General features: G+C 46.9%; 44 protein-coding genes and 1 rRNA gene (1 of these 45 running past the window's edge). 15 read left to right on the forward strand and 30 right to left on the reverse strand.

What is annotated here, in order from left to right; all coding sequences use genetic code 11:
* The 9 genes from H9625_RS01935 to H9625_RS01975 form a co-directional block, all read right to left on the reverse strand.
* Positions 1 to 67 (reverse strand): 16S ribosomal RNA (locus tag H9625_RS01935); the annotation flags it as partial.
* 663 nt (positions 68 to 730) lie between these two features.
* On the reverse strand, positions 731 to 1354 hold the full coding sequence (locus H9625_RS01940; RefSeq protein ID WP_022038608.1) for a lysine exporter LysO family protein: 624 nt from the start codon (positions 1352 to 1354) through the stop codon (positions 731 to 733).
* Positions 1344 to 1631, reverse strand: a complete 288-nt coding sequence (locus tag H9625_RS01945; protein ID WP_022038609.1) for a LysO family transporter — start codon at positions 1629 to 1631, stop codon at positions 1344 to 1346. Before H9625_RS01945 ends, H9625_RS01940 begins: the two co-directional genes overlap by 11 nt.
* A gap of 392 nt (positions 1632 to 2023) precedes the next feature.
* Complete coding sequence (locus H9625_RS01950) at positions 2024 to 2929, reverse strand: AraC family transcriptional regulator (RefSeq protein WP_022038610.1); 906 nt, start codon at positions 2927 to 2929, stop codon at positions 2024 to 2026.
* 94 nt (positions 2930 to 3023) lie between these two features.
* Complete coding sequence (gene fucO / locus H9625_RS01955; RefSeq protein WP_013618545.1) at positions 3024 to 4178, reverse strand: lactaldehyde reductase; 1155 nt, start codon at positions 4176 to 4178, stop codon at positions 3024 to 3026.
* A 133-nt stretch (positions 4179 to 4311) separates the two neighbouring features.
* A complete protein-coding gene (rhaD, locus tag H9625_RS01960; protein WP_013618544.1) occupies positions 4312 to 5121 on the reverse strand; it encodes a rhamnulose-1-phosphate aldolase in 810 nt (269 codons plus the stop codon).
* Positions 5122 to 5254: 133 nt separating this feature from the next.
* Positions 5255 to 6289 (reverse strand): L-rhamnose/proton symporter RhaT, encoded by a 1035-nt coding sequence (gene rhaT, locus H9625_RS01965; RefSeq protein ID WP_013618543.1) that lies wholly within the window; start codon positions 6287 to 6289, stop codon positions 5255 to 5257.
* A gap of 38 nt (positions 6290 to 6327) precedes the next feature.
* Positions 6328 to 7587 (reverse strand): L-rhamnose isomerase, encoded by a 1260-nt coding sequence (locus H9625_RS01970; protein ID WP_191762892.1) that lies wholly within the window; start codon positions 7585 to 7587, stop codon positions 6328 to 6330.
* 198 nt (positions 7588 to 7785) lie between these two features.
* Entirely contained in the window at positions 7786 to 9246 is a 1461-nt protein-coding gene (locus H9625_RS01975) for a rhamnulokinase (RefSeq protein WP_087395821.1), read from the reverse strand.
* 118 nt (positions 9247 to 9364) lie between these two features.
* Between H9625_RS01975 and H9625_RS01980 the strand changes: the two genes are divergently transcribed.
* Positions 9365 to 10054, forward strand: coding sequence for a hypothetical protein (locus tag H9625_RS01980; RefSeq protein ID WP_225226198.1), 690 nt, complete (start codon positions 9365 to 9367; stop codon positions 10052 to 10054).
* A gap of 209 nt (positions 10055 to 10263) precedes the next feature.
* Here the strand turns inward: H9625_RS01980 and H9625_RS01985 are convergent, their stop codons facing one another.
* Both H9625_RS01985 and H9625_RS01990 read right to left on the reverse strand, forming a co-directional pair.
* Positions 10264 to 10632, reverse strand: a complete 369-nt coding sequence (locus H9625_RS01985) for a thioesterase family protein (protein WP_013618513.1) — start codon at positions 10630 to 10632, stop codon at positions 10264 to 10266.
* A gap of 252 nt (positions 10633 to 10884) precedes the next feature.
* Positions 10885 to 12087 carry a mechanosensitive ion channel family protein gene (locus H9625_RS01990; RefSeq protein ID WP_022040097.1) on the reverse strand — a complete coding sequence of 401 codons (1203 nt, stop codon included), beginning with the start codon at positions 12085 to 12087 and terminating at the stop codon, positions 10885 to 10887.
* Between the two features lie 234 nt (positions 12088 to 12321).
* On the opposite strand from H9625_RS01990, the gene H9625_RS01995 reads away from it, so the two are divergent.
* From H9625_RS01995 to H9625_RS02015, 5 genes are all read left to right on the forward strand, one after another.
* Complete coding sequence (locus H9625_RS01995) at positions 12322 to 12852, forward strand: TlpA family protein disulfide reductase (protein ID WP_087210280.1); 531 nt, start codon at positions 12322 to 12324, stop codon at positions 12850 to 12852.
* 151 nt (positions 12853 to 13003) lie between these two features.
* On the forward strand, positions 13004 to 13891 hold the full coding sequence (locus tag H9625_RS02000; RefSeq protein WP_191762845.1) for an electron transfer flavoprotein subunit beta/FixA family protein: 888 nt from the start codon (positions 13004 to 13006) through the stop codon (positions 13889 to 13891).
* Positions 13892 to 14080: 189 nt separating this feature from the next.
* Positions 14081 to 15100 carry an electron transfer flavoprotein subunit alpha/FixB family protein gene (locus H9625_RS02005; protein ID WP_191762846.1) on the forward strand — a complete coding sequence of 340 codons (1020 nt, stop codon included), beginning with the start codon at positions 14081 to 14083 and terminating at the stop codon, positions 15098 to 15100.
* A gap of 62 nt (positions 15101 to 15162) precedes the next feature.
* Positions 15163 to 15534 carry a four helix bundle protein gene (locus H9625_RS02010; RefSeq protein WP_022040101.1) on the forward strand — a complete coding sequence of 124 codons (372 nt, stop codon included), beginning with the start codon at positions 15163 to 15165 and terminating at the stop codon, positions 15532 to 15534.
* Between the two features lie 88 nt (positions 15535 to 15622).
* On the forward strand, positions 15623 to 17332 hold the full coding sequence (locus tag H9625_RS02015) for an acyl-CoA dehydrogenase family protein (RefSeq protein ID WP_191762847.1): 1710 nt from the start codon (positions 15623 to 15625) through the stop codon (positions 17330 to 17332).
* 139 nt (positions 17333 to 17471) lie between these two features.
* On the opposite strand, the gene H9625_RS02020 is transcribed toward H9625_RS02015, so the two are convergent.
* The 8 genes from H9625_RS02020 to H9625_RS02055 form a co-directional block, all read right to left on the reverse strand.
* On the reverse strand, positions 17472 to 20039 hold the full coding sequence (locus H9625_RS02020) for a glycosyl hydrolase 115 family protein (protein ID WP_191762848.1): 2568 nt from the start codon (positions 20037 to 20039) through the stop codon (positions 17472 to 17474).
* Positions 20040 to 20285: 246 nt separating this feature from the next.
* A complete protein-coding gene (locus H9625_RS02025; RefSeq protein ID WP_087210294.1) occupies positions 20286 to 21614 on the reverse strand; it encodes an ATP-binding protein in 1329 nt (442 codons plus the stop codon).
* A gap of 622 nt (positions 21615 to 22236) precedes the next feature.
* Complete coding sequence (locus H9625_RS02030; protein WP_191762849.1) at positions 22237 to 24510, reverse strand: endo-1,4-beta-xylanase; 2274 nt, start codon at positions 24508 to 24510, stop codon at positions 22237 to 22239.
* Between the two features lie 64 nt (positions 24511 to 24574).
* Complete coding sequence (locus H9625_RS02035; protein WP_191762850.1) at positions 24575 to 25609, reverse strand: DUF5627 domain-containing protein; 1035 nt, start codon at positions 25607 to 25609, stop codon at positions 24575 to 24577.
* A 169-nt stretch (positions 25610 to 25778) separates the two neighbouring features.
* On the reverse strand, positions 25779 to 27551 hold the full coding sequence (locus H9625_RS02040) for a RagB/SusD family nutrient uptake outer membrane protein (protein ID WP_191762851.1): 1773 nt from the start codon (positions 27549 to 27551) through the stop codon (positions 25779 to 25781).
* A 21-nt stretch (positions 27552 to 27572) separates the two neighbouring features.
* Entirely contained in the window at positions 27573 to 30452 is a 2880-nt protein-coding gene (locus tag H9625_RS02045; protein ID WP_191762852.1) for a SusC/RagA family TonB-linked outer membrane protein, read from the reverse strand.
* A 44-nt stretch (positions 30453 to 30496) separates the two neighbouring features.
* Complete coding sequence (locus H9625_RS02050) at positions 30497 to 32440, reverse strand: RagB/SusD family nutrient uptake outer membrane protein (protein ID WP_022038701.1); 1944 nt, start codon at positions 32438 to 32440, stop codon at positions 30497 to 30499.
* A gap of 12 nt (positions 32441 to 32452) precedes the next feature.
* Positions 32453 to 35611 carry a SusC/RagA family TonB-linked outer membrane protein gene (locus H9625_RS02055; protein ID WP_225226201.1) on the reverse strand — a complete coding sequence of 1053 codons (3159 nt, stop codon included), beginning with the start codon at positions 35609 to 35611 and terminating at the stop codon, positions 32453 to 32455.
* A gap of 399 nt (positions 35612 to 36010) precedes the next feature.
* On the opposite strand from H9625_RS02055, the gene H9625_RS02060 reads away from it, so the two are divergent.
* Entirely contained in the window at positions 36011 to 36211 is a 201-nt protein-coding gene (locus tag H9625_RS02060; RefSeq protein ID WP_191762853.1) for a hypothetical protein, read from the forward strand.
* 145 nt (positions 36212 to 36356) lie between these two features.
* Positions 36357 to 36578: a hypothetical protein gene (locus tag H9625_RS02065; protein ID WP_162608599.1), complete on the forward strand. Its 222-nt coding sequence runs from the start codon at positions 36357 to 36359 to the stop codon at positions 36576 to 36578.
* A 374-nt stretch (positions 36579 to 36952) separates the two neighbouring features.
* Here H9625_RS02065 and H9625_RS02070 read toward each other — a convergent pair whose 3' ends face one another.
* The 3 genes from H9625_RS02070 to H9625_RS17565 are packed head-to-tail and all read right to left on the reverse strand — an operon-like array spanning position 36953 to position 40242.
* On the reverse strand, positions 36953 to 38062 hold the full coding sequence (locus H9625_RS02070) for an alpha/beta hydrolase-fold protein (RefSeq protein WP_087395575.1): 1110 nt from the start codon (positions 38060 to 38062) through the stop codon (positions 36953 to 36955).
* A complete protein-coding gene (locus tag H9625_RS17560) occupies positions 38059 to 39216 on the reverse strand; it encodes an alpha/beta hydrolase-fold protein (RefSeq protein WP_225226203.1) in 1158 nt (385 codons plus the stop codon). The genes H9625_RS02070 and H9625_RS17560 overlap by 4 nt, the downstream gene beginning before the upstream one ends.
* Positions 39217 to 39225: 9 nt before the next feature.
* Positions 39226 to 40242: a glycoside hydrolase family 43 protein gene (locus H9625_RS17565; RefSeq protein ID WP_087407168.1), complete on the reverse strand. Its 1017-nt coding sequence runs from the start codon at positions 40240 to 40242 to the stop codon at positions 39226 to 39228.
* Positions 40243 to 40603: 361 nt separating this feature from the next.
* On the opposite strand from H9625_RS17565, the gene H9625_RS02080 reads away from it, so the two are divergent.
* The 7 genes from H9625_RS02080 (at position 40604) to H9625_RS02110 (ending at position 46738) form a co-directional block, all read left to right on the forward strand.
* The gene (locus H9625_RS02080; protein ID WP_087213215.1) at positions 40604 to 41827 is read left to right on the forward strand and encodes an S-adenosylmethionine:tRNA ribosyltransferase-isomerase; all 1224 of its coding nucleotides are present in this window, start codon (positions 40604 to 40606) and stop codon (positions 41825 to 41827) included.
* 590 nt (positions 41828 to 42417) lie between these two features.
* Entirely contained in the window at positions 42418 to 42708 is a 291-nt protein-coding gene (locus H9625_RS02085) for a hypothetical protein (protein WP_022038618.1), read from the forward strand.
* 12 nt (positions 42709 to 42720) lie between these two features.
* The gene (locus tag H9625_RS02090) at positions 42721 to 42906 is read left to right on the forward strand and encodes a hypothetical protein (RefSeq protein WP_191762854.1); all 186 of its coding nucleotides are present in this window, start codon (positions 42721 to 42723) and stop codon (positions 42904 to 42906) included.
* A 22-nt stretch (positions 42907 to 42928) separates the two neighbouring features.
* Positions 42929 to 43834, forward strand: coding sequence for a glucose-1-phosphate thymidylyltransferase RfbA (gene rfbA / locus H9625_RS02095; protein WP_191762855.1), 906 nt, complete (start codon positions 42929 to 42931; stop codon positions 43832 to 43834).
* Between the two features lie 106 nt (positions 43835 to 43940).
* On the forward strand, positions 43941 to 44495 hold the full coding sequence (gene rfbC, locus H9625_RS02100) for a dTDP-4-dehydrorhamnose 3,5-epimerase (protein ID WP_022038894.1): 555 nt from the start codon (positions 43941 to 43943) through the stop codon (positions 44493 to 44495).
* A 167-nt stretch (positions 44496 to 44662) separates the two neighbouring features.
* Positions 44663 to 45577, forward strand: a complete 915-nt coding sequence (rfbD, locus tag H9625_RS02105; protein WP_087212020.1) for a dTDP-4-dehydrorhamnose reductase — start codon at positions 44663 to 44665, stop codon at positions 45575 to 45577.
* Positions 45578 to 45598: 21 nt separating this feature from the next.
* On the forward strand, positions 45599 to 46738 hold the full coding sequence (locus H9625_RS02110) for a dTDP-glucose 4,6-dehydratase (RefSeq protein ID WP_087212023.1): 1140 nt from the start codon (positions 45599 to 45601) through the stop codon (positions 46736 to 46738).
* 194 nt (positions 46739 to 46932) lie between these two features.
* Here H9625_RS02110 and H9625_RS02115 read toward each other — a convergent pair whose 3' ends face one another.
* From H9625_RS02115 to H9625_RS02150, 8 genes are all read right to left on the reverse strand, one after another.
* Positions 46933 to 47397 carry a hypothetical protein gene (locus H9625_RS02115; protein WP_191762856.1) on the reverse strand — a complete coding sequence of 155 codons (465 nt, stop codon included), beginning with the start codon at positions 47395 to 47397 and terminating at the stop codon, positions 46933 to 46935.
* Positions 47387 to 47896, reverse strand: coding sequence for an RNA polymerase sigma factor (locus H9625_RS02120; RefSeq protein ID WP_087212026.1), 510 nt, complete (start codon positions 47894 to 47896; stop codon positions 47387 to 47389). Before H9625_RS02120 ends, H9625_RS02115 begins: the two co-directional genes overlap by 11 nt.
* A 65-nt stretch (positions 47897 to 47961) precedes the next feature.
* Positions 47962 to 48735, reverse strand: coding sequence for an acetylglutamate kinase (argB, locus tag H9625_RS02125; protein WP_022038899.1), 774 nt, complete (start codon positions 48733 to 48735; stop codon positions 47962 to 47964).
* 91 nt (positions 48736 to 48826) lie between these two features.
* Positions 48827 to 50719, reverse strand: a complete 1893-nt coding sequence (gene speA, locus H9625_RS02130) for a biosynthetic arginine decarboxylase (RefSeq protein ID WP_087212031.1) — start codon at positions 50717 to 50719, stop codon at positions 48827 to 48829.
* Positions 50720 to 50810: 91 nt separating this feature from the next.
* Positions 50811 to 51344 (reverse strand): shikimate kinase, encoded by a 534-nt coding sequence (locus H9625_RS02135; protein ID WP_087212034.1) that lies wholly within the window; start codon positions 51342 to 51344, stop codon positions 50811 to 50813.
* Positions 51341 to 53674, reverse strand: coding sequence for a type I DNA topoisomerase (topA, locus tag H9625_RS02140; RefSeq protein ID WP_191762895.1), 2334 nt, complete (start codon positions 53672 to 53674; stop codon positions 51341 to 51343). The genes H9625_RS02135 and topA overlap by 4 nt, the downstream gene beginning before the upstream one ends.
* Before the next feature lie 576 nt (positions 53675 to 54250).
* Positions 54251 to 55915, reverse strand: coding sequence for a TonB-dependent receptor (locus H9625_RS02145; protein ID WP_191762857.1), 1665 nt, complete (start codon positions 55913 to 55915; stop codon positions 54251 to 54253).
* Positions 55916 to 55927: 12 nt separating this feature from the next.
* Positions 55928 to 57671: the 3' portion of a tetratricopeptide repeat protein gene (locus H9625_RS02150; RefSeq protein ID WP_191762858.1), read on the reverse strand. The gene runs 1271 nt beyond the window's last position; the window shows 1744 of its 3015 coding nt (coding positions 1272–3015); its start codon lies beyond the right edge, outside the window; it ends in the stop codon at positions 55928 to 55930.

A 57671-nucleotide genomic window follows, 5' to 3' on the forward strand; every position in this document is an offset into this window, starting at 1 on the left:
CCTCGACTTGCATGTGTTAGGCCTGTAGCTAGCGTTCATCCTGAGCCAGGATCAAACTCTTCATTGTAAAATATCTTTTCATCGCCTGCCCCCCAAAAAAAAGAAAGGCAAGGCGCATTTTTTTCCTGTCCAGGTCCGGTTACATCTTTCTAACCTTCACGTCATTCACTTTTCGTACTGCGTTTCCTGTATCCAAATCATATCAAAGATCTTGCTCACCAGGGACTTACACAACCTTTTCAGGTGGCGTCCCTTTCGGAAAGCGAGTGCAAAGGTACGCCTTTTTACCGAAACTGCAAGTAACTGGAGAACTTTTTTTGAAACTTTTTTCATGTGAAATATGCAAAATGCTGATATTCACAGATATACAGGAAAATATTTACACCTGGAAAAAACTTAGTAAGAATAACAATACTCCTTATTATATATATGACAACAGAAAACCGAAGGCAAGGATACAAAAAAGCACCTATATGAACGGGGGCATGGAAGATATATCCGTTGACCCGTACATATAAGTGCGTATAAAAAGAGAACGATACTTCTCGCAGTATTTATTTGCACATTTCGCATATGTCACCGTATATAAAGACAATGTGCACATCATCTTTTTTACGAAAATGACGCATAAATTCCAGGAACAAAAAACAAGAGCTATGTCTGTCTATGCCTATCTATGCCCCATAAAGATGCACAAATCCATACCGTGCCTGGTATAAAATCCTTTACTTTATCGACAAAAGAAAGATATGAGTAAAGGAACACTCATTTCCAGAATTATTCCATGCAAAATAGCTAATGGCACTAAATTTTTCCCCGAGTACCGATACACCAACGGCAACATTACATCCATTGAATTGATGCCTGCAGCCGAAATAGGTGCCAACCTACCAAAAACCCGTGTAAAGAAGGGGGCTCCCAACAACGAAATCATTTCCCGAATGATATTTGCCAATAGAGCCAATGTACCTAATTCCGCTGCAACCTGCACTCCCACCGATGCACTCTTAATTTCGGTTATCAGTACCGATGAGAGAGAATAATAGGCAAAGCCGCTTCCCACCGCCATGCAATCGGCAGTACCCCAATGCGTCAGAAAAAAACTGGCAAAAAAAGAAAAAAGCAAAGTCCCTGCAATAGTAGACAAAGGGACAAGCAACATCTTGAAATTCAATGCATGAAGCATCTCTTTCAAATTCTTATTAGAACCAATACCAATGCCAACTTGAAGAATCAGGGCATAAAGAATCAACATCGTGGTATTCCCTTTCACCCATTCTGAAGGAACCCAATGATGAGCCCCTAACATACCACCCAGCGTAAAGACACAAATAATAAGCAAACTATTCTTCATCGTTCCTCCTTTCTTTCTTAAATAGAAAACGGTATGCGAAATACCCTCCTACCAGACTACCCATCGTTCCCAATACAGCGAGAAAAGCCGCCTGATAACCAAACTTATCCAAATTTGAAACCAACTCATCGTTCGACCCGATGGAGATGCCGAATACAAATAACATCAATAACACGGTATAGGAAACGGTCTTCTCTACTTGATGCAAAAAAGTCACCCGACGAAACACATAACCGATTCCTATCCCTATAAACAACAGGAACAAAACCGTAAACATAACTAACACATTAAGCTTTAGAAATAAAACAGAGCAATACATTCCCTTATATCACCCCAAGAGCCTGTTTAGAAACGTTTTTGAATCTCTACAAAAAGTATTCTTGACTTGATGTATGAAGGATGTATTGGCTGAAAAAAGGATATTCATTGTTATAAAAACAACCGGAATGGAAAGTACAGAACGTACCTTCCCTACTTGTCGACCATTTAGATAAAGCCCGTAAACCAATGCACAACAAACCTCCTGTGCGTCTTCTCTTGCCGACACGCACACATACATGGAGTAATATGTTGTAATAAAACCTTCATAGCCTTTCTATCATTTAACGGGCTGCAAAGATAAGCATTTTTACCGAAATACAGAATATATATACAGGAAATATTCCGATATTATTTTAAATCCCTACCGAATGCCCTGTATTTCAATGGTGTAATCCCTGCATGTTTCTTAAACAAATTCGAAAAATGCTCGGTAGATGTATATCCCAACATAAAGCAGATTTCCTTCACCGAATGCGTACTTCCGACCAACAATTGCTTGGCTTTCCGCATTTTCAGTTCCTGAAAATATTTTGCCGGAGCATATCCCGTATAATCTTTAAACGCCTTGCGAAACCACGAATAGCTGAGATTCAACCGTGCCGCCAACTGTTCCGGATCTATCTCCCGACAAAGATTTTCGTTCATGATAATTTTGGCCTGTTCCATCTTCTCGGACACATTATCTTTTTCAAACACATTATTCCGGGATACGGAAAGCACCAACCCAATCATATGCAATACAATCCCTGCCAAATATTGTTGTGACGCCGTCTTATCCTCCTCAGCTACCTCCAATGCACGCGAAAACAACATGGCCAGCTCCTCATTCAGTCCGATGTCGAGCACCTGGTTATCTTTTGTCAAAAAAGAATTCCTGACAAGCTGGTCGGCCATTGTCCCTTCAAATCCAATGTAATATTCATTCCATCCCGTTGCCGTATCCGGCTTGTATGTATGCCATTGTCCGGGAAAAAGAACAATCAGATGCCCTTTTCCCACCTGCCGGTCAGGAGTATCATCGGATGCAAAAGAACCTTGCCCTTTCGTAATGTAAAGCAACTGATACTCACGCAGGACACGTCCTTTTTGGGCATTAAAAAAATATCCTGTAGGATGATTCCGCACCGGATAAGGAGAATTAGGACGAATCGATTGATAACCTACCGTATTGATTGAAAGCCCGAAGCTCCGGTCTTTATCATTTACGATAAGATATTTCAGTTCCATGCCTGTATCATTGTATAATTTTGCCATACGTGTGGATTTTACGGATTATGGCAAATATACAAATTAAAAAGGAGACCACAACGGGCCTCCTCCATTTTATACAAATTATACAAAAAAGACATCAATATGCCTTGCGATACAGGGCTTCGATGTCTTCTATCGAAGTGGGACGCGGATTGCCTCCGGTGCAGACATCGTTGAAGGCATCGATTGCCAACTGGTGCAGGTCTTCCTCGCGCACACCGATTTCGTGCAGCTTCTGCGGGATGTTGATGCTGAGCGAGAGGGCACGCACCGCCTCGATGGCTGCTTTCACCCCTTCTGCCTCGGTCATGCCTTCCGTATCCACTCCCATTGCCTTGGCGATATGGATATACTTGGGAGCCGCCGGCGATTCGGCATTATACTCCATCACATAAGGCAAGAGCAATGCGTTTGCCACGCCGTGAGGTGTGTCATAATGCGCACCCAGCGGATGAGCCATCGAGTGTACGATGCCCAGCCCTACGTTGCTGAACCCCATACCGGCGATATATTGTGCCTGCGACATTGCTTCACGCGCCACCGGGTCGTTGCCATTATCTACCGCAGCCTTCAGGTTCCCGGCAATCATTTCGATAGCCTTCAGTTCGAACATATCCGACATCAGCCACGCACCCGGCGTAATGTAGCTTTCGATGGCGTGGGTCAGGGCATCCATACCCGTAGCGGCGGTCAAGCCTTTGGGCATGGAATACATCAATTCGGGGTCGACAATCGCTACACACGGGATGTCATTCGGGTCGACACATACCATTTTCTTTTGAGCCTGCTCGTCGATGATGACATAGTTGATGGTCACTTCGGCTCCCGTACCTGCCGTAGTAGGCAATGCAAAAGTCGGAACCGCTTTATGGCGGGTATCGGCAACCCCTTCCAACGAACGCACATCGGCAAATTCGGGATTATTCACCACGATACCGATGCCTTTGGCGGTATCAATCGCCGAGCCTCCGCCCAATGCTACGATGAAATCGGCTCCCGAAGCTTTATAAGCCTCCACGCCGTGCTGCACGTTGGCGATGGTGGGATTTGCCTTCACGTCGCTATACACTTCGTAAGGGATGTTGTTCTTGTCGAACACTTCAATCACTTTATCTGCCACGTGAAAACGAATCAAATCGTTGTCGGTCACGAAAAACGCTTTCTTGAAACCTCTGCGCTGCGCTTCCGTGCCAATGCTTTCGCGGCATCCCGCACCGAAATACGAGGTTTCGTTCAAAATCATTCTGTACATAGTTCTGTTTTGTTTAAAGGTTAAATGATAAAGCCTATTTTAAACGCGGATTAACGCAGATTTCCGCAGATTGAAAATTTTCAATTAAATAATATCTGCGTTAATCTGCGAAAATCTGCGTTTCTATCGTCTTTCATTTCGGCAAATTGAAAGCCACTGACATTTCCTTCATCTGCTCCTGGCTCATGCCTTCGGGTTCGAAGCCCATGTTCTTCGCCGCGATGTAAATCAGTGCCGATTTGTTGAGCACATCCACCTGGTCGAATGCCGCCATGATGTCGGTATCTACGGCAAACACGCCGTGCTTTTCCCACATCACCACATCGTAGTCATCCAGTTCCTTGATGGTCGCCTCAGCCAGTTCTACCGAGCTGGGCAATTTGTAGGGAACCATTCCCAAGCCGCGCGGACAAAATGCCTTCGTCTCCGGGATCATGCTCCACAAGAGGTTGGAAGCGACATCCTTCTGCATAAACTTCTGGTTATGGGTCAACGCCACCAGTTCGATGGGGTGAGTGTGGAGCGATGCCTTGTAGTTCATACCCTTCGAAAGCAGGTAGTTGTGCACACTCAGGTGCGAAGGCAACTCAGAAGTAGGCATCACCGGCTGGTCGGCGATGATGACATAGCTGGCACAATCATCCAGAATGCGGATAACCGAGCCGTTTGCCATCGGGTCGCGTGCCAGGTCGCGCATCCGTTTCTGCGTGCCTTTGCAATAGAAATAACATCCCTTCAATTGGGGGAGTACCGCACCGATTTGTTTCACTTCGCTGATAGCGGGCATCGTGCGGATGGCATCGTCCACGTATTCGGTGATGTTGATGGTGATGTTTCCGCCGTTGCGTTCAGCCCAGCCTTTCTGCCACAGATAGCCTGCGACTTCTGCTACTTTACCAATCTCGGCAGCCAGTGCCGGACGGTTGTTCAATATTGATTCCATGACTTATGAATTTTAAGTTATTGTTTTATGTTTCTTGAAACGCGGATTAACACAGATTTCCGCGGATTAAAAATTAAATTATGAAACTATCTGCGTGAATCCGCGCTAATCTGCGTTTCCTATAATATAAAAATCACCCCAGCAACTGAGGCAGGAACGATGACACGATGAGCACCGCCAGACCGATGACCAATACCGTAATGGTCTTCGGCGAGCAACCTTTCCATTCCTTCAGGATGATGCCCCACACGTTCGAGAACACCACGTTGAGCGCCATCAGGATGCAGAAGGCGAAAGTCATCAGCACGGGCGACGAGGTGAGGAAGCCCTTGCCGAGTGCCAGCCCGAAGAACTGGCTATACCACAACACGCCAGCCAGGGCACAGAAGACGAGGTTATTCGTCCATACATTGCCTTTACGATAGTCTCCCCACGTGCGGTTCTTCCCGTTCTGGAAGAAACAATACACGGCATTCGTCACAAAACCGCCCAGCGTGACGAGGAACGTTGCCGGAAGCGTCTTGAACATATCCGCCGACTCCTCGAAGTGGATAGACGAGCCGAACTCCAGCCCCACATTGAAGCAACCGCTCATAAACCCTGCCAGCAGGGCGATGGCAATGCCTTTCGGGAAATTGAAGTCCTTCACCGCCGCCTTTTTCTCCTCTTCGCTCAGGCTCTGCGACTTCATGTTGCCCGCCACGCCGATGATGGCAATGCCCACAAGCGTCACCACTACACCGATGATGACCGAAGCCGTCAGCTTCTCCAGATGATGCGCCTCGGGATAGAAGACGTTCAGTATCACCGGAGCCAGAATGGTGCCCAGACCGGCACACGTGCCCAGCGAGATGCTTTGTCCCAGCGCCACGCCAAGGTAGCGCATCGAAAGCCCGAAAGTCAGTCCGCCCACGCCCCACAGCACACCGAAAAGGATGGTCATTGCCACATCCAGCCCGCTTGCACCGGCAAACAACTCAAAAAGGCTGTGTCCCGCAGGAACAGCCAGCAACGCACCCAGCAGCGGGAAAACCAGCCAGGCAAACACGCCCTGAACCAGCCAGTACGACTCCCAGCTCCAGTCTTTTATCCGATTAATCGGCACGTAACAGCTCGACTGGCAGAACGCACCGATAGCAATAATCAATAGTCCGATTACTATATCCATTATCTGAATCGTTTTTTAGAACTTCTCCCGGGCAAGGATTAACCGCGTTTCGATGTCACGTCTGCCTCGTATTTTTCTACCTCGGCAATGAATTCTTCGCCTACCGGCACGTTGTTCTTCAAGCAGAACATGTCCCATACGGCGTTCCAAGGCAACGCTTTGGCTTCTTCCAGCAGGGCGAGGCGTTCGAACAGCTGGCCGTTTGCTTCGTACTGGCGGAGCTGCGCAAGCGGTTCGAGAAGCGCGCGGAGCATGCATTTCTGTGCCGCACGGCTACCCACAACGTACGCGCCGATGCGGTTGATGCTGGCATCGAAGTAATCGAGGCCGTAGTGCACGCGGTCGAGCGCGCCGCAACGCACGATTTCCTGGAAGAGTTCCAGTGTCGGGTCGTCCATAATGGTCACGTGGTCCGAGTCCCAACGGATAGGACGGCTCACGTGCAACATCAGTTCGGGCACGTAGAGCAGGAGCGACGAAACCTTGTCGGCAACGCTCTCGGTCGGGTGGAAGTGACCGGTATCCAACGTAATCATCTTGTTGTGCGATACGCCATAGCCGATGTAGAAGTCGTTCGAGCCTACGGTATAGCTTTCCAGCCCGATACCGAACACTTTCGATTCGATGCAGTCTTTCATGTTCTTGTATTCGGTAGCGAAAATCTGGTCGAGCGAATCCTTCAGCAGTTCGCGGTATTTCATGCGGTTCACGGTGATGTCCTTGCTTCCGTCGTGCACCCATACGTTCATGATACAGGGGTCGCCCTGTGCCTCGCCCATGGCTTCCGCCACGGCACGGCAACGCTTGGTGTGCTCAATCCAGAACCGGCGGATGCTTTCGTCGGGATTAGCCAATGTCAGGCTTCCGCTTTTCGGGTGCGAGAAAGAAGTAGAGTTGAAGTCGAGCTTCATGTTGTGTTCTTTTCCCCAGTCCATCCAGCTTTGGAAATGACGTGGCTCTACCTGGTCGCGGTCTACGGGTTCACCCTGGAAGTCACCGTAGATTTCGTGCAGGTTCAAGCGGTGAGTACCGGGAATGTACGAAGCGGCTTTCAGGATATCCTGGCGCAGCTCATCGATGTTGCGTGCACGTCCGGGATAATTTCCGGTGGTCTGGATACCTCCGGTCAGCGAGCCTGCTCCGGTTTCGAATCCGATGACATCGTCTGCCTGCCAGCAGTGCAGCGACAGGTGGAAGTCCTGCATGGTTTCCATTACTTTTTCCACGTCTACGCCTACAGCCGCATAGCGTTCTTTCGCGATTTCATACGCTTTGTTTACGAGTTCTTCTTTCATAATAGTATTGTTTTTTATGTTAATGAATAAGTTTTATTGAATAGAAGGAATTATTTGGGGAAGTTAAAGGGAGTAAAAAGGAGTTATGCCTTCGGCAGGAGTTAAATGCCAATAGTTCTGCTATGGCTTCCATTAGTAAAAGTATTGGCTTCTAACTCCTTTTAACTCCCTGAAATAACTCCCCTTTAACTCCTATTTATATCATTGTGTCACCGTCTTAAACTGCAAATAAGCGGCGTCCCATACCTCTTTGTTCTGGGGCTGGAAGGTCTTGAGCGGAATCGCCTGGCTCACGAAGCGGCGCATCAGCTGGATGTCGGTAGCTTTTCCGGCAGCCAGCGCCTGAATCATGATATTGCCCACGGCAGTAGCTTCCGACGGGCCCGCAACCACGGGGATGCCGATGGCATTTGCCGTCCACTGGTTGAGCAGCTCGTTGCGGCTTCCTCCGCCGATGACGTGCAACACTTCTATCGGATTGGGCGAAAGTGTCTGAAGGTTTTCCAGCACCTGGCGGTAGCGCAGGGCAAGGCTCTCGAAGATGCAGCGCACGATTTGCCCGCGCGTCTCGATGGCAGGCTGCTTGTGTGCCGTGCAATACGCCTTGATGGCTTCTTCCATATCCGCAGGGTTGGCGAAGACAGGGTCATCGGGCGCAATCAGGTTGCGGAACGGTTCGCTGGCATTCGCCTCGGCTATCAGTTCGGGATAGGAAGTCTCGCCCCATCCGGCACGGCAACGCTCCAAGAGCCACATGCCGCAGATATTCTTCAGCAGACGGATGGTACCGTTCACTCCGCCTTCGTTCGTAAAGTTCAAAGCTTCGGTATCGGCGTTGATGACCGGCGCATCGGTCTCCACCCCCATCAGCGACCACGTGCCGCTGCTCAGGTAAGCGAAGTTCTTGTTTTGCGCAGGAACCGCAGCCACCGCCGATGCCGTATCGTGTCCGGCTACGGCAATCACGGGCACGGCTCCCAGCCCGGTGATGCGCTGCACCTCTTCGGTAAGCGTGCCCACGGTCTCGCCCGGATAGACAAAGCGGCCGAAGTTGTCTTCGTCCAGCATCAGGCTTTTCAGCAGCTCGGGCTCCAGGCGGCGCGTCTTCGCGTTCACCAGCTGGGCGGTAGAGGCAATGGTATATTCGCACACCATCTCGCCCGTAAGCATATAGCTCAGCGCGTCGGGGATAAAGAGGAGCTTGTCTGCCGCTTCCAGCGCACTGTCCTTGTGGCGGAGCATTGTGTCGAGCTGGAATATGGAATTGAAGTTCATCACCTGAATGCCGGTCAACTCATACACCCGGCTGCGCGGCACCCGTTCGAAATACTTCCCGGGAGCGCCCTCGGTATGCGGGTCGCGGTACGAATAAGGCTGGCGCAGCAGGCTTCCGTCCTTGCCCACGCACACGAAATCCACGCCCCACGTATCGATGCCGATCGAAGTGATTTCGATGTCCTCACGCGCCGCAGCCCGTTTCAGCCCCTCCAGAATGTTCCGGTAAAGTTCGTAGATATCCCAGTAGAAGTGTCCCCCCGTCTCGATGATATGATTGGGGAAACGGTTCATTTCTTCTGTTACCAGTCCTTCCTGAGTGAAAGAGCCTATTATCGTACGCCCGCTGGTAGCCCCGAGGTCGACGGCGAAAAAGCATTTTGTCATAGCCTGTTCCGAGTTTAATGTTACCAAATTTTCTTTTGCTGCAAAGATAAGCGAATCAATCATACGCTATCATGCGCATTTTGACCGAAAATATAAATGATTTGACATGCTTTTCAGCATGAAAACCAAGATGAAGGGAAGAGTTTTCTCCACATCCTACACACAAAATCCGGCAGGTTTTGGACAAGACGCCAATATTACCTATCTTTACCGCCACATTTATTTATTATCCTCTGATATGGAAAACGAACTGCAGAAAAAGACTTATGAACGGATAACGGGCGAACTATCCCGTTTCCTGCCACTGGGCTATCTTGCCATGGTCATCATCGGCATGATTTTCAACTATTTCAGATATGAAGCTTTCGGACTGAACATCTTCCAATACGCTTCGGTCTTCGATTTCTTAATTTCCCCATTCGAAGACATGCACATCCTGCTTTTCATCTTCGGCTCAATGCTGCTGGTTCTCTTTACCATGAAAATGGACAAGCTTTGGAAAAAACATTTTCCAAAGTCCTATAAGAAATGGAGTTTTAAATGGACCGAAAGAAGCTGGTATAAGCCCGCCAGCTATATCTTTGTCATTACCGCCTATATATTTTATGGAGCCTATTTTTATGGCGTATACACTTACAATGCCGTACCCCAGAAAAAAGACATTACCGTCCGGTATCAAAATAACGAGACATTAACCGGCAAACAAATAGGAAAAGTGGGCAACGCCCTGTTCCTTTTATGCGGAGAAAAAGTGAAAATCATCCCCGCCACCGCTTATAAAGAACTGAGCTACCCTTTGGGAAAGTAAAACGAACCAGTCAAAAAACCAATAATATAACTGCGCTCCGTGTACGATTACTAATCGTCACGCTACACGATTAGTAATTGTATTGCTGTACGATTTGTAATTGTACACAAAACGCAATTATACTTCTTTCCATTCATGAATAAGTCATGTGGATTATATAGCCTATTGCAACCAAATTTACAGGCTGCTTCGGGAACAGGAATAAACATTCAGAGTTTGCTCATAAACCGTTCACGGTCTACGATGTAGCGGATGTGGGTGGCTTCGCCTACCACGCCTTTCGTATCGGAAGCCGTCACCTTGAAAGCCAGTTTCCGTCCTTCCACATTCTCCAGTACCGCCGTGGCGGACACTTCCTCGCCCAGCGCCGAAGGTTTCACATGGGTGGTTTCGATAAAAGCGCCCACCGTAGTGCTGCCTTCGGGAAGCTCGGGCTGTACAGCCTTCATCGCCGCATTTTCCATCAATGCTACCAAGGCGGGCGTAGCAAACACTTCCATATCGCCCGAACCTAACGCCAGGGCGGTATTCGCCTGCGTCACTTTTACTTTACTTGTATAAGTCAATCCTTTTTCCATATTTGTTGTTTTTTTAGGAGTTAGAGGGAGTTAGAAGGAGTTATCATTTCGTTTAGGAGTTAAGGAGTTAAAAGGAGTTATCACTCCGCTTCGCTCCATTAGGAGTTAAAGCCAATAGTTTTGTTGGTGAAAGCATTAGTGAAAGTATTGGCTTGACTTCTTAACTCCTTGACTCCTTAACTTCTTAACTCCTTAACTCCTTGACTTCTTAACTCCTTAACTTCTTAACTCCCTATAACTCCCTATAACTCCTTAACTCCTTATAACCTCCATGAATCCCGCCAAATCGTTTCCCGACGGATGCTGGTACACACGTAAGCCAAACCGGGGCAGCACGGCAATGAAATGATTGAAGACCTCGTTCTGAATGCCTTCATAGGCAAGCCACTCCGTTGTCTGCGTGAAACAATAGAACTCCAGCGGAAGCCCCTCGGGAGTGGGCTGCATCTGACGCACCATAATCATCATATCCTGATGAATACGGGGATGCGCATGGAGGTATTCCAGCGCATATCTCCGGAACACTTCCAGGTTCACCACCGGTTCTGCCCCTTCTTCGGGCATGCCGATCCACCCTTTTTCTGCAAAAGCCTCCATTTCATCACCGGTGCAGAAGCGGATGGTGGTCATATCGATATTGAGCGAACGCTTGATGCGCCTTCCTCCCGTCTCCCACATCCCGCGCCAGTTCTGGAACGAATCGCTCACCAAGGCATACGGGGGAATGGTGGTGATGGTCTTGTCGAAGTTCTGCACCTTCACCGTGGTGAGCGACACTTCTTTCACAAACCCGTCGGCACCGTATTTCGCCATCGTGACCCAGTCGCCCGGACGCAGCATGTCGTTCGCCGAGAGCTGTACGCCAGCCACCAGCCCGAGGATGCTGTCTTTGAATATCAGCATCAGCACTGCCGCCGAAGCACCCAGTCCGGCAAGAATCGTAGCGGCATTCTGGTCGATGAGGATGCTGATTATCAGAATCAGGCCTACACAAAAAGCAAGAATGCTCACCATCTGGTAAATTCCTTTCAGCGGGCGGTAGCGCAAGGTCTCGTGCTCGTTCGAAATTTCATAAAGCGACTTCAAGAATGCGTTGACCAGCATCAGCGTTGTGACCACCAGGTAAATGAGGCATGCTTTCAACAGGATGGTAAGCACGTAGGGATAGCCATCGAAAGCGAAAGGCAGCAGCAGGTAAAAGATGATAGGCGGAATCATCCGGGAGAAACTGTGCAGCATGTCATCGTTGAACAGGTAATCGTCCCATTTCGCCTTCGTCTTTGCCGTCAGCTTGCGCACCGCCGGAATCAGCGCATGACGGAATAACTTCGTCACGATGTACGAAACCAGCAATATAGCCAATATCAATATCACACGTGTCGTCCAGTCCAGATTCGACTTGTCGATGCCCATTTCCATCAAGACACGGGCGATTTCTTCATCTATATGTTCCATATAAGTTTTTGAGTTTTTGAGTTTTTAAGTTTTTAAGTTTTTGAGTTTTTGAGTTTCTTCTTGTCACGCCGGATTACAAATCCAGCGTAACAAGCAAGAAGCTGGCGTATTCGGGCGTATGCGATACGCCCCTACATGGGCTTCTGTAAGTTTTTGCTTTTAACGAGGCAAATATACGAAGCTTTTTTCATATATTTATCCACGAAAAGACGTATAACCTGTTAAGATTCGCTTATGACACACATTTATTACTGCATTTTATGGGGAATCTGCCTCATCCTGGCCGGCTGTATCCGCGATGATGCGGCATACGGCGAGGCGGGCATTGTGGCGGGCGACACGCTGCCTGAATTTCAGGTAGAATTGGACAACGGCTCCATGCTTGCCACTTCCGACCTTCAAGGCAAGGTGTCGGTACTGGTATTCTTCCATACCGGATGCCCTGATTGCCAACAGGAGCTTCCGGTCATCCAGCAGCTGTACGACTTGTACCGGGCCAACGATTCAGTCGCCATCTATTGCATCAGCCGTGAAGAGGCGGCGGAGGAAATCGAAGCTTATTGGCAAGCCCATGGCCTGACCCTCCCCTATTCGGCGCAAGAAAGCCGGAGCGTGTACAACCTGTTTTCGGGGCAAGGCATCCCGCGGGTGTACGTATCCGACAAGAGCCTGCAAGTCTACAGCACGTATTCGGACGACCCGATAGCCGGACTGGATGAGCTTACGGAAGACGTGGAGGCATTAAGGATGAAAAACAAAGAATGAACATCCGCATTTTCCCCAAACCGGTAGGGGATAATTGGAATATTCTATTAAATTAATCGTTAATAGTGAACAGTTCATGGTGAAAAAACGAATGGTTTCATTAACTTTGCCGGCAACTAATTAAATTACTAATACCAAAATAAATAATCAAATGAGTTTGAAAATTGTAGTTTTGGCAAAACAAGTACCCGACACGCGTTGCGTAGGGAAAGATGCCATGAATGCCGACGGCACCATCAACCGTGCGGCGCTTCCGGCGATATTCAACCCGGAAGACCTGAATGCCCTTGAACAGGCACTCCGACTGAAAGACACGCATCCCGGTTCTACCGTCACCATCCTGACCATGGGCCCCGGACGTGCAGCCGAAATCATCCGTGAAGGTTTATACAGAGGAGCCGACAACGGATACTTATTGACCGACCGTGCTTTTGCCGGTGCCGACACGCTTGCCACTTCGTATGCCCTTGCCACTGCTATCCGCAAGATTGGCGAGTATGACCTTATCATCGGCGGACGCCAAGCCATCGACGGTGATACGGCACAGGTAGGTCCGCAAGTGGCAGAGAAGTTAGGATTGCCGCAGGTCACTTACGTAGAAGAAATCGAAGAGGTAAGCGGCAAGGCTATCCGTGTGAAACGCCACATCGACGGAGGCGTGGAAACCGTAGAAGGTCCGCTTCCTATCGTATTGACCGTAAACGGAAGCGCAGCACCCTGCCGCCCGCGTAACGCCAAACTGGTGATGAAATACAAACGTGCCTTAGGCGGACAGGAAAAAGCAGCCCTGACCAAAGATGGAGCTTCCCTGCCCTATGCAGACCAATACGAGAAACATCCTTACCTGAACATCACCGAATGGAGCGTGGCAGACGTGAACGGCGACACGAAACAATGCGGCCTGTCGGGGTCTCCCACGAAGGTAAAGAAAATTGAGAACATCATTTTCCAGGCAAAGGAAAGCAAGACCCTGACGGGAAGCGACGCGGATGTAGAAAACCTGATTGTTGAACTGTTGGCTAACCATACTATCGGATAAACCGCTTTGAGTTCTTGAGTTTTTAAGTTCTTGAGTTTTTTAAGTTCTTGAGTTTTTTAAGTTTTTGAGTTGAGATTTACAAACTCACAAACTTACAAACTTACAAACTTACAAACTTACAAACTTACAAACTTACAAACTTACAAACTTACAAACTCAAAAACTCAAAAACTTAAAAACTAAAATGCAATGAACAACGTATTTGTATATTGTGAGATGGACGGCACGCATGTTGCCGACGTCAGCCTCGAACTGTTAACGAAAGGCCGTAAACTGGCGAACGAATTAGGATGCCAACTGGAAGCCATCTGTGCGGGAAGCGGACTTGACGATGTAGAAAAACAAGTGCTCCCCTACGGCGCAGACCGTGTGCACGTATTCGATGCACCGGGATTGTACCCTTACACTTCCCTGCCCCATACCTCTATCTTGGTGAACCTTTTCAAAGAAGAAAAGCCTCAAATCTGCCTGATGGGCGCTACGGTCATCGGACGCGACTTGGGCCCGCGCGTATCTTCTGCCCTGACCAGCGGACTGACCGCCGACTGTACCCAGCTGGAGATAGGCGACCACGAAGACAAGAAGAATGGTGTCACCTATAAGAACCTGTTGTACCAAATCCGTCCGGCATTCGGAGGAAACATCGTTGCCACCATCGTCAACCCCGAACACCGTCCACAAATGGCTACGGTGCGTGAAGGTGTGATGAAGAAAGAAATCCTCGACGAGAACTATCAGGGTGAAGTCATCCGACACGATGTAGCGAAGTTCGTCCCCGAAACCGACTATGTGGTAAAGGTCATCGACCGCCACGTGGAAAAGGCGAAACACAACCTGAAAGGCTCGCCCATCGTCGTAGCCGGAGGTTACGGTATGGGAAGCAAGGAAGGCTTCGACATGCTCTTCGAACTGGCTAAAGAGCTTCACGCCGAAGTGGGTGCCAGCCGTGCCGCCGTAGACGCAGGCTTCTGCGACCACGACCGCCAGATAGGCCAGACCGGCGTAACGGTTCACCCGAAACTCTACATCGCCTGCGGCATCTCCGGACAAATCCAGCACATCGCCGGCATGCAGGACGCAGGCATCATCATCTCGGTGAACAGCGACCCGAACGCGCCGATCAACACAATTGCTGATTATGTGATTAACGGGACGGTGGAAGAGGTCATTCCGAAGATGATTAAGTATTATAAGAAAAATAGTAAATAATGGAAGGAGTTAAAAGGAGTTAGAGGGAGTTAGAAGGAGTTAGAAGCCAATAGTTTTTACTTATGACACAAAGTTTTACCGACATCTTAGCATGGCAGAAGGCGCACCGGTTCGTTCTGGATGTCTATCGGGCGACAAGCAAGTTTCCCGCTCACGAACAATTTGGGCTTAGCTCACAATTCCACCGTGCCGCCATGTCTATTCCTGCCAATATAGCAGAAGGTTACAAAAGATTAGGTAAGGCAGACAAACTCCGTTTCCTCAATATCGCACAAGGCAGCTTGGAAGAATGCCGATATTATATCCTTTTAGCTAAAGACCTCAATTATATTACTGAAAATACCTATTACGAATTAATACGGAGCATAGAAGAAACTAGTTTTTTGCTGAACGCCTACTGCAAAGGCATCCGCGACAAACAATGGGAGAGATAAGGCAAAGAAGAGGCAATCCAAACATTTGTCCTCTAACTCCTTCTAACTCCCTCTAACTCCTTCTAACTCCTAAAAACAAAGAAAAACTATGCCAAACTATTATACCGAACATCCGGAATTGCGCTTCCATCTCAACAACCCGATGATGGAGCGTATCTGTCAGTTGAAAGAACGCGATTATAGAGACAAAGACCAGTATGACTATGCGCCGCAAGACTATGCCGACGCGATGGACTCATACGACAAAGTGTTGGAAATCACCGGAGAAATCACCGGAGAAGTGATTGCAGCCAATGCCGAAGGCGTAGACCTGGAAGGTCCGCACCATGCAGGCGGACGGGTGGAATATGCCTCGGGCACGAAGCAGAACCTTGATGCCATGGTGAAAGCCGGGCTGAACGGCATGACCATGCCCCGCCGCTTCGGAGGACTGAACTTTCCGATTACCCCCTACACCATGTGCGCCGAAATCGTGGCACAAGCCGATGCGGGCTTCGGAAACATCTGGTCGTTGCAGGACTGTATCGAAACCCTCTACGAATTCGGAAACGAAGACCAGCACAGCCGTTTCATCCCACGCATCTGTGCCGGAGAAACCATGTCAATGGACCTGACCGAACCCGATGCCGGAAGCGACCTGCAGAGCGTCATGCTGAAAGCTACTTACGATGAAGCCAACCAATGCTGGCGCCTGAACGGTGTGAAGCGTTTCATCACCAACGGAGACGCCAACCTGCACTTGGTATTGGCACGCTCGGAAGAAGGCACGCACGACGGACGCGGGCTCTCGATGTTCATCTACGACAAGAACGACGGAGGCGTGGACGTGCGCCGCATCGAAAACAAGCTCGGCATCCACGGCTCGCCCACCTGCGAACTGGTGTACAAGAACGCGAAAGCCGAACTTTGCGGCGACCGCAAACTGGGACTTATCAAATACGTGATGGCACTGATGAACGGTGCACGTCTGGGTATCGCAGCCCAATCGGTCGGACTGAGCCAGGCTGCATACAACGAAGGGCTTGCCTACGCTAAAGACCGTAAGCAGTTCGGTAAGGCTATCATCGAATTCCCTGCCGTATACGATATGCTTGCCACGATGAAAGCGAAACTCGACGCAGGACGTGCCTTGCTTTACCAGACTTCACGCTATGTAGACATCTATAAGGCATTGGACGACATCGCCCGCGAGCGTAAGTTGACTCCCGAAGAACGCCAGGAGCAAAAACGTTACGCCAAACTGGCAGATAGCTTCACCCCGCTGGCAAAGGGTATGAACTCGGAATACGCCAACCAGAACGCTTACGACTGCATCCAGATACACGGAGGTTCGGGCTTTATGATGGAATATGCCTGCCAGCGCATCTACCGCGACGCACGTATCACCAGCATCTACGAAGGAACAACCCAGCTCCAGACCGTAGCCGCTATCCGTTACGTGACCAACGGTTCGTATGCCGCTACCTTGCACGAGTACGAAGCCATCCCTTGCGCACCCGAATACCAAGGCTATATGGACCGTCTGAAAGCAATGACCGGAAAATTGGAAGCTTGTACCGCCAAGATTAAGGAAGCACAGAATCAAGAACTGCTCGACTTTACCTCACGCCGCCTGTATGAAATGGCTGCGGTCTGCGTAATGAGCCACCTGCTCTTGCAAGACGCGAACAAGGCTCCCGAACTCTTCGCCCAGTCGCTCGACGTATATGTAAACTATGCCGAAGCCGAAGTGGAAAAGCACTATAGCTTTATCCAGCACTTCCAAGCAGAAGAATTGGAAAACTACCGGAAAGCCTAAAAGCAGATGTATAAAACCAAGAAACACAGATTTTCGCGGATGAACGTAGATTAAACAGATAAATTACTGATAATCTGCGGAAATCCGCGGAAATCTGTGTTTTCTTAAACCGGCAGACGCAAAAGCCTGCCGCTATCTATTACTTACGCCGGCAAGGCGATTCGTTACCGAAAAGATATGCGGGTTGATAACCTCCGTAATCTACTACGATTTTTTCAAGCACAATACCCGGGTCTAACGGACGGAAGTTCAGCGTATAAGTCCCGTCTGCCGATACAGGGAGTTTCAAGCGAACCTGTTTTTCTACTACACGGCGTGCAATGGTGGGATAATATACCGTATAAATATTTTCAGGATCTTCATTCAGGTCACGGTTGAAATTGACGGTTTCCTCTTGCCCGCCTTCAAAACCAATGCTATACTTATGTCCTTCCGGAGTGTGGAAAGCCAGGGTAGACTTCACAATGACATGTACTGTAACCGAATCTGCTTTTTCAGGTATATTCAGTTTGTAAGACAATGACGCGCCGTTTGCCGGAACGGTGTAAGGCATCAGCGACATGCCACTCAGTGTGCGTCCCATATAAGGGATTACGGTCCATTTAGCCTCACCGGCATCCGTACAGGCAAAATAATGTTCGGCTTCCATTGCCACATACCCGTCTTTTCCTGTAAACAGATAACCTCCTGTAGCAGCTTCCGGATTTCCGATTCGGTGGATTTCAGGCAATTTGTCTGCCGGGAAGTTATCACTCCAGCTAGTATATCCGATATGCTTCTGAATCATCATGCCGTTCCACTTTCCTCCCGACATAGCATGGTTATAGTCATCACACAGCTGCTTGTCGCGTGCAAAAGCCTTTTCCACTTTATCCGCCCATGCGTTGGCTTCAGGATTTCCTTCGGCATACAGTTTCAGGTTCATAGCCTGAGCATAATACATCTCGTGCAGGTTTGCCATTGCCTGTACCGGGAACAGAATGAGTTGTTTGTAAGCATCACGGTATTCAGGCTTCAGGCTTATGTATTGACGAAGGGCTTCAGCTTCCAATTGTGCATAGTCGCCTACCACCTGACGCCATTCACCAGTTTCCAGGTTGTATACCGTATGGTCCAGCATTTCGGCTGTGCTCCGTCCGTTGTACTTACAGCAGAGGTTGAGGATACGTGCCGCCTCTTCTGCCTGCGTGTCCCCGAATGCCTGCCTGCAAAAGTCATAAGTATGGTGCAGCAAAGTCCCGGCATTGTATGCCTGTGGATTCCATGCCATGTCCAGGAAAAGCGTAATGGGATACTCCATCGGTTTGAGGTCGCCCACGTTAAGCACCCAAAGCTTGTCGACACCATATTCATAAGTCAGTTGCAACTGTTCCCACATATTCTGTATGGGGGTAGCATTTATCCATTTCGAATTACGTGGCGCACCTACATAGTCTACGTGATAATACATGCCCCAGCCACCGGGATGCTTACGTTCTTCAGCATTCGGCAAGCGACGCACATTGCCCCAGTTATCGTCACACAGCAACATGATGACATCTTCGGGGACACGCAATCCGCGGTCGTAATACTCCAACACCTCTTTATAGAGCGCCCATACCTGTGGCGTTTCCTTGGCTGACCGTCCGGTGACATCTTTGATTATCCGGCGTTGGTTCTTGAAAATCGTTTCCATCAATCGCTTGTTGCGTTCAAACTGCGGCACATATTCATGGTCTTTTCCTTCTTCACCTCCCATGGCTGTATCACCGTCACCCCGCATACCGATGGTTACCACATCTTCAGTATCTTTCATGCGTTCGATGCCTTCGCGGAAGAAACGGTTCAATCCCTCGGGATTGGTTTCATAATTCCAAGCTCCATATTTTTCCCGGTTACGGGCATACTCCTGATGGTTACGTGCCATCGGTTCGTGGTGCGAAGTGCCCATGATGATTCCCATCTCATCAGCCGTCTTGCTGTTTTCCGGATCATCGGCATAGAAAGCCCATCCCCACATGGCAGGCCACATAAAGTTCCCTTTCAGTCGCAGGATCAATTCGAATACGCGGGCATAGAAACGATGGTCGCCATAATTGGTACCATACGTATTTTTCACCCAGGTAGTAAGACAGGGAGCCTCATCGTTCAGGAAGATACCACGGTAAGTCACGGCAGGTTCGCCATCGGTATACACACCGGCTTGGGCATAGACTTCTGTCTGACGAGTAACAGGCACATCCATCCACCAGTACCAAGGCGATACACCCATCTGTCTGGAAAGTTCGTAGATGCCGTAAACGGTTCCGCGCCGGTCACTTCCGGCAATGACCAATGCCTGTTCTACCCCTTCCAGCGGCTGGTCTACAGTCTGAATGACATATTTTTCGTTTTTCCCTTCCAGGTCTTTCCTGTTCAGCTTGCCTGCTTTAAACAGTTGTTTGATAAAAGGCGATTCGATACTTCCCACCAGGATGTACCTCCCGTCCGAAGGCGTGTTTACGGTTTCGGCTTTCTTGCCAGTCACACGCAAGAAGTCTTCCTGCAAATTTTTAACAGCAATCAGAATGGCACTGTTCTCGTTCTTGTCGACCAGTATGGTACAAGGCTGTCCATTGCCGACAACAGGAAAAGCACCTTCTGTTTTCTTGAAAGTAATAAACGGTTCCGCCGCATAAGCGTAAAGAACGCCAAGCAAAAGCCCCAAAAGGGCACTTAGTTTTTTCATAAGGATTCAAGTGTTTTATGTTTATATATTATCAGCAACAGCATAACAAGTGATTTTCCGCATTCTATTTTCCGGTTGACCATAAAATGCACAAATACTCGCTTGCAAAGGTAATACAAACGGGCATTCCTTCCATTAACAAACGTATCAGATTCATTTCTCCACGTACCAGCACATTCACCCAGGTGCCAAAATCGTTTACAAAAGTAACACAAACCCTCCCGGCTGCCTTTGGCTTCTTATACACTATTCAGCCAATAGCCGATTAATGCTACCCACTAAGTAAAAAGGTAAGTTTATCAGCCTGAAGTTTTTACCTCCTACAGTCTTCACCTCGTCTATCGAATAAGGTTGCGACCATACACGCACTGCCACCGTCTGTGAAGACCGTTCCATAAACGAATGCAAAGAACGCAGATGTGCATTGTGCCCTGTTTTCACTTCTATAGGATATAGCCGCGACTGCTGTACCCACACAAAATCCACTTCTGCCGACGAATCGTTTCCTCGCATCCAGAAATTTCGCTTTTGGCTCACTTTATCAGTCAGCGTAAGCAGTTCTTGCGCCACAACATGTTCGGCAATCCTTCCCCGCCACGCATCCTGCAGGTCTTTAGCATCTAAGACTTCTTTCTGCACTTGTGCCGCATAATTCACCAAACCGGTATCCAGCCATATCAACTTAGGTGTCCGCTTGGTTTCCGACAAAGCCGGCACCTCTGTCGATGTGGTAGGATAAACCAATTCCAGCAACATGGCTTTTTCCAGCAGCCGGAAAGCTTCACCCACTTCACGTGCCTGGTAAGAAGACGAGGCAAATCCTCCCAATGTAATGGGCTGTGCAGCTTTTCCCCATCCCTCTTCCAAGATAAACCGCACCACCTCTTTCAGCAACTTACCTTTGGTATATTTCTCCACATCATCGCGGTAGCCTTGCAACAATGTTTCATATACGTCACTCAGCGCCAGCAAGTCCCTCCGCTCCGCATAAAGCTGGACAGCTTCAGGCATACCACCAATCAGTGTATAGCGGTTAAACAATTGCATCAGCCTGCCGTGAAAAGGCACCGTAGCTTGCGGATGCTCCAACACCGGCAGCAAAGCCTCTTCACCTATAGCACCCAGGAACTCTCGAAACGAACAAGGACGTAAAGCCATGTATTGCACCCTGCCTACCGGAAACGAAACGTTGACCTCTACCAGATTCTCTAGCAAAGAACCTGCCGCCACTACATGCAGTTCTGGCAACTCTTCATAAAAATAACGCAGCAAGCCTATAGCTTTAGGAGAATTCTGAATCTCATCGATAAACAACAGCGTACTGCCCGGCTTACGAGATAAACCGCAATGTGCAAACAGCAACGGCATCAAATCCTTCAGCGGCATTTCCATCTCAAACAAAGCAGCAGCTTCCCGTTTCTCCAGATTAAGCGACAAATAATTATCAAAAGTTTTGCCAAACTCATTTATTACGGTCGTTTTCCCTACTTGACGTGCCCCTCTCAATACAAGCGGTTTGCGATGCGTATCGGTTTTCCACTGTTCCAAATGTTGTAATATCGTCCGTTTAAACATAACTATACTAAACAATTAATCCTAATCAGTTTATATAATCTGCCTGTTCAGAAACTGTGTTTCTAAATCTCATTCCATTTTGTATATTTACTCAAACAAATTGGTTTACAGCTACAAAGATAAAGAAATGTCGCAAAACGGAGGCAAAACTTATCTGTTTTTGTTGTAAAACGGAGGCAAAATCCTCTTGTTTTTGTCGCAAAACGGAGGCAAAACAAGAAAATGAAGAATGCAAAATGATTATCCTATATCCGAAAGAGGATAATCTTATATTGAAAAAACAAATTGAATTCCGCAAACATCCCATGTAGGGGCGTATCGCATACGCCCGAATGCGTCCACTTATCCATGTGGATATCTTCTGAGGCTGTCTCAAAATAAAAAACGACAATTAAAAAGTAATGTCATTCTGAGTACTCATTTCCTGCGGAAGCCCATTCGATTATAACGGGAATTGTTATCTTGGACATTTTTATAAACCAATATTGTTCTACTATAAAAAGCAGCGGAATTATCCTTTAACAGGTAATTCCGCTGCCGAGAGAACCGAATCAATTAAATTATACTATCACGGCTATGAAAAAAGACGCACACATCTACTTTTTCCGTTCCATGCAAAGTATCATTCATTGCTTACAGAAGCAGAAGGTTCAGCAATTACTTCGCCAGCCAAACCATTAGCGAAACCGCCATAAGCAGGTTTGCGGCTATAGTTCAAGTCCCAAAGTCCTACAGGTTCACCACCTCTCCAGCCAGATTCAGCCGGGCTGTCCGTTATGCACCATTGCGTAATGCCATACCGTTGTGCAGCTGGAATGATTTCGAAATACTTATCGATGATGAACTGGTAGAACTCTGCCATCTTCAGTTGTTGGTCGAAGGTTACATTTTCGGTCTTGATGCCTTCGCCGAAGGCTTTTTCTACAATGCCCATATCCAATTCCGAAATCTTGATGAGCTTACCGGTTGCCGCCATCAGTTCGAACATATTCACGATAGCATCTTCCTGGGCTTTCTGGTCTGCCTCGTTCAGGATGTAGCTGACGTGCATCTGCGTACCGATACCATCAATCTTGGCACCGTTGGCTTCCCATACTTCAATCCAGTGGATAAGGCTCTTCAGCTTCTGGTTGCCGTCCCACCACGATTCCAGGTTGTAGTCGTTGATGAAGAGTTTCAGGTCTGCCGGGTTACCTCCATATTCGGCAAAATATTTTTCAGCCGCCTTGGTCACGATAGGCACATAGTCTTCGTTGCCCAGGTAGTCTTGCCAGTAGAAGTTGGTTTCCGGGTCACCGTTGGTTGCCGACTGCAGGTCGTACCAGCCGTCACCGTCTGCGTCTGCTCCCGATACGGTTTCGTTTGCGGCTTCCCAAGTGGTGACATAGCCGCCGCAAGCTTCCATCATACCGTTAATCCAGTTATCCATTGCCCAAGTTAATGTGTCTTTCTTTTCTTCGGGGGTCAATGGCTCTTTGTCACCTTCTCCTTCTATTTCAAAAGCAATATCATCAAAATAATAGGTATTTGCTTCACCTAATACAGCCAAGTTAAAGGCAATGGTATTCATACCGCTTTCTCCAGCTTGTTCTGCAGAAATAGTACCAGTTACTTCCATGTCTTGCCATTCGGTTGTGAAAGAAGGATTCGATGGGAGCATTGCATAGTGAATGTAGCCACCTGGATTATTGTGAGCCTGTGTCTCTGAATTTGCTGCTTTGTCTGCCTTATATTTCATAGAGAAACGGTAATTTGTTCCTGCTACGAGTTGCTGTGAGGCTTTTACAAAGAATTGAGTATCATACGTATTGGCTGGGTTATCAGCAGAATGAACGACAAAAGCATGTCCTACACCGTCTGCACCGGTTCCGGCTTCGCCAATCGTACAAGGATTCGGACCTCCTACACCGGGTTCGGTGGCGAAGAAACAAGATACATCATCTCCTTCAGCATCACCATTGGTTACTAAGTTTATCCAGCGAGTTGCGGCAGGAGTTTCCAAATGTGAAACTTTCAGCCATTGTACTTCAATAGTTCCTACAAAATTACCTGACTGGAACATGACGAAACCACTACCTTCTGCTCCGGGGCTTACTGGTATTTCAAGCTCGGTCCATTCCGGTGTTAAAGCCACTGAGAGTCCGGGATTTGCCGACCATGTTCCGGCAGCCATTGTGATTGATGTCTCTACTGAAGAACGTATCATCATATTAATTGTATAATCTGTTCCCGGAACCCAATTGATGCCGTCTGCTATATGGTATTGGAAATCCCAATTATTGGTAATAAATTCAGGATTTGTTATCGTCAGATAGCCTTTATCACTGATAGTGATACTGGCTTCTGAACCTTCCGGTTTTTGTGACCAATATTGATAACTACCCATGACAGCATAATTGAAATTTCCATCTTCCACTTCGACAGGTTCTGCAGGTTCTGTTTCTATTTCCCTGTCTGCAATTAATCCATTTAGGTAGTTTAGGTTCTGTTGCGAATGCCAAGCGAGGGTATGACCGTAGATAGTCATACCTGCCTGACGGGCGGCATCAATAAAACTGGTTACGGTAGAGAAATTCATTGTTCCATCATCGCTGACAATCGATGCGTATTTCATTTCATTCCCCGCCGTCATTTCATCGAAGTTGGAACAAGCCAAACTATAGACTTGGTCTCCGTTGATATAGTCTGTAGCTGCCAGAGCAATACCCAATTTGAAATTGGGATTCTCCGTGCGGTCTACGTAGCTTTTCAGTACATCGTAATTGTTTAAGTATTCATACTGGGAAAGGCTCTCGGGCTTAGCTCCTACATCGTATGGCAACATGCTGTCGTCTGTACAGCCCGACAATGCGCCTACGGCAAGTGCTCCCAGTAATATTTTATTTGTATATTTCATAATTTTCTGGTTTAAAGCGATTAACTTATATGAATGTCTGCAACCTGCCCATGCGGGCATTTATTTATTCTTTATATACAGTACTAAATTCTTCGTAAGCCACGCCACGGGTTTGAACGACCAGTGTGTCTTTCGTGTTGTATTGCTTGGCTCCGAAGTCAATGTTATAATCCAGGTAGAGTGCATTGCGGTCTTCTTCATTCCCCCAGCTGGCTTTATCACCGTCAACAACGAACTTTCCGTTTCCACTTGCTGTAAAACCTTCAGTTCCCGAAGTAATCGTACATTCGTCGTTGTCGTTGAAGGTCAGTACCAAATCACAGGTTAAGGTCTCTTGTCCTACTGTGGTTGATACCGGGAAGATGGCGGTATGCAGGTCTTTGGTCGTAACATTGCAAACTTCATCGTCTTCAATATATTGTTCATGACGCACATTGGTAGTAGTGCTTCCGTTTTCTGTAATCTGGTCAATACCTCGACGCAGGTACGTAGCGTGCCACTTATTGATGTATTTCACACAATACAGTACGTAATTCTTCGGAGCCGTATCCCACATAGCCGAGTTAGTCCATGCTGCATTGGGAATTCTGGGTACACCTGATAAAATAGAATCTGCATTCACTACATTAACCATACGTAAGGGAATGACATAAGTGTTTTCTATAGAAGCAGGGTCCTCAAAAAACGCATTACTGAAAGTCACTTCTACAGCTCCCATCAGGTTTTCAAACTCGTTCAGCGTAATCTGTTCCGACGACAACGTATAATAGTTTGCAGGCATCGGACGTACGGGAGTCACGCCATCGGCAAAGTACAGGTTGTCGCATAGCTCATTGTCTACCATGATATCAATAACAGTCGATCCGCTTCCAGCATATGCCCCACCCATGGTAGCATAAATCTTGCATTTATGGGCGTTGTCAAGCGACGTGTCATACGTATCTTCTCCCATTACCAATGTACGTACCGGAGTCTGGTGTGCAAAGTAAACGGCAGAGTTGTCATAGTTCGGGAATTCCGCATCGCCGTTTTCACACGAAGTGATGCCCAATGCGGCAATTCCTGCCAACAATATAGAATATAAATTTACTTTTCTCATATTGATTCTGTTTTTTATCTTTAATATTAAGAGTTGTAAGCAAAAGAGGTAAAGAATCCTACTCGGTTCAACCGGCTTAACAGGCAAAGCCCGTGAGGGAGCTTTACCTGCCAAGGCTTGTTTTCTACAAACCGATATTTTCTCTACAACTTTATTACATTCACTATTATTACCATCCTTGATTCTGTACAAAACCGAAATTCAATACATCGTTGTATGGAATCGGTCCGTAAACCATATACGGTTGATAGCTTCTTTCTTCCACTTGAATCGGTGTATAAGTCAATCTTCCGCCTGAGCCACGGCTGATGTTGACACCTTGGGCTGCTTCGGTCAGGTCGGCATTCCAACGGCGCAAATCATAGAAACGGATGTTCTCGAAACAGAGTTCCAGACGGCGTTCGTTGCGGATCAGTTCGCGCATCTGGTCCTGGCTGTTTGCACATGCTTCCAGATAAGGGTCACCGTTGTCTGTACCTACACCGGCACGGGTACGGATGGCTTTGATGACATCGTAAGCACTAAATCCAAATGAGCCTTGTCCTTTCGGTCCCCAAGCTTCGTTGGCAGCCTCCGCATAATCCAAGAAGATTTCCGTATAGCGGATACGGGCAGAATAGTGACGTTGCTGGGTGTTGTAGTTCGGGTCTAAGTTACAGTCGAAACGCAAATGTTTACGCATGTAGTAGCCGGTGCGGGTAGAGTGTCCCGATTCACGGTTAATGGCGTCGTTGTTGGTGCCATACGAACCGGTGGTAATCGTTGCGTTTCCGGCTGTGCTTTCGTTGGTAATGATGTAGGTTGCCAAACGTGGGTCTCGGTTTGCATACGGGTCATTCGCATCATAATCTGAGTTACTGTTGTCGATGGGATAACCGTTTGCCATGGGGAAAGCGTCCACTAAGTTTTGGGTCGGATTGACACGTCCATTACCGTACAGGCTTGGCGGAAAATTATCGCCTTCCAGTGTATTGCTGTCGCTATAACTTGCTCTCCATATAATTTCTGGGGGATTCGAACCGTTTCCTAAACCTGCAATTTCCGAGGTATTACAATACCAGGTATAACCGTCTGCATCGATTCCGTTGATGCCGTCAATGCGTTGCAGTACTGTTCCGGCACTGTTGGCAGCTTCTTCCCATGTGATTCCGGATTCGGCAAAAGCCGGGCTGGCAGCCATCAAGGCAACTTGTGCACGAACAGCTTCTACGATTCTGCCGCTAATACGTCCAGCGCGGTATACTCCATTCACACGGTCGTATTGGTCGGTATTGATGCCTAAATCCAAGTATTTTTGCGGAATTTCACTCTCGGTATGCTTGTCTTTATAGTCCAGCGGCAACAATTCGATGGCTTTGTCGCAATCCGAAAGAATCTGTTCAATGCATGCTGCATACGTATCACGAGGTTGACTGAAATCTGATTCCGGACTTTCTGAAACTGTTTTAATAGGCACACCTAACAATTGTCCATCTGTACCTATTCCTCCATGAGCTCTCAGCAGGAAATACATATAAACGGCACGCAATCCATAGGCTTCTCCGCTGTAACTGTCTACAAACATTGTTTGAATGTTCTCTGTTTGTGAAAAAGGTACGCTTTCCACTCTTTCCAAGAATAAGTTCAAATACTGAATGGCATTGTAACAGTTTTTCCATTGTGAAGCCGGGTCGTTCTGTGAAGTCCAAGCTCCAGTAGCCATGGCACGCCAAGTATTGCTATTATCGTTTGATACGGCATCATCTGTTGCCACATCACTGGTTGGCGAGGTATTGTAAGGAAGTAGAATGTAACCATTCGCCAATACGCCTAAAGCATAATCAGGGTCTGAATACATGGCATCCAAGTCCCGGTTGTTTTCGATGGCAGGTTCAAATAAATCATCACATGCCGTCATTGTAAACAATGGGAGTAGTACTAATAATTTAATTATATTTTTCATACTTCTTATTTCGTTTATAGATTAGAAAGTAACCTTGACACCTAAATTGTAGAAACGGGTCTGCGGAGCAGAACCGACATTCATTTCCATCAGTTCGCGCTCTTTCGAGATGGTCAACAGGTTCGAACCGCTTACGTAAACAGACGCTTCTTTCAAGAATGTTTTCTGTAACAAGCGTTTCGGAAAATCGTAAGTCAACTGCACTTTTGCCAAGTCGAAACGGTTGGTCTTGTAAAGCCAGAACGTAGAGTTGCGGAAGTTGTTGTTTCCGTCTAAGGTAGTCAAGCGTGGATAAGTAGCTGTAGCAGCTGTTTCCGGTGTCCAACGTCCGCGCACCACTTCCGAATATTTGCCATCACCATATACCCAATAGTACGAACTACTCTTGAAAGCATGACCACCAAATCCACCTGTACCCAAAGCAAAGAGGGTAAAGTTCCGCCATTTTGCTGTAAAGTTAATACCCAAGGTAAACGGAGAACCGTACCAGCCGCCACGTCCCAAGTAGACTTCATCGTTGGTGTCAATCACGTCGTCACCGTTCTGGTCTTTGTACTTCAAGTCGCCTGGGCGTACTGTACCTCCGAAGTTCTGGGTGGGCGAGTTGGCTATGTCTTCTTCACTTTGGAAAAAGCCTTCGCATTCCAGTCCCCATAAGCCATCCACCGGTTTGCCAGTACGGTTTTGGTAATCATAGGCATAGTTCTCGTCCCGTTGGGTCGCTTCTGTCTTGTAATAAGTTCCGGTTACGCCTAACGAAAGGTCTGCTTCGCCTACTTTTTTATTGAAGTTCACCGCAAAGTCGAATCCGACCCGCTTGTTATTATTGAAGTTTACGTACGGAATAAATGAAGCCTCCGGATAGTAAGTCGAGAAATAACTTGGGAAAATAGTACTCGGTTGGATGGGCAAACCTTCTGTCGAATTGACAAAGAAGTTGGCATCTGCCGTTACCAAACGGTCCCACAACGAAGTGCGCAGGCTTACTGTAAACTCTTTCCGCTTAATGAAAGTCAGTTCTTCATTGGCTCCACGCAAGGAATTGACAGAGTGGCGCGATACACCTTCTTGCCAGCCCCACCATGCTCCATCAGATTGGTTGAAGTTCGCTTCGTACATATAATAGTTAGCCAAGTCTATGTCTTGGTGCAAAATACTTCCCGATACGCCCAACATCAATTCATCTACTACCGAAGAGTTTTTCAAGAAATCTTCCTGATGCAGTTTCCAGGCAAGGGTCAGTGCCGGCGAGAAAGCATTGCGGTGTCCTTCTGCCAGTTTGGCTGAATGTACAGCTGCTCCGCTAAACTCGGCATAATACTTACCCATATAGTTGTAGCCTACCTGAATGCCTAAGTTGGCATTGCTGGTACGGTGGTAAACCGTTGAATTGGTCTGTTGATAGCCGTTCACCAACAGCATGGCAGACAGGTTGTGCGCCTTGTTGATGGTGGTGTGGTAGTCAAAATGGGCAGACAGGGCAATGGTCTGGTTGTCGGTACTGCCACTGATGGTTTGCACACCGGTCTTTTCATCCGTTCCTTCATAACCTAAACTGGTAATGACTCCCGTACCGTTGTAGTCCGACCACGTCGGGGTATAGATGCGGTAGGTATTATTGAACGAGGTGTTGTAGCTGGTGGCATAGTCTACCGCAAACTGGAAGTGGAACGAAAGTCCTTTCAACAGTCTATGCAGGTCGAAGTCAATACCCGTGTCGAACTGGAACTGGCGGCTGGTGTATTTGTTGTAACCGGCTGCATAGTAGTCGGCAAAGATATTGCGGTTGTCAATCTGGCTTCCGCCAAGGAACATGCCGTCGAAGACGTTACTGTTTACCCCCATCAGTTCCAATGCAGAGAGGGCATTGGGGTCAATGTAACTCAGTGGAATCAGCGGTGCAAAACGGTTGGGACGCATGCTGGCTGCTTCCGTCCAATAGTCGTAGGTTTCTCCTTCTTCTGTCTCGTAAGTGGTACGCCCCGAACGTACGTCGTAGAACGTAGCATTGGCATTGGCATACGCCTTGATGTCATCGTTGATGGTTACATCCACATTACCACGGATATTCAACCGGCTAGTGTAATTCTTGGCAGCTTCGCCGAAATTGAAAATGTCATTCTGTCGGTAGTAGCCTACATTCGAGTAGAAACGCGCCCGCTTGTTGCCACCCGAAAACTCGGCTGTCACATCACTGCGGTTGTACGTCTTCTTCAGGTAATCCGACGAATAATAGTCCAAACTCGGATAGCGGTACGGATTGGTACCCGAACCGTAGTTGTAGATGTCTTCGGCACTGTATAGCGGATCCAGTCCGTCGTTGGCACGCGCCTCGTTATACAAGGTCATGTATTCTGCCGAACCCAAATATTTAGGATAGCCTTTCGGTACGTAGAAACCCGTGTTGGCACGTACATCGATTTGCAGTTTTTCTTGGTATTTGCCGCGTTTGGTGGTAATATAAATCACGCCTTTCGAAGCCCGGCTTCCATAAAGCACTACAGCTGATGCGCTTTTCAGGAAGGTTATCTGTTCGATTTCGGTCGGCAATACGTTATTGGCATCACGAGGCACTCCGTCTACCAAGACCAAGTAACCGGCGTTGTCGCCGTCCATGCCCCACAAGGAGTTTCCATTCCAACCGCCGACATAGCCTTGCAGGTTATCCAAACTATACGTGGCATAGTTTTTGTCGTTCACTTGCTCCATGTTGATTACTGAAACGCCTCCCAACAAATCGTCCTGTGCCACCTTACGGAACGCTACTTGTACAGACGGGTCTGTAGCCTGAAGCGAATCAGTCTCATTTGCTTCTGCTGTCTGTGCCCCAATGCTTTGGTAAGCAGGAAGCAACCCTAAGGCAGCGGCAAATAAAATGAATCGTGTATATTTTACTTTCATTTGTTTCTTCATTTAATGTTATACTTTTTTCAGCTATTACCATTTTACCAACCGGGATTCTGGTCAAGTCCTTCATACAGATAAGTGTCATCGGTCTTCAGCGGGAACCAGTAATGTTTGGAAGAGAATTGGCGAGTAACAAGCACTTCTTCACGCCAGTTGGCCACTTCCGCATCTCTCGGGTCGTTTTCGGTAAACCATTCATCACTTTCTACACGGTCGAACTCCTGAGAGGTCTTGATGGTGTAAGGTTCTTCAGTCAGCAACAACCAGCGTTGCAGGTCGCAAAAGCGGAAACCTTCGAAAGACAATTCCACGGCACGTTCACGACGTACTTCGTCCATAAAGGTTTCTTTGTTGCCCGTCAAGTCTGCCGGTACATGCGCCATGCCTACGCGATCACGCAGACGATTAATAGCATCTTCGGCAGTAAGGGAACAATTGCTGGCTTTACCTGTTGCGCCGCTAATAGCCGCACAAGCTTCGGCATACATCAAATAGATATCGCCTAAACGCATGTAAGGAACATAGATTTGCAAACTGCGGCTATAGTCATGGGCTTTATCTACAGTATTGACCGTATGCGGAGTTAGTTTCTGAATAAAATACCCTGTGCGGTTTCCTTCCGTATCATCGCGCATGTTTCCGCCACTATACAATTGGCAGTATTTGTAGTCTGATAAAATACCGCTTACGGCACCATTAATGTATTGGAAACCATCGAATACAATATCATGATAGAAACGTGGATCACGATCACGGAACGGATGAGTAGGATCGAATCCACTACGTGGGTCATCCAATGGATAACCGTTTGCCATACCATACAAGTTAACATAGTTGGCTGTTGGCTGGTGAATAATTTTATCACCATCTACGATATTGTTCATCTTAGGACCGTAGTTGGTAGCGGCATTGAATGCTGCGGTATTGATACCAAATGCCGGACCGCGGAAAATAGCTTCTACTGAACCGGGTTGTTCCCATCCTTGATTCATGGTATAAAATATATCATCAAAGCTAGATGTTGAACTGGCAGAACGTTCGTGATTGTAAATATCATCGTATTCGTACTGTGCCAAAGCATACTGGGTCTGACCGCTTTCTACCAAATTCAGCAGTTCACCGAATGCCTCGGCTGCTTTCTGGCAATACTCATTATTGTAATTATAGGTAAGGGAGCCTCCGGTTTGTGCCCCGTTTTCCATCAGCGGGCTTCCTGCCCACAAATAGGTCTTGCCCAAATAGCCCAGTGCCATAATTTTGTTGATACGCAAATCGTTTTGGTTGGGAGTATGCATACCGGCTGAGGTATCCTCCCAGTCAATCGGAAGCAAGTCTGCCGCCTGACGGAAGTCTGCCGCCGCTTTGTCGGCTGCTTCCTGGAAGGTAGGACGGGTCAAATTCAATCCTTCCGATTCCAATACCTGATCGATGTAAGGCAGTCCGCCCAAGTATGCCATCAGCTCGAAGTGCCACCAAGCACGGAAGAAATACAACTGTCCGGCTATCAGGTCGCGCTCTTCTTGGGTAGCACCTACCATATTATTTAGATTGGCTAATCCCAAGTTACACTTGCGGATGCAATACCAGGCATGTGCCCACAAACGATGGTCCATACGATCGGCAGAAGTAGGAGGACAATCGCGGTTAGCATCCAGCCAGCATCCGTCTTGTCCCATACGTCCAGCTTGCCATGCCCAAAAGTTACCGATATCAATTTGGTGGGTCATGTGCCAGTCACCTTCGGTATTTAGAATTTCATCGTCTCCCCAATTGAAAGAAGTGGTCCAATAGCAGTTTTCCTTATCCGGAATGCAATTGTAGATTTCTTCTACGAATCCTTGGAAATTGTTAAAGTTCTGGAAGGCTGTGGCTGCATCTACTGTCGAATCCGGATTCTTGTCCAAATAATCCTCGCAAGAAGTGATGCCCAACGCCAAGGTGAACAGGCTGCTATATAATAAGGTTTTATATCGTTTTTTCATACGTCTCTGTTTTTATAATGTGAACTTAATACCTAAATTGAAACGTTTCATGGTGGGATAAGCACCTTGGTTGCTGGCTCCCGAGAAGTTCGATTCACGGTCATCTGGCATACGGGTCCATACCCACAGGTTGTTGCCGTTGAGGAATACTTTCAGGTTGCGGACTCCCAGTTTCTGTACCCAGCCGCCATCGAATGTATAGGCAATTTCGGCATTCTTCAAACGGATAAACGAACCATCGTACAGGTTTTGTGTACCAGTATTATAACTCGGAGTAGTAGTGAAACGAGGTATAACGACTTCAGGATTACCCTCGTTCTTCGACCACCAATTGCCTTGGTCATATACTGTGTTCAATCGGTTGGCGAAGCTAGTCAGGTTTACATCACGGGTTACATTAGTTACTCCATAGAACTGTACGAAAGCACTGAAACCTTTCCATTCGAAACCGACTGTTGCACTGTAGGTATTCTGCGGAGTGCTGGAATAACCATAAGGTGCACTGTCTTGTGCGTCAACCACACCGTCGGCATTGAAGTCAACAATGTAATAGTCACCCGGCAGTTTCTGGTTTTCGTTGGTGTCGTGTGCCGGGCTACCGTAAATTTGGTCGTAGTTTCCCATAAATCCGGCGTCAATGTGGGCATGGTTTTGACCAATGCTGAAACCGGCTTCTTTTTGGTAAGCAGGTTGCAATAAGGGGTCATCCCGTTGGATAATTTCGTTAACGGCATGGGTCATGTTGAAGTTACCCCATAAACGCATTTCGTTGGCAAATACCTTGTTGACACGGAGTTCTAATTCGTAACCGTGGGTCTTTACTTTACCTAAGTTAGCTGCCGGGGCATCCATACCGAAGTAGAAGGGGACAGCACGGTCACCTGAAGTCACGATGACATCGGTACGCTTGTCGCGGAAGACTTCTACCGTACCGGCAAACAGACCGTTCAGGAACGAGTAGTCGATACCAAGGTTGAATTTCTTCACCGTTTCCCAATGGATGTCTGGATTACCTACGGTTGTTTCCCGGTACCAGGTGTAAGGGCTGATGGCTTGGTTCAATGCCATGGGGGTAGCTCCGTTGGTTCCTCCGCCGACTCCCCATTGGGACAGGTACAGCCAGCGGTCGGTTACGTTATCGTCACCGATTTCACCGTATGAAGCACGGATTTTCAACATATCCAGCCATTTCTTGGAGAAGCCCATGAATTTTTCTTCTGAAATCATCCAGCCAATAGCGCCTGAGTTGAAGAAGGCAAAACGGTATTCGGGAGAGAATTTCTCCGAACCGTTATAAGCGCCGTTGTATTCAAAGAAATACTTGTTGGCGTAGTTATAGGTGCCGCGGAATGCCCAGTCTTCACGGCGGTTCGGGATGATGCTACCGGTAGCGGTTTCCTGACGGCTGAACAATCCCATGGCAGTTACATTGTGGTCGCCAAATTCGCGTGCCCAGTCCAACTGCACTTGGTAGTTCATGTTACGTTGAGTAGCATTGTTGTCTACTTCACCGCCACTGGTAGTCCACATGATTGGGTTTGTCGGGTCAAATTTGTCTTGAGTGTATTCTGTTACTTTATTAACAGTCATACCTGTTTCTGGATTAATCCATTTGTAAATAGGATCATTAAATAAATCATTGACACCACGATTGATTTCCACAAAAACATTATCCCACGATACCATGGCACGGGCGCGCAGACCTTTGGTGATAAAACTCAAGTCTTGTTCCAACGTAAAGTCGGTGTTGATGCGGGTAGTGGTGGTATTCATTCTTCCGGCTAAAGCCAAGTTGGCTGCCGAGTTGGATACATTGGAAACACCTGGATAATATCCCCAGCTTCCATCCGAATATTGCGGCAAGAACACATCGGGCGGAGTACTGTAGGCACCTGCCCAATATTGCGCGATAGCCCAATCGCCTGAATTTGTATATCCCCACGGAGTTTTCTTAGCTCCGTTCGAACCAGCGATGTTGACTTTCAAAGTAGTGGTCTTGGTTAAAGAAAAATCCAAGTTGCTGCGGACATTGATACGGTTGTATCCGAATCCTCCGCTGTAACCACGTCCGTTATCCATAACGTTGAACAAGTCACCTTCATGCAAGAAGTCTGCTCCAACGAAATATCTTACAAATTGAGTACCACCACTGACATTCAGACTAGCATTGTAAGACATGGTATAATCCTTAAATAACACGTCTTGCCAATCTACATTCGGATAACGTTCATAATCAGCCAAATTGGTTTGATTACGATATTTGCTAATTTCTGAAAATGGAGTGATGTAATCCCATGCTCCGGTTCCCAAAGCATTAGAAAGAGCCAATTCATGTTCGATTGCAATGTTGCGCATCCGCAACGCATCGTATGAATCCAATTTGTTAGGCAATTTCGAAGGTACTTTCATAGTTGCCTGTGCCGACACGTTGATTTGTGCCTTACCTTCCTGTCCGCGTTTGGTCGTAATCAAGATAACGCCGTTCGCACCTTTCACACCGTAAACGGCGGTAGCCGATGCGTCTTTCAAAACCGAAATAGATTCTACGGAGTTGATGTCAACCGAACTCATCGGACGTTCGATACCGTCTACCAATACCAGCGGCGAACTGTTGTTCCACGAACTGGAGCCACGGATGACAATCTGCGGCTCTTCTTCACCCGGCAGACCCGAGCTGGCTGTGGTAATCACACCCGGCAGGTTACCGGTCAAGGCTGCACCGATATCAGACACACCACCGGCACGTTGCAGCACTTCGCCTTTGGTCTGGGTGATGGCACCCACTACGGATTCTTTCTTTTGCTGGCCGTAACCTACGACTACGACTTCATCCAGCATTTCGGAGTCCTCACGCAGCCGGATTACAATCATGTTGCGGCCTTTCACTTCCACGTCTTGTGACAGGAAGCCTATGTAAGAAACGGTCAGCGTGGCGTTCTTTTCAGGTAGCTCTAAGGTGAAATTACCGTCAAAGTCGGCTACCGTACCTACGCTGGTGTTTCCTTTCAGTGCGATTGTCGCTCCGATTAACGGCTCGTCGTTGTTGTCGAGCACCTTTCCCGAAACGACAAACTTTCCCTGTGCAGTCGCTGTCAGACTGCAGCATAACAATAAGAAGAACAAGATTCCTCTTACCTGCAAAACTTTCCTCCATTCTGGGGAATGTTTCATCAAGAACTGTTGTCTTATGTTTTTCATCATGTTAGTAAAATAAAATGTTTTTCAAATGTTTCTCTCTGCTTACACCTCTCTTACCTTATATATAAGAAGAAAGATGGAAGATTAAACGGTAACAATTACCGTATCAGCATCAAAATAATCCATGGTAAAACAACAGCCTTGAAAGCTTTAAATGAATTGTGCTTTTCATAAACTTGATAATGTTTAGTTAATAATAATTATAAATTCTCACAATTGCAAATGTAGAAAATCTGTCTGAAAATGATTATTCTCTATGTTACATATATTATCACGTATGTTACATCGACTAGCCCGAACGTTACATTTTTTATCAGAAACCGTACATTTATGTTGTAAAGCATGTATCAGAGTTCATTAAAAGAGAAGAAAATGGAAAAATTTAAGGAGGTTAAAGGAGTTAGAGGAGTTAGAGGAGTTAGAGGAGGTGAAGGAGTTAAAGGAGTTAAAGAAATTAAAGGAGTTAGAGGAGTTAAAGGAGTTAGAGGAGTTAGAGGAGTTAAAGGAGTTAGAGGAGTTAAAGGAGTTAAAGAAGTTAAAGGAGAACAAAATTGGTTTGCGAAAAATTCTTGATGTATTGTCATCTAAGGGAACGAACGTGAAGGATCTCGTAGACATCCACGTGGGCGCATCTGAGATGCTTCACTTCATTCAGCATGACAAATGTTTTTTTCGCATTTTATTTCTGATTGAGAAGCTGTTTTGAATTTATCGTGCGATGATTTGGGATGAGTTTTTGAGGCATTTCCGCTTCTGTGATGAGGAAGATAGCGGGCTATCTGACGAAGAACAGGAGCGGAAAGGACCAAAAAATCGCCCAAAGCACACACGAAAACGGATACATCAAGCCAAGAAAAACTTTTTGGAGAAATTCAAAACAGCTTCTGACTATAAAGAAGTTGAAAGTGAATGTCCGCAAACAGGCAATTTGGCAAAATGAGGACATTCATAAAGTTGAAAACAGTAGTACTGCATTCGCGGATGAAGATATATTCAAACGCAGATGAAGTATATATTCAACTGCGGATGAAGATATATTCAAACGCGGATGAAGTATATATTCATTTTTCAGGGGTATATACCGGCTGCTGGCAGGCATGCACAAACACACAAAGCCTGTCATTCAAAACAGCCAATATGAATGTCCGCATTTTGCCTAATGCGGACATTCATTAAACTTTTGTGGAATTTCAAAACAGGCTCTTAGAAGCTGTTTTGAATTTATCGTGCAAAAAATCGCCCAAAGCACACACGAAAACAGATACATCAAGCCAAGAAAAACTTTTTGGAGAAATTCAAAACAGCTTCTTAGTATCACTTAAACAACAATGGTGCAAAGCGATAAAGACTTTCACGCCAAACCGGCCATGTATGCCCACCCGGCGTTTCGAAATATGTATACCGAATGCCTATCTCATCGAAACGCTTCAACATAGCCTGACAATTCTGATAAGCAATGTCTTCTTTTCCGCCCATCGAAAACCAGAACTGCTTAAAGCCCTTGTTAAACTCATCCTTATGTGCTTTCAATTTCTCATAATATTTTTCGGTTTCATGTGCCGGCATACCGTGGCGCGACTGTACCCACCAGCCAGAACTGAATACGCCTATATAAGAAAAACACTCCGGATGTGTAATGCATGCATTCAAAGTCTGGATACCTCCCATTGACAAACCTGCCAACGCCCGGCTATCTTTGTCAGCCTTTACCCGGTACGTTTTTTCCACAAACGGAATGCAGTCGTTGAACAGTTCCGAATTAAAATCTTTGGTATTACCGTCCAGCATAACGATTATCATCGGAACAGCCTCGCCCCTAGCTATCAGATTATCCAGAATAATATCCGTCAATCCCTGTTGCGACCAGCCACGTTCATCCTCTCCTCCGCCATGTTGCAAATAAAGCACCGGATAGGATACAGAAGACTTTTCATAGCAAGGAGGTGTATAAACAAACATCCTTCGCCATGCATTTGCCGTTTTCGAGAAATACCGCTTCATCCGAATCTCGCCATGAGGTACATCTGCTAAAGAAAAACGAGTGTCACCTTCAGGATAAGGAATCTCTATACCGCTGGTCATCATACTACATCCATAGAAAGACTCGCTTGCAGGGTCTGCCACCGGCACTCCATCAATTACCAGGAAATAATAATGGAAACCCGGACCTAAAGGTTCTGTTGTACAGGTCCACTCCCCGTTTTCGTCCCGCACCATATCATATTTCTTTCCTAAATCTATCTGCACACTCTTTGCATGCGGTGCCTTGACTTTAAAAGAAGCACGATGGTCGGCTGAGATACGAGGATACTGAGAGGCACGTACACTCAACACTGAACGTTCGCCCCCTGAGACGCTCCTGTCTTGGGCAGATAAGGTCATTGCAACTGCCAGCAACAAAGATACAAGTAAAGTTTTCATCATTTGTCAGACTTAAAGATTAAAGGCAAAAATTCATTCAGGCATCTGCGCCATGTCAACCATTCGTGATGCGTTCCGGGAGATTCATAATACGTATTTTTAATACCTATGACACTCAGTTTCTCACTCAGCTCCCTGCTGCCCATACTTTCTTCCGAACCCATCCCGATGAACAATGTATGTACCTTGCGGTTGAAAGCATCGGCATCGGCAAACACTCCATTATATACCTTACGCATATCTGCTTCCGGAGGCAAAAAAATGGCACCGCTGAAAGCCCCGATATAAGCAAACTTGTCCAAATGTGCCAAAGTGGTCTGGAAAGTCTGGTGTCCTCCCCACGACAAGCCCGCCATGGCACGGTTATCACGGTCGGTCAATGTACGGAAAGTCTTGTCGATGTAAGGAATAATATCTTCCAGCAAAATCGGAGTGAATGATGCCCCGAATTCTTCACGCGACTCTCCTGGTCTGGCTCCATGTATATAACCACAATTTCCATAATCCATTACCACTATCATCGGCACACATTTTCCAGCAGCTATCTGATTATCGAGGATATCAGCCATTTTCCCCTGCCGGCTCCAGCCACGTTCGTCCTCGCCCATTCCATGCTGCAGGTACAATACCGGATAACGGCGGGAAGCATCTGTCTCATAATTTGCCGGAGTATAGACAAAGCATCTGCGCTCTTTCTGTTCGATGGAAGAGTAATAATGGCATTCGCGTACCTGCCCATGAGGGACAGACTGGTCATACGTATAATAAGCAGCTGCCTCGGGCGATTCGGGGATTTCGATGCCGCTTGCCATCTTGCCACACCCGAAAAAAGTCTCACTTGCCGGGTCATTGACGGCTACTCCGTCTACCAACAAGAAATAATAGTGGAAACCTACTACCAGCGGGTCTGTGGTCACACTCCACACTCCATCCGGATTTTTCGTCATCGGCCATTTTTTCCCACAGATATCCACCTGGACATTTCGGGCTTCAGGAGCATCCAGGCGGAAAGTAGCCCTTGATGAGGCATCTACACACGGATAGTCCGCTTCAGGGATATTCGTTTGTGCCGGTGTACCTTCCGGCAAAGTTTGAGCTGTTACTGCCGACCATGCCCCAATGCATGCCAGCATAATCGATAATTTCTTCATATTCATATCTTCCAATCATTTAGAAAGGTTGCTTACTCCTTTTTTAGTCTGTTCCACCACTCTTATGGTGCCGTCCGAATTGTAGAACAACTCTTCTACACACACACTTCTACGCCCTATGGCACCCTCATGTCCTCCCAGCGTAAGCGTGGCATTGTGATAGAACAGATACCATTTCCCTTTAAACTCAACGATTCCCGGATGAATGGTAAAACTGTTTTCCGCCATTCCGGTCACTTCCCCCTGATAAGTCCACGGACCGGCAACCGAAGGTGCAGTAGCATACGAAACGACTTCCCTGTCAACCCCCATCGAAGCATAAGTAAGATAATAGAGGTCTCCATGCTTATGCAACCACGGTCCTTCCACATATTTCGGCAAATCTACCACTTGAATCTCACCGTCAAGCTCTGTCATATTCGGTTTCAGCCTGGCAAGGAAACATGTGCCGTTTCCCCAGCACATCCATGCCTGACCCTCTCCGTCAATCAAAACAGTAGGGTCGATATCATTCCACCAGCCGCGTGCCCCATTGGAAGTCATGGTATCACATACCAGAGGTTTGCCGATAGCATCTTTGAAAGGACCGGTAGGCGAATCACCTACGGCTACCCCTATTGCCTTTCCTACATAAGGCTCTCCTCCCTGCACGGTGGTATAATAATAGAATTTACCATTTTTTTCTATCACCTGAGAAGCCCATGCCTCACCTACCGCCCAACTGAAATCGGTAGGTTTCAATACCGAACCATAATCGGTCCATGTCTGCATATCCGTCGTAGAATAACACAGCCACTCTGTGATGTTAAATTCCTTTCCACCCGAAGCGGTATCCTGCCCTTCATAATACTCATCATGCCCTACATACAGGAAAAGAGTATCGTTATACACCATCGGAGCAGGGTCTGCCGTAAACTTATCCGTTATCAACGGATTACCCATGTTCTGAAAAACAGGAAATCCTTCCTGGGTCTTTTGCTGCGCACAACCGGCAAGCAACAAAATTCCTACTGCTACCAATAATTTTCTCATAAGCATCTCTATTTTTTAATTGAATATCCACAAACATCCCATGCAGGGGCGTACCGCATATGCCCGGATGCGTCCACTTATCCACGCGGCTGCCTTCGGACTGCAACGTCCTGCAACACTTTTTTCGTGAAACAAACATACAAAAAAACCGAACAGATACGGTATTTTCCGGACGTGGATTTTTATCATTCTTAAAATAATCCTCCCAAAAAGAAGATTTCTCCTCCTTTGCGCCCCGATGCAGAAGCAAATATACCACCTTCCGTGCGCAGATATATCCAGCCGCCGGCAAGAATACTTGCGTATGCAGATGAGAATAATTACCTTTGCACACAATTTCCAATTACAAAGATATAACATAATAATGGAAGATACCAAACACATCCACATCAGCGACTACAACTATCCGCTCCCCGAAGAACGCATCGCTAAGTTTCCGCTTCCGGTGCGCGACCAATCGAAACTGCTGGTGTACCGCAACGGGAATATCAATGAAACCCGATTCACCTCCTTACCCGACTACATCGAACCGGGCATGCTGATGGTATTCAACAATACCAAAGTCATTCAGGCACGGCTGCACTTCCGGAAAGAGACCGGTGCCTTGATAGAAATATTTTGTCTGGAACCCATCCAGCCTAACGATTATGCACTGAACTTCCAGCAAACCGGACATGTAGCATGGCTTTGCATGATAGGCAATCTGAAAAAATGGAAAGAAGGTGTCTTGTCGCGGCAGATGACGGTAAAAGGACAAACCGTCATCCTGACTGCTTCACGCGGCGAAGCACGGGGCACCAGCCATTGGATAGACTTTAAGTGGAATAATCCAAACGTGACATTTGCCGACATTCTGGAAGTATTCGGCGAACTGCCCATTCCTCCTTATTTAAATAGAGAAACCCAGGAAAGCGACAAAGTGACCTATCAGACGGTATATTCAAAGGTAAAAGGTTCGGTAGCTGCACCTACGGCAGGACTACATTTCACCCAACGGGTACTGGATGCCCTGAAAGCCAAAGGAGTCGACCTCGAAGAAGTGACGCTTCATGTGGGAGCCGGTACCTTCAAGCCTGTAAAAAGCGAAGAAATATCGGGACACGAAATGCATACCGAATATATTTCGGTATCAAGGCACACCATCGGACAGCTCATTGCACACCAAGGGAAAGCCATAGCCGTAGGTACCACATCGGTACGTACACTGGAGAGTCTATATTATATAGGTGTAACCCTCCACCAGCATCCGGACGCAAATGATGCCGACTTGCATGTAAAACAATGGCAACCTTACGAAACGCATCCTACCCTTACTCCGGTAGAAGCATTGCAATGCATCCTCGACTATATGGACCGGCACGGACTGGAGGCACTTCACACCAGCACCCAGATTATCATCGCTCCGGGCTACGAATATAAAATAGTGAAACGTATGGTAACCAACTTCCACCAGCCCCAAAGCACATTGCTGCTCTTGGTCTCGGCATTCGTGAAAGGCGATTGGCACCGCATTTATGATTATGCCCTGTCACACGATTTCCGGTTTCTAAGTTATGGCGATTCGTCTTTGCTTATAAACGAATAACAGGCATGCCAGTTATTCCGGCATTACCTGCCAAGTTGACAGTTTGTTTCAATCCGGCAACAAAAGGCACATTTATTTTTTGACGCAAGTCAAGAAATAGACATTTTACCCTATTTTCATCCCACCATCCGCGCTTCTTTTGAACAGAAGGCATTACATTTGTGTTGTAAAACATAGATCACAACATAAAACAGATTAACTAAACAGAAAGGATAACATTATGAAAAGGGTAAAAAGTTTGTTGAAAGAAATCAAGAAGAATCTGGAATGGAGTGCAAATGCCATCTATGGACAAAGCGACCGTTTCCGGTTCTGATGAAAAATGAATTGAAAGTAAAAGTGCTTATAAAAACGGGTAACCATTCAATGGGTTTACCCGTTTTTTTTGTAAGATAACAACATATCCCCGATTGTCTTCTTCCCGGTATCCGTACTGCCATTATCGGAAGACACATGTATTTCACGGTTAAACTAAGCCAAACTAAGCCCCAAAAGACAAACCAAAAGACAAACACGAAAAATATTTTTACTGGCTGCTTGGACAAAAGCGTTAATTGTGTATCTTTGTTTCGTGAACTAATCGCAAAACAATGAAAAGAAGATACACCTCTCTCTGTCAATTCATTTTCTTTGTGCTTTTGCAGGAAGGCAAAAGTAATCTTCCTTATCGTCTTTATTTGTTGGTTTGCGGAGAACAGTTTACCACGTTGCACTATTTCAAAAAACTATTTGCCGGATGCGATACAAACACGTATCAGCATTATTGCTCGATGTATGAAAAAAGCAATCATGTGCCGTTGCAGTTGCCTAAAGGATATTGTGTGAAACTGACAGACGATAAGAACAGGTTAACGGGAGAGTTGGTTAAGAAGCTGTTTTGAATTTATCGTGCGATGATTTGGGATGAGTTTTTGAAGCATTTCCGCTTCTGTGATGAGGAAGATAGCGGGCTATCTGACGAAGAACAGGAGCGAAAAGGACCAAAAAATCGCCCAAAGCACACACGAAAACGGATACATCAAGCCAAGAAAAACTTTTTGGAGAAATTCAAAACAGCTTCTAAGTATGCGAAATATTAAACATTTTAATATATGCTGATTTATGAAAGGAATTGTTCTAGCCGGCGGTAGCGGTACACGGTTGTACCCTATCACCAAGGGAGTGAGCAAGCAGTTGCTCCCCATCTTTGACAAGCCGATGATCTATTACCCGGTATCAACACTGATGCTGGCGGGTATTAGAGAGATTCTGATTATCTCGACACCGTATGACCTGCCTTCGTTCAAACGTCTGCTGGGTGACGGCAGCAATTTCGGAGTACGCTTTGAATATGCCGAACAGCCTTCACCCGACGGACTGGCGCAGGCGTTCATTATTGGTGAACAGTTTATCGGCAATGACTGTGCCTGCCTGGTACTGGGAGACAACATTTTCCATGGCAACGGATTCAGTGCCTTGCTGAAAGAGGCGGTGCGCACGGCGGAAGAGGAAAAGAAGGCTACGGTATTCGGTTACTGGGTGAACGACCCGGAACGTTACGGAGTAGCGGAGTTCGACAAGAACGGGAACTGCCTGAGCATTGAAGAGAAACCGGAACATCCGAAATCGAATTATGCAGTGACTGGACTGTATTTCTACCCGAACAAGGTGGTGGAGATAGCCAAGAACATCAAGCCTTCGGCACGCGGCGAACTGGAAATCACTTCGGTAAACCAGCGTTTCCTGTCGGACGGAGAACTGAAGGTACAGACGTTGGGACGTGGTTTTGCCTGGCTGGATACGGGTACACACGACTCTCTGGCTGAAGCTTCTACATACATTGAAGTGATAGAAAAACGCCAAGGATTAAAGGTAGCCTGCCTGGAAGGCATCGCTTACCGCAAAGGATGGATTACGGCAGACAAACTGCGGGAAGAAGCACAGCCGATGCTGAAGAACCCTTACGGACAGTACCTGCTGAAAGTAATTGAAGAGGTAGCAAGAACCGGAAGGGAGAACCTGGAATAGCTGTAAATCAAGAAACTGATTGGCCAGGTTTTAGACAGTAAAGCATTTGAAACCTTATTCCTGATATCTGGCATCTGAAAATCAGCAACTGACAAAATATAAAATCATGGAAGTTATAAAGACAGATATAGAAGGCGTAGTAATCATAGAGCCGCGCATCTTCAAAGACGCACGGGGATATTTCTTTGAGAGCTTTTCGAAAAGGGAGTTTGAAGAAAAAGTCGGACACGTGGAATTTGTACAGGACAACGAAAGCATGTCTTCGTATGGCGTAATGAGGGGGCTGCACTTTCAGCGTCCGCCATACACACAGGCAAAACTGGTGAGATGTGTGAAAGGAAAAGTACTGGATGTTGCCGTAGATATACGCAAAGGCTCGCCCACGTACGGGAAGCACGTTGCCGTTGAACTGACCGAGGACAACCACAGGCAGTTCTTCATCCCGAAAGGGTTTGCACATGGTTTTGCGGTATTGAGCGAAACTGCAATATTTCAGTATAAATGCGATGAGTTCTACCATCCCGAAGCGGATGGTGGCATAAGTATTCTTGACGGAAGCCTTGGAATAGACTGGCGCATCCCGACCGCACAAGCCATACTCAGCGAGAAGGATACGAAACATCCGTTATTGAAAGACTTTGATTCACCATTTAACTTTTAGATAACCAGTTGACAAGTTGACAAGGTGTTTGGATATACGTTATTAGAAACTGCTTCGAATTTATCGTGTGCTGATTTGAGATGTTTTACAGCAGGCTACCTGACGAAAAACAGAAGTAAACTTTGCCAACCGGTCAGCTGATACTTTGTCTATTAACAAAAGAAACAATGAATATACTTGTAACCGGCGCAAACGGCCAGCTTGGCAACGAGATGCGCATAATAAGCAAAGATACAGACGACTGCTACACGTTTACCGACGTTGTAGAAGTTGAAGATGTGGAAACAACAATACTTGACATAACCGATACAGATGCCGTAAAACGTATGGTAAAGGAAAAAAACATACAGTGCATCGTTAATTGTGCCGCTTATACTAACGTTGACAAAGCGGAGAGTGACGAAACTCTTTGCAGGAAACTGAATGCCGAAGCTCCGAGAATCCTAGCCGAAGCAATGAAGGAAGCGGGAGGAATGCTCGTGCAAATTTCAACGGATTATGTTTTCGGCGGAGACCCTTACAACACACCATGCAGAGAAGAGCAAAAAGGAACACCTACAGGTGTTTACGGCAAAACAAAACTTGAAGGCGAGAAGAATATCGAAGCCATGGGCTGCGATTACGTCATCATCCGGACAGCCTGGCTTTATTCGGAATTCGGCCGCAATTTTGTCAAGACAATGCTCAACCTTACAGCTACCAAGCCGAAACTGAACGTGGTATTCGACCAAGCTGGAACACCTACCTACGCATACGACCTTGCCGTAGCAATCAAAGCTGTGCTTGCCGACTATGAAAAGGAAAATCCGAAGGAAGGTTATTCCAAATGTGGCATATACCATTTCAGCAACGAAGGAGTATGCTCATGGTTCGACTTCACAAAACAAATTGCCGAACTGGCAGGAAACACTGCCTGCGACATTGAGCCTTGCCATAGCGATGAATTCCCCAGCCCCGTGAAGCGTCCCGCTTACTCGGTACTTGACAAGACAAAAATAAAAGAAACTTTCGGACTGAAGATACCTTACTGGACAGACTCCCTGAAAATATGCATGAAGAACATGGGAGCAATACAACAGTAATAACCAAACAAACATAAAGATATGGAATTCAAGAGAAATATCATCATAACAGGTGGTGCAGGCTTTATCGGAAGCCATGTGGTACGCCTGTTCGTTAACAAATACCCTGAATACCGCATCATCAACCTCGACAAGCTGACGTATGCCGGCAATCTTGCCAACCTGAAGGATGTGGAGGACAAGGAAAACTATGCATTCGTAAAGGCGGACATCTGCGATTATGAAACAGTGAAGGAGTTGATGGAGAAGTACAACATTGATGGAATCATACATCTTGCGGCAGAAAGCCACGTTGACCGGAGCATTAAAGACCCGTTCACCTTCGCCCGTACAAACGTTATAGGCACATTGACATTGCTTCAAGCCGCCAAAGAATACTGGGAAAGCCTGCCCGAAGGATATGAAGGCAAACGTTTTTACCACATCTCGACCGATGAAGTCTACGGGGCATTGGAATTGACCAATCCAGAAGGCATTGAATCTCCGTTCACGACGAAGGCAAGCTCGGAACACCACCACGCCTACGGAACAGAGTTCTTCACCGAAGAGACCAAGTATAACCCGCACTCTCCTTACTCGGCATCGAAGGCAAGTTCAGACCATTTTGTCCGTGCTTTCCACGACACTTACGGAATGCCGACCATCGTGACCAATTGTTCGAACAATTACGGTCCGTACCAGTTCCCTGAAAAACTCATACCTTTATTTATCAATAACATCCGCCACCGCAAACCGTTACCCGTATATGGCAAGGGTGAGAATGTGCGCGACTGGCTGTATGTAGAGGACCACGCAAGAGCCATCGACCTGATTTTCCATAAAGGCAAAATAGCCGATACATACAACATCGGCGGCTTCAACGAATGGAAGAACATTGATATCATTAAGGTGGTGATAAAAACCGTAGACCGGCTGTTGGGACGTAAGGAAGGTGAAGACATGGACCTCATCACCTACGTGACCGACCGCAAGGGTCATGACATGCGCTACGCCATCGATTCAAGAAAACTCCAACGTGAACTGGGCTGGGAACCGAGCCTGCAGTTTGAGGAAGGCATCGAAAAGACCGTCCGCTGGTATCTGGATAATCAGGCGTGGATGGACAACGTAACAAGCGGGGATTATCAGATGTATTATGATGAAATGTATAAAAACCGTTAACAAGCGACAAAGGATTTTTCACCATACTACAAAAACAGTTTCTTTAAAAAAAGGATTACCGCTCACGCGGTAATCCTTTCCGTTATTGAGTTAGTAATTTAATTTGAGAGAATTGAAACTTCACAGCCTCATCAATGATTTTTCTAATAAGCACTAACTAATATATATTTAAAAGCAAATGAAAATGTCATACCTCATTGTTTGTTCACATTCTTTTGGGGAGTGTCCTTGACTGATGCATTCACCGAGTCGGGCTTATACGCCACCTGAGGGTCTTGCCGCTCCCGTTCAAACTGGTCGTAAACATAAACCACTTCCGATTTTCCGGTATTCATAGAATGTTTTACCACCCCTCCTATCGTGAAAAGGAAACCCATGATGACCGCAGCCTTGAATAAGGGCATCAGCCTCATCTGCAACGTGAGCCGCTTTGCTTTCACTACCGAACGTTCGATTTCCGCCAACAGGCGTTCATCAAAATCGTCACTCAGCTTAAGCATCTTCCCGGCATCCTGATAAGCGAACAAGGACCGGTAGCGCGACAAGTGTGCCGGCACTTCTTCTTGACGGAAGAAGCAACGCAGGATTTGTTCCTCTTCGAGCGAAGCCTCACAATTCCAATATTTCTCCAATAACTGTTCGATGTACTTATAGTCCATAGTCGTTTATCTCGTTATACTTTAATCTTATCCGTTGCCTTGCCCTAAACAGATTGACCTTCACCTGTTCTTCCGTCAGTCCCAATATAACCGCTATCTCCTTATAGTTTTTGCCTTCTATATCGCGGAGCTGAAGGATAGAACGCTGTTTTTCTGGTAATTCGTTTATCAGCCGATGTATAATGGACAACTGTTCATTTTGTTCCATCAACTGGTCGGGCATCTTTGCATCGGGCATTTCCTGCGTTTCCGGAGTCAATTCCAGGTTTTGCGATTCCATTTTCTGGCTTCGGTCAATGGCAAGATTACGGGCTATAGTAAGGCAATACGCCTCTATCGAGTCCATCTGCTGCCATTCGTCACGCTTGTTCCATACCCTAATCAGTGTATCCTGAACAATATCTTCCGCCTCCGCGCGATCGAAAGTGATGCGCAGTGCCAATCTGAAAAGCTTGTCTTTCAGCGGCAGGATATCTTCTCGAAAACTGATTGTATGCATTGCTTTCTATAATAATGACGGGTGAGTGACTGAAAAGTTACACTCACCCGCCGTTTTTTTTGAAATTATTTTTTTATCACTGTACCGATATCCTTTCCGATGGCTGATGCCGAGGTAATTATCACTTGTCCTACACCAGCTTCAAGGGCAGAAAATGCATTTTCCAACTTAGGAATCATTCCTTCCTTGATAATGCCTTTACCCACATATTCCCGGAATAAATTAGGGGTAAGCACAGGTATGACACTATCATCATCATTCTCATCACTCAGCACACCTTTTTTCTCAAAACAGTAGACCAACGTCACATCAAATATCTGAGCCAAGGCTTTTGCCGTCTCACCGGCTATCGTATCAGCATTTGTGTTGAGGATATGCCCTTTCCCATCGTGAGTAAGTGGAGCCATCACCGGTATCACTCCCCGGCGGATGAGTGTTGCCAATGCTTCGGCATCCACCCGTTCAACATCACCTACAAACCCGTAGTCGATGTCCTTTACCGGACGCTTCACCGAACGGATGACATCCATATCAGCACCGGTCAAACCAATAGCATTAACACCTTTTGCCTGAAGACCTGCCACTATGTTCTTATTGACCAGACCTCCATAAACCATTGTGACTACCTTGAGAGTTTCGGCATCCGTTACGCGACGCCCGTTCACCATAGTGCTTTCAATGCCCAACCGGGAAGCCATATGCGTAGCAGAACGTCCGCCTCCATGCACCAGCAGCTTATAACCGGTCAGTACGGAAAAATCGTCTAACAGCTGATTGAGTGTATCGGCTTCCTCCACGATTTTCCCACCTACCTTTATAATTGTCAGTTTTTCTTGCATATATTTTCTATTTGACGAAGTATCAGTTGAGACGACAAGGATTTCCCGAAAACAACCAGGACCTTGTCAATCTGCCGTCTTGTTATCTATTTTATTCCAAATATGTATAGCCATACAGTCCCGAACGGTAATTTGCCAGAAATTCTTTGCCTTCTTCCAGCGAAATCTTTCCTTCTTTTACCGATTTCGTAACCCATGTTTCAAGGGTACGCACCAGCTTCTTCGGATTGTATTGCACATAATCGAGCACTTCCGCCACGGTCTCGCCATCAATGACCTGATCAATGGTATAGCCTTTTTCGCTCACACTGACATGAACGGCGTTCGTATCGCCGAAGAGGTTATGCATATCTCCTAGAATTTCCTGATAAGCCCCCACCAGGAACACACCGATATAATATGACTCTTTAGCCTTGATGGTATGCACCGGCAAGTCATGAGACACATTACGTGATGTTACGAAATTAGCAATCTTCCCATCGGAATCGCATGTAATATCCTGCAAGGTTGCCGTACGATCGGGACGTTCGTCGAGGCGCTGAATCGGCATAATGGGAAATATCTGATCGATAGCCCATGAATCAGGAAGTGACTGAAACAATGAGAAGTTACAGAAATACTTGTCGGCAAGTAACTTATCGAGGTTACGAAACTCATCGGGTGCATGCTTCAGCCCCGAAGCAATCTGATTGATTTCACGGGTCACCGACCAATACATCCGCTCAATCTGAGCACGTGTCTTCAAATCTACAATACCATGGCTGAACAAGTCGAGGCTCTCTTCACGGATTTGTTGTGCATCATGCCACGCTTCCAACATCCGGCTTTGGTTCAGGTTATCCCAAATATCATACAGTTCGTGCACCAGTTCGTGATCGTCTGGGCTTACCTCAAATTCTTCGTCCATCGAAGGAAGCGAAGCCGTTTCAAGCACCTCGAATATCAACACCGAATGATGTGCCGTGAGCGAGCGTCCGCTTTCAGTAATGATGTTAGGATGCGGAATACCATTCTTGTTACTCGCATCCACCATAATAGATATGGAATCATTCACATACTCCTGAATGGAATAATTCACGCTGCTTTCACTATTCGACGAGCGTGTACCATCGTAGTCCACACCCAAACCGCCTCCAATGTCGACAAACTCTACGGGGAATCCCATCCGGTAGAGCTGTACATAAAACTGCGAAGCCTCACGCAATGCAGTCTTGATACGACGTATCTTAGTCACTTGACTTCCGATATGGAAATGAATCAGCTTCAGGCAATCTTGCATTTTCTTTTCTTCGATAAAATCGAGTGCCTCAAGCAGTTCACTGGAAGTCAGCCCGAACTTGCTGGCATCTCCCCCACTTTCTTCCCATTTTCCACTTCCAGAAGAAGCCAGTTTGATACGTATACCGATATTGGGACGTACATTGAGTTGCTTTGCCATTTTGGCTATGAGGCGAAGCTCGTTCAGCTTCTCCACTACCAGGAAAATGCGCTTTCCCATCTTCTGTGCCAGCAAAGCCAGTTCGATGTAACTCTCGTCTTTGTATCCGTTACAAATAATCAGCGAATCGGAGTCAGTATTGATGGCTATCACGGCATGCAGTTCGGGTTTCGAACCTGCTTCCAGTCCCAAATTGAACTTCTTGCCGTGGCTGATGATTTCTTCTACCACGGGACGCATCTGGTTCACCTTAATGGGATAAATGATGAAGTTCTGTGCATTGTAGCCATATTCCTCCGCTGCCTGTCGGAAACAATTCGAAATTTTTTCGATACGGTTATCCAAAATATCAGGGAAACGCACCAGCATCGGTGCTGTGACGTCCCGGAGCTGCAATTCATCCACCAATTCTTTCAAGTCGACTGCAACACCGTCTTTTCTGGGAGTCACTTCTACGTGACCTTTGTCATTAATCCTAAAATAGGAAACACCCCACCCCGTAATGTTGTAGAGTTCTTCTGAATCTTCAATACGCCATTTTCTCATTTCACAACATAAAAATCTTCGTTTATAATTATTTTGCAGTTGACCTGGGACTAAGTACCAGAACCAATAGCAGAACTATTAAAAAACCTGGTCAACTCTTTTCTTCCAACATTGTCCTCAACCGCTCTACGGATTCGCCTATCTGCCTCCGGTCTTCCAGCAGGCTAGAATCGAAATGATATTTTGCCTGACTGTAAAACGCCATACGCCCTGCCAGTCCGTCTTTGATGAAGCCCATCAGTTCCTCATCGGTCTTATCCGCCAATAAGGGACGTTTGGCTTTTGCTACTTTCAGCCGACGAAACAAAGCTTCGGGTGAAGCATTCAGAAACACAGTATCGCCCGTGCGATTCATGTACGCAATATTATCGAAAAAACACGGAGTTCCTCCTCCGGCAGCTATCACCACATTCTCAAATTCACCTACCTCGTATAGCATATTGCGCTCCACTTCGCGAAAACCACTTTCTCCCCGCTCGGCAAACAGTTCGCGTATCGTACGGTGCATCCGCTCTTCGATGTACCAGTCAAGATCAATAAACTGCATACCGGCAGCACAGGCAAAGGCTTTTCCCAACGTTGTTTTGCCTGAGCCCATATAACCTATCAGATAAATCCGTTTCATTCCTTCCGTCTAGAGGTACTACGAATTTTACGGGTTTCGGCCTTCTCCTTCTGCAGTTCTATTACCTTGAAACAAGCATTAAGCGTCAGGTCTGCCGCCTCAATATTCTCGGGAATCTTGTAGTTTTTCTTCTCATAAGAAATGTAAGGACCGTATTTCCCGTTCATAATCTGCAAATCTGGATTCTCCTCGAACGTCTTGATAACACGCTTGGCGGCAGCATTCTGTTTTTCGTGTATCAGCTCTTCGGCTTCTGCAAGCGTAATAGTAAGCGGATCCATAGTTTTCGGAATGGATACGAACAATTTGTCGTAACGTACATAAGGACCGAAACGTCCTACACCGACCGAGACTTCCTTACCATCCGATTCACCCAGCACACGCGGAAGGCGGAACAAGCCAAGCGCTTCCTCCAACGTGATAGTCTCCAGCGAATATTCTTTCTGCAACTGAGCAAAACGCGGCTTTTCTGTATCATCGGCAGAACCTATCTGCACCACAGGACCGTAACGTCCGATTTTTACCGAAACCTGTTTGCCACTTGTGGGATCAGTTCCCAAGATGCGTTCGCCTACCTTGTGTTCTGACTTGCTCGACATTGTCTTCTCTACCAGCGGATGGAAATCTTCGTAAAAAAGTTCCATCACATCTGTCCATTTTTTTTCTCCCTCGGCTATCTCATCGAACTGTTTTTCGACATTTGCCGTGAAATTGTAGTCCATGATCTGAGGAAAGTATTCTTTCAAGAAATCATTCACTACGATGCCGACATCCGTAGGCAAAAGTTTCGCCTTCTCGCTTCCGGTCAATTCCACCTTAGTGCTTTCTGACATTTTTCCACCTTGCAACGAAAGAATCTTATACTGACGCTCTGTACCCTCACGATTGCCTTTCTCTACATACCCACGCTGCTGAATGGTGGATATGGTAGGTGCATATGTAGAAGGACGGCCAATGCCCAGTTCTTCAAGTTTACGCACCAAACTAGCCTCAGTGTAACGGAAAGGAGCCTGCGTGAAACGTTCGGTAGCGGTAATTTCCTTGTATTCAAGCGACTGCCCCACTTCAAGAGTAGAAGGCAGACGCATCTCACCTTCCGGCTCCATCTCATCATCGTACGACTCTTTATATACCCGTAAGAATCCGTCGAATGTCAACACTTCACCCACTGCTATGAATTTATCTTCGTGCCCGCTGATAGAGATAGTGGCAGTAGTTTTTTCCAACTCGGCATCCGCCATCTGCGAAGCTAACGTACGTTTCCATATCAATTCATACAAGCGGCGTTCCTGAGCCGTACCTTCTATAGTCTCATTCGACATATAGGTGGGGCGGATGGCTTCATGTGCTTCTTGTGCACCTTTAGTCTTAGTCGTAAAATGGCGGATATGCACGTACTTCTCACCCATCCGGGATACGATGGCTTCTTGACTGGTGCTCAACGCCAGGTCCGACAGGTTGACCGAGTCGGTACGCATATAGGTTATCAACCCGTTTTCGTACAACCGCTGGGCAAGCATCATCGTCTGTGCTACCGTATACCCCAGCTTACGTGCCGCTTCCTGCTGGAGAGTAGAAGTGGTAAACGGAGGTGCCGGCGATTTCTTCATCGGACGGGTGGTAATGTCTTCGATAGCAAACACAGCCTGCCCACACGACTGGAGAAAAACCTGTGCTTCGGCTTCGGTCTTAAACCGCCGCCCCAGTTCTGCACGGATTTCTGTCCCTCCGGCATTGGTAAAAATTGCCGTAACCTTATAGGACGCCTCACTCACAAAGGCCTGCACTTCACGTTCGCGCTCCACGATGAGACGAACAGCCACCGACTGCACACGACCTGCAGAAAGCGATGGCTTAATTTTCTTCCATAAAATGGGCGACAACTCGAACCCCACAATACGATCGAGCACCCGGCGTGCCTGCTGGGCATTTACCAGATTGATATCGATGTGGCGTGGATGTTCGATAGCCTTCAATATGGCAGTTTTAGTAATTTCATGGAATACAATCCGTTTCGTGTGCTCCGGCTGCAATTGCAGCACTTCATACAGATGCCACGATATGGCTTCTCCTTCGCGGTCTTCATCGGAAGCCAGCCACACCATGTCCGCCTTTTTAGCTTCTTTCTTCAGGTCATTGACCAGTTTCACCTTGTCTGCCGGCACCTCGTATATCGGGGCGAAATGATTTTTCACATCAACGCTGAACGACTTTTCCTTCAAGTCACGGATATGGCCGTAACTGGAAAGCACTTTATAGCCGTTTCCCAGGAATTTCTCAATCGTCTTAGCTTTTGCCGGAGACTCCACTATAACCAGATTATTTTGCATCATTCCGTATTCCTATTAAAGTTTTCGGGACAAATGTATGAAAAAACCTGAAGTAAAACGATATAATAAGGTGGGTTTCTTGAAAAAATTCTTCATTTTTAGTGTTCAGCAAGCAGAAACATGTATCTGAAACCTCACAAAGACCGATGCAAACCTGTAACGGAACTCTAAAAAACTGTTTTGAATTTCTCAAAAAAGTTTTTCTCGTCTTGACGTATTCGTTTGTGTGTGTGCTTTGAGCGATTTTTGGACTCTTTCCGCTTCTCTTCTTCGTCAGATAGCCCGGCTATCTTCCTCATAATAAAGACGCAAGATTTTGCGTCTTTACTCATTCCAAATCATCGCACGATAAATTCAAAACAGTGTCTTAATTTCTCCGATAATTTTGTTTGGCAGAAACGAATCAATGTATGATTGAAAGGTTCAGTTTCTGTTTCAAGCTGTCTTCCTTTTACGTTCTCCATATGGAAACCGTACGGTTTCCATATCGAAAACATACGGTTTCCATATCAAGAACGTACGGTTTTGAGATGGAAACCATAAAAGGAAACTGTCTGGATTGATAACGCAACCCAATCAGAAGCGCACGCTCAATCCTGCTGTGGCATAAAAGCCCTGTACGGGATAACCCGTTTCAGCAAGATAAGTACGGTTCAACAGATTATTGAGAGAAACGAACACATTCAGCCTGCCGAAGAATACATAACCTGCCCCCAATGACAAACTGTTCACATCATCGGCTGTTTCCATCTCCTTCATGTCGGCACGTTGCTCGAAACGGTAATGTGCCTTGATCCACAAGTCTTTGTACAATTTTGCACGTACAGAAGCATCAAAGGCAAATTTCGGCTTGAGATAAAGCAATACCTCTCTGTCTTCCTTCACGTCCCATCCATAATACGTGCCCTGTGCCGAAATGTCCAGCCAATCCTTATACTGGTACGCCAGCCATGCACCACCATAGCCTACCTTCGCCTTATCTTGTGCCAAAAACGTATAGACATAGGGATAAGGATAAGGTTCCTCCAACATACCCGGCAACCTGAATATCTCGTCCTTCACCACACGATAACCTCCGAAGAGGCGGAATCCCAACCCCGGCATGGGTGCTCCTTGCACACCTGCCTGCACATCAACTGGCGTGTAAGAAGTCTGCATCTGCTCAGCCTGTATCCAGTAGGGTGACTGTTCGTTCAAGCTGCGGAAATCATTCAGACGTGTACCCCCTGTGGCTTGCAGGTAGAAGCGATAAGAACGGGCGAAGAGAAAGTCGAATTTCACATCGGGCGATAGCATCAGCCGGCCGTCATGACCGAACTGCATATCTACATGCATCCCTGCACGAAGCTGTATGTATTTGCTCCCGAACGTATAATGCGGATTGATGCAAAGCAAGGTATAATCGGTCTGGTCCACATCGTGAATCAGGTTATCCATTGCAAAACCGATGCCGACACGCTGCCTTTCATCGATATTGCCCGACACGAAACCTTCGGTATGGAAAATGTTTTCCGAGCCGCTTCCCATCCATGGCGAGTCGTACGCCCGACTAAAACTGCGTAATCCTGTCTGAAACGAAAATTCCACTGGAAGTTTTCCCTCAACTGATGCCACACGCAGATACCCCTCACCCAACGTATAGCGTTGATGAGAGGAAAGCGAATAATCAACATCCTCTATTCCCCAAACAGGCATATAGTTGAACACTTGCGAAGCAAAAGAACCGCCCAATGCCAAAGAAACCTTACGGAAATCGTGACGGTACCCCAACGAAGCATCCGTGCGATAGAAACGTGATTTCCAGTCGTCTGCTTCGGTTATAACAGAAGGCACATCACCGTTCATTCCATAAAGCGATGCATCCACATGCAGGAAATCACGGCGGGAAATATCCCACAAATACGAAAAACGTGCATCAACATTATTGCGTGAGCCATAGCTTGCACGCAAGTATCCGCGTGGTACTTCACGCTGCTTCTCTTCACTGGTCATCGCCTGCAAAGGGGTAAAATTCCAGTTGGAGAAAGGATGGAGCGCAGTGGCATAATCGATATGCTGTTTGGGAAGAGCCGGCTCTTCCACTTTGGGCAAGACATTAACCTTAAATGCATCCATCACTTCGGGATTGTATTGGTTTTCCACCACTACCGTGCGATTCAGTGCCGAATCAGCAGCGTGTTGTTGGGCATTGGCCGCCATACACAGACAGCTCAGCCCGATTGTTGCTATCATTGATTTCATCACCTTAACTTCTCATTTTTTATTCAGTTGTGCCAAACGGGTTTCTATCATCTCCTGGATATCATCTTGCTCCTGATAGTTCTGTTTCAAAGATAAAAGATACTGCTTTGCATCCAGATTACGCCCCATCTTCACATAAATGTCTGATAAGAGCACAAAGCTTCGGGCCAGCCAATACGTATGAGGCGTACTCACCTCTATATATCCGAGCACTTCTTTTTCTGCCTTTTCGGTTTCACCGGCATCAAAATACAACTGCGCAAGCAGATACTTGGCTTCGGCTCCATAAACGTTACGCGTATCTTTAGCCAGTTCTGCAAGGTCATCCACAGCCTCACGGGATTCGCCTTTACCCAACCGTGCCTTTGCACGCGCATAGCGAGCTTCGTTAGTCAATTCGGGAGTCAGCTTGCTCTGTGCAAGCAACACCGACGCCATCCCGATAGTCTCCTCTGCGTCTCCACTCAAACGGGCACATTCCAACGCGTGTTGCAAAGCTTCCATCCGTTCTTCTTGCGAAACGACACGGTCTGCCATCCGCTTGTACAAGCCAAGCGCCTTTCCGTAATCCTTGTTTTGGAAAGCAATGCCGGCAGAAAGTTTCATAGCCTCACCCGAGAAAGGATTATCGGGGTAATCAAGTACCTTATCCAAATACGTGGACGCTTCGGCATAATTCTTCTCGCCATAAGCTATCACGCCCAGATAATACACTGCATTGACACTGAATGCTCCTTGTGGAAACGACTGGAGATAGCGGGTGAAACTGACTTTCGCCTCAGCCGTCTCGCCACGCATATAGACTCGTTCGGCAGCAGTGTAGGTGAGCGAATCACGCTCGTTCACATCGAAGTTCCCCCCTCCCGGAAGGGTAGCCACAAAGTTCAAGTAATCGTCCACCTTATTCAGATCAATATAAATCGATTTCAAGTCACGTTGCGCCAAACGTGCCTCCTCGCTTCCCGGATAGTCAGCTATCACTTTCTTGTAGGCGGCGATGGCTTCGGGATACTTGTCTTCCTGATAATAGAGCAATCCGATTTCGTTGGCAGCTTTGCGCGAAAGAGGACTGTCGGGAAAACGTTGAAGCAACACCTGATAACGTTCGATGGCGGCAGCGTTACTCTCTTGCTGCACGAAAGCCCGTCCCTGCTCGTACAAGGCATCATCGATGTACGTCGAAGCCGGATAGTCGGTCAGCAAGCGGTTCAGGGTTTGTACTTTCCCGCTATAGTCCCGTTGCAGACCTTTCACGAAAGCCTCCTGGAAAAGCGAATAATCACCCAGGCCGGGGTCAGTCGCCAAGGCTTGCGCATAAAGAGCTTCCGCCTCTTCGAAACGCCGGGAATGGAAATTACAATCTCCCATCCGGTTATACACGTCAGCCGCTACCTTGCGGTCCTTTGCCTGCACTTGCGAGCAGCGGGTAAACCATCCGAGTGCCTGCTCGTATTGTTTCTGTTTGAAAGCGACATAGCCCAGATTGTATAAAGCAAGCGCGTACTCATCACCCGTACGGTCAGGAGTGTATTCCAGATAAAGCCGGTAATCGGCAGCAGCCTGCCCGTAATTCTCCATCCGGTATTTCGATTCGCCCCGCCAATAATAGGCATCTGCCAGTGTCTGCTGGTTATAACGTCCCAACTCAATGGAACGGCTAAAATATTCGATGGCATTTTCGAAAGCAGCCTGGGCAAACGCCTGTGTCCCGACACGGAACAGCAGTTTCTGCTTGGCTTCGAGAATGCGGGCACCC

The sequence above is a fragment of the Phocaeicola intestinalis genome (assembly GCF_014837065.1).
GTDB lineage: Bacteria > Bacteroidota > Bacteroidia > Bacteroidales > Bacteroidaceae > Phocaeicola > Phocaeicola intestinalis.

Bases quoted from the DNA above. Each gene is read 5' to 3' on its own strand.
- H9625_RS02050 (WP_022038701.1), bottom strand. From the start codon at position 32,440: ATGAAAAAACGATATAAAACCTTATTATATAGCAGCCTGTTCACCTTG.
- H9625_RS02030 (WP_191762849.1), bottom strand. From the start codon at position 24,510: ATGAAATATACAAATAAAATATTACTGGGAGCACTTGCCGTAGGCGCA.
- H9625_RS02115 (WP_191762856.1), bottom strand. From the start codon at position 47,397: ATGGACTATAAGTACATCGAACAGTTATTGGAGAAATATTGGAATTGT.
- H9625_RS02060 (WP_191762853.1), top strand. From the start codon at position 36,011: ATGGAAAAATTTAAGGAGGTTAAAGGAGTTAGAGGAGTTAGAGGAGTT.
- speA (WP_087212031.1), bottom strand. From the start codon at position 50,719: ATGAGAAAATGGCGTATTGAAGATTCAGAAGAACTCTACAACATTACG.
- H9625_RS02020 (WP_191762848.1), bottom strand. From the start codon at position 20,039: ATGAAAAAACTAAGTGCCCTTTTGGGGCTTTTGCTTGGCGTTCTTTAC.
- H9625_RS02005 (WP_191762846.1), top strand. From the start codon at position 14,081: ATGAACAACGTATTTGTATATTGTGAGATGGACGGCACGCATGTTGCC.
- H9625_RS02025 (WP_087210294.1), bottom strand. From the start codon at position 21,614: ATGTTTAAACGGACGATATTACAACATTTGGAACAGTGGAAAACCGAT.
- H9625_RS02120 (WP_087212026.1), bottom strand. From the start codon at position 47,896: ATGCATACAATCAGTTTTCGAGAAGATATCCTGCCGCTGAAAGACAAG.
- rhaD (WP_013618544.1), bottom strand. From the start codon at position 5,121: ATGGAATCAATATTGAACAACCGTCCGGCACTGGCTGCCGAGATTGGT.
- H9625_RS02010 (WP_022040101.1), top strand. From the start codon at position 15,163: ATGACACAAAGTTTTACCGACATCTTAGCATGGCAGAAGGCGCACCGG.
- H9625_RS02090 (WP_191762854.1), top strand. From the start codon at position 42,721: ATGATTTGGGATGAGTTTTTGAAGCATTTCCGCTTCTGTGATGAGGAA.
- H9625_RS02000 (WP_191762845.1), top strand. From the start codon at position 13,004: ATGAGTTTGAAAATTGTAGTTTTGGCAAAACAAGTACCCGACACGCGT.
- rfbC (WP_022038894.1), top strand. From the start codon at position 43,941: ATGGAAGTTATAAAGACAGATATAGAAGGCGTAGTAATCATAGAGCCG.
- H9625_RS01940 (WP_022038608.1), bottom strand. From the start codon at position 1,354: ATGAAGAATAGTTTGCTTATTATTTGTGTCTTTACGCTGGGTGGTATG.
- H9625_RS17565 (WP_087407168.1), bottom strand. From the start codon at position 40,242: ATGAGAAAATTATTGGTAGCAGTAGGAATTTTGTTGCTTGCCGGTTGT.
- argB (WP_022038899.1), bottom strand. From the start codon at position 48,735: ATGCAAGAAAAACTGACAATTATAAAGGTAGGTGGGAAAATCGTGGAG.
- rfbA (WP_191762855.1), top strand. From the start codon at position 42,929: ATGAAAGGAATTGTTCTAGCCGGCGGTAGCGGTACACGGTTGTACCCT.
- H9625_RS01990 (WP_022040097.1), bottom strand. From the start codon at position 12,087: ATGGAACATATAGATGAAGAAATCGCCCGTGTCTTGATGGAAATGGGC.
- H9625_RS02015 (WP_191762847.1), top strand. From the start codon at position 15,623: ATGCCAAACTATTATACCGAACATCCGGAATTGCGCTTCCATCTCAAC.
- H9625_RS01995 (WP_087210280.1), top strand. From the start codon at position 12,322: ATGACACACATTTATTACTGCATTTTATGGGGAATCTGCCTCATCCTG.
- topA (WP_191762895.1), bottom strand. From the start codon at position 53,674: ATGCAAAATAATCTGGTTATAGTGGAGTCTCCGGCAAAAGCTAAGACG.
- H9625_RS01980 (WP_225226198.1), top strand. From the start codon at position 9,365: ATGAAAACCAAGATGAAGGGAAGAGTTTTCTCCACATCCTACACACAA.
- H9625_RS02065 (WP_162608599.1), top strand. From the start codon at position 36,357: ATGATTTGGGATGAGTTTTTGAGGCATTTCCGCTTCTGTGATGAGGAA.
- H9625_RS02145 (WP_191762857.1), bottom strand. From the start codon at position 55,915: ATGAAATCAATGATAGCAACAATCGGGCTGAGCTGTCTGTGTATGGCG.
- H9625_RS02045 (WP_191762852.1), bottom strand. From the start codon at position 30,452: ATGAAAGTAAAATATACACGATTCATTTTATTTGCCGCTGCCTTAGGG.
- H9625_RS02035 (WP_191762850.1), bottom strand. From the start codon at position 25,609: ATGAGAAAAGTAAATTTATATTCTATATTGTTGGCAGGAATTGCCGCA.
- H9625_RS17560 (WP_225226203.1), bottom strand. From the start codon at position 39,216: ATGAATATGAAGAAATTATCGATTATGCTGGCATGCATTGGGGCATGG.
- H9625_RS02055 (WP_225226201.1), bottom strand. From the start codon at position 35,611: ATGAAACATTCCCCAGAATGGAGGAAAGTTTTGCAGGTAAGAGGAATC.
- H9625_RS02135 (WP_087212034.1), bottom strand. From the start codon at position 51,344: ATGAAACGGATTTATCTGATAGGTTATATGGGCTCAGGCAAAACAACG.
- rfbD (WP_087212020.1), top strand. From the start codon at position 44,663: ATGAATATACTTGTAACCGGCGCAAACGGCCAGCTTGGCAACGAGATG.
- fucO (WP_013618545.1), bottom strand. From the start codon at position 4,178: ATGTACAGAATGATTTTGAACGAAACCTCGTATTTCGGTGCGGGATGC.
- H9625_RS02040 (WP_191762851.1), bottom strand. From the start codon at position 27,551: ATGAAAAATATAATTAAATTATTAGTACTACTCCCATTGTTTACAATG.
- H9625_RS02085 (WP_022038618.1), top strand. From the start codon at position 42,418: ATGAAAAGAAGATACACCTCTCTCTGTCAATTCATTTTCTTTGTGCTT.
- H9625_RS01975 (WP_087395821.1), bottom strand. From the start codon at position 9,246: ATGACAAAATGCTTTTTCGCCGTCGACCTCGGGGCTACCAGCGGGCGT.
- H9625_RS01945 (WP_022038609.1), bottom strand. From the start codon at position 1,631: ATGTTTACGGTTTTGTTCCTGTTGTTTATAGGGATAGGAATCGGTTAT.
- H9625_RS02070 (WP_087395575.1), bottom strand. From the start codon at position 38,062: ATGATGAAAACTTTACTTGTATCTTTGTTGCTGGCAGTTGCAATGACC.
- rhaT (WP_013618543.1), bottom strand. From the start codon at position 6,289: ATGGATATAGTAATCGGACTATTGATTATTGCTATCGGTGCGTTCTGC.
- H9625_RS02110 (WP_087212023.1), top strand. From the start codon at position 45,599: ATGGAATTCAAGAGAAATATCATCATAACAGGTGGTGCAGGCTTTATC.
- H9625_RS01950 (WP_022038610.1), bottom strand. From the start codon at position 2,929: ATGGCAAAATTATACAATGATACAGGCATGGAACTGAAATATCTTATC.
- H9625_RS01985 (WP_013618513.1), bottom strand. From the start codon at position 10,632: ATGGAAAAAGGATTGACTTATACAAGTAAAGTAAAAGTGACGCAGGCG.